Origin of the sequence: Kitasatospora sp. GP30, from assembly GCF_029892145.1 — a bacterium.
GTDB lineage: Bacteria > Actinomycetota > Actinomycetes > Streptomycetales > Streptomycetaceae > Kitasatospora > Kitasatospora acidiphila.
In genome coordinates this window covers 1-40,754 of record NZ_JARZAH010000054.1, presented here as the reverse complement: position 1 = coordinate 40,754, position 40,754 = coordinate 1, and the positions used below count along the sequence as shown (strand labels likewise).

Here is a 40,754-nt window from a genome sequence, read left to right as displayed (position 1 = left end):
AGCAGCCTCGGTTACCGCAGTCCTGCCGAGTACGAGACCGTGCTGGCGGCCTGACCACCGCACCAACGGTGTCCGTCAAAGCGGAGCAAGCTCAGTGTTGGTGGCCGGGTTGTTGCGGAGGTCGCTTCGGTGGCCCTGGCCGACCGGCTTCCAGCTCTGGAAGGTGGAGGGCTTCCAGCGGGGCCGGTCGGGGATGCTGGTGTCGTCGGGGTCGGGAAGGGTGCCTCTGTTCCTGCGGTTGCGGGCAGCTCCGACGCTGATGCCCAGGTGCGCGGCGACCTCGGCGTAGCCCCAGAGCTGCTGGTCGTCGGCCATGTGTGTGTCCTTCCTCGGTGCTTCGGTGACGAGCGTACGCGCCGCTGGTCGGGTGGGCGCACGGCGAGGCCGCCCCGTCCTGGTCGGCGCGGGGCGGCCTCGTGCGGTGGTGCTCAGGAGCCGGCGTGGTGGTTGGCGTGGTTGAGGGCGGCGGTGGCGACGGCGAGGGCGGAGCACAGGCCGGTGACCTCGGACAGCGTGGGGCGGACCAGGCGGGGCCAGTCGTCGGGGGCGGCGGGCCAGGTGGCGAGGTGGACGTCGCCGGTGGCGAGCCCGAGGCGGGCGGTGACGTCCCAGCCGGCCTCGGGCGCCTTCTCCCAGCGCAGCAGGATGCGGCCGAAGGGGAGTCTGGGCGTGGTGGCCGGGAGCCAGAGGACGTCGATCGGCTGGTCGGGGGCGGTGGGGACGCGGCGGACGAGTGCTCCGCTGGCCCACGGCGGCATGGGATGCAGCGCGAAGCGGTCGAGCGGCTGCGGGTGAGCGAGGCGGCGGGTGGTGGGGATGCGGGTCTCCTTCGGGTGAGGGCGGTTCAGGGCCAGGCGAGTTCGTCGCGGACGGCGGCCGGGAGGTAGCCCTCTTGGCCGTCCTCGCCGATGTAGGCGGTGCCGTTGTGGACGACGACGTCCGAGCCGATGTAGTGGGCGAAGGCGAAATCGGGATTGACGGCGAGGCGGACCTGCAGGTTGGGGTCGAGGTTCTGGAGCCGGGCGATCAGATGGGCGACGGTGAAGTACTGGGGCATCGCGGGCCTCCGAGCAGAGAGGGGCTGGTGGGTGTGGGCGCCGGTCACGGGAGGTCGAGGCGGAGCCGTTCGCGCAGGACGGCGGGGCCGTTCGAGGCGGGCTTCGCGTGGGTGGCGAGGTGCCGTCTGCGGGACTCGTTGACGTAGCCCTTGCCGGAGTTCTTGAACTCCCACCTGCCGCAGGTGCAGACGGCCTGGGAGTAGGAGCGGCCGGGGCAGTCGGGGAGGAGCGGCTTGCCGGAGCTGGTGTGCTTGTGCTCGGGCGGGCAGAGACTGCGGTCGGCGTGGTGGTTGGTCAGCGGGGCGCGGTGGGCGGGCATCAGGTCCTCTCGGTTGGTGGGGCGGTCAGCTCAGGGGAGGGGATTGCCGTGCCGTGCAGGTCGCGGCGGGGGCGGACCAGGACGAGGTCATCAGCGGGCCACGGGTCGCAGGTGTCCCAGGGATGGCCGGTGGTGAGGACGACGGTGCCGTTGGGGCCATGGACTTCGGGGAGGCCGCAGACGCCGCAGCCGCAGGTGGGGTCGTAGGACTCCGGGCAAGCCCGGTACGGGCCGGCGGCGAAGTAGCCGGTCCGGTGGAGGCGTCCGGGGCCAGCGGCTTCGAAGGCGGAGACGATCAGGTCGCCGGAGCGGACTTGGTCGGCACGGACGATCCGCAGGTGAACGCTGGCGAGGATGCCATGGCTCGCCTGGTGCTCGGTGGTCGCGGAGACGACCACCGGGTGGAAGTCGGCGTCGTGGGTGCTCGCGGGTCTCTCCCTGCTGGTCGGCGGTTCATCCCGGGCAGTCCGGCCCGGGAGCGAGGTTGGTTCAGTCGGCAAGCCGGTAGGAGCGCATCGGCAGCGACTCGCCCTCGGCTTCGAGCACCACGAGGCCGTCAGCGGCCAGGCGGTCGAGCGATCTGGCGACCGTGCGGTCGGCCAAGTCGAGCGCGTTGCCGATCTGGCGCACGCGGGCGCCGTCCGGCACCTTGGCGAGGTGGGCGATGACCTTTCGGTCGCGGCGCAGGCCCAGCTCGTGGATGTCGTCGAAGGTGCTCAGCAGGCCGCTGACGGTCACGCAGAGGCTGAGGGCGAAGGCGGCCGAGCCCGGTTGGACGGAGAAGGCGTTGAGCGCTCCAAGCGCGGCGATGGCCGGGCCGGGGATACGAGTTGGGTCGATGGTGAGTTTCACGTGCGGATTCCATTCGTCGGAAAGGGAGTTGCGGGTGGGGCCGGGGAAGGGCCCGCCGCTGCGGCGGGTGCCCGGAGGTGGGCGCGCGGCGGGGCCCCGTGCCGTGCTGAAGGCGAGCGGTCAGCTGGCCAGGGTGAGGGAGTTGCTGGCGGGGGCGGCGGCCTCGGTGTCGAGACTGACGATGCGCGGGCCGGTCGGGACGCTGACCTGGCGGGCGGCGAGCCAGCGGGCGACCGAGTCGGCGCAAGCGGCGCAGTCGTCCGCGAGGGAGAGGCTTCCGTCGCCGACGTAGATGTCCACCACGTCCTCCTCGTCGGCATTGAAGGGCGAGGTCGGCTCGGGGTAGAAGCAGGCGAGCCAGGCGGAGTGGAACTCGGCGGGGCGCGCGATCTGGCCGTCATCGTCGGTGACCAGGATTTCCCCACCGGGGACCAGCAGGGACAGGGCGAAGTAGCCGCCGCCGGTGTGGATGGGCTCGAAGTCGAGGCCGCGCTGCCGCAGGGCCTGGTAGACCGGACGTCCGGCGACGGGGCTCTCGCCGTGGGGCAGTTCGTCGGTGAGGGCAGACTCGATGGAGCGGAAGGTCAACGCGTGCTCTCCTGGGGTGGGTTGGTCGGGGTAGGGGTTGGCCGAGGTCAGCGGGTGGGGTTGGCGATGAGTACGGCGAGGAATCCGGCGACGGCCTCGGAGGGCGTGTGGATGCCGAACTCCTGGGTCCACGGCGTGGCGTCGGCGCCGGTGGGCTGGACCTGGATGCGCCAGACGATGCCGCGCTGCCAGGCGCCGGGGTCCTCCGGCAGCCAGCCGACGTACACCCGAGCGTCCGGGCTGGTGCAGTGGACGTTCCCCTCCGGTGTGTCGACCATCGGCCAGCCGAGGCCACGGAGGAGGGCGAGCACGGGCTCCGCACAGTGGTCGGAGGAGAGCCAGGGGCGGTCCTGGGCGGCGGGGCGGACGGGCGCGGGCAGGAGGCTGCTGGGGGTGTTCACGGGGGCCGGTCCCTTCGTTGACCTGCGGTTTCGGCGACGTGAGTACTTTGACATGCAGCGTCCCGAAGTTCGTAGTCGTTATCCGCGATCGGGCTCTGCCGTGGGCGAACTGGAAGGGAATGGATCGGGGCACCCGGGTGCTGAACCACGGTTGCGGCGCGGGGCCGTACGGGCGAAGGGGGACGACGGCGTTGATGGCGAGCAGAGGCCGGGACATGGCGGCGCTGGAGCGCAAGATCCGCAGCGCGGGGCGGGCCTGGACGATGGGCGACGTCACGGTGATCGGCGAGGGCCAGTGGGCCGTTCGTACGGTGTGCCGCGCCGAGCGGCAGCAGAACGACGCGGTGGCGGCACGGCTGGCGGACGGGCGGCGGGTCGAGCTGACGGTGGAGGAGTTGGCCCGCGTGGTGGGCGCGGAGGACCCGGGCTCTCACCGCGAGTGGGAGGCGAACTGATCGGCGGCTAGCGTCGGTTCGCAACGGGCCTGGCCGCAGTCGCGGCGGCCGGCGGGGCGGGCTGCTCTGCGGGAAGTCCCAGGGGGCGGGGTGCCTGCGAGGTGCGGGCGGTGGCGGCCCGCACGCGCGAAGCGTCCGGGCCGCCTTCGGCCTTGAGAGCGAGTTCGCGGGCGTCGATGACGTGGCTGATGGCCTGCAAGGCGGTGTTGCTCTCGGCGTAGGCCGTGCGCAGTGCGCTCGCGGACTGGGTGATCCGGTCGAGGTCGTAGAAGGCCGGGACGTGGCCGGGCCGGGTGAGCGCGTGCAGCCGTTCCTGGTGCACGACAGCGGCGTTGGAGACGACGGCGAGGTGGGAGCGCGTGTGCATCGCCGTTCGCAGCAGCGGGTCCTCGACGGGCAGGCGGACCGAAGCCTTCTCCAGTTCGGCGATCGGCCGGCCCCAGGCTTTCTCGATCATCGAGTCGGCGTGGTCGAGGGCGGTCGGGTCGGACACGGTGTTCTCCAAGGGGGCTTGCTCGGTGGCCTGGCGGGAGGCTGCGGCCTGCTGCTCGGCGTAGAGCTGGACGGCGTGATCGTTGCTGCCGGCGCCGAGCTTGCGGCGGGCTCGGGCGGCTCGGGAGTGGACGGTGGCGGCACGGGCGCCCTGCCGGTGGGCGATCTCGGCGATGGTGTAGCCCTCCGTGAGGAAACGCAGGAGGGTGGCCTCGGCGAGGGTGAGGGGAAGGCCGAGCAGGGGCTTGCTCAACGGAGGCTCCTTCGGGGAGTGGTGGCGGGGAGCGGTCTGCAATCCACGGGGCGGTGGCGGTACTTGGGCATGGGCGTGTCCTGCTTGCTGGTCAGCGGGCGGGGCCGGCGAGGGCGACCCGAGGGGGCGCCGGAGCCGGGTCGAGGTGGTGTGGGCGAGCACGGAGGTGGCCGTCTGGGGGACCGAGAGCGAGCGGGAGGTGGCTGCCCTGACGCGTGCGACCTCCAGCGGGCTCGGCGCGGTCCGCGTGGCGGTGACGCTCGCGGGCAGGCGCGCCACTTGGTCGCGCCGCAGGTACCGGTGCACCGGGGACGGGTCGAAGGCGGCGGTGGTGAGCGTCTCCAACAGGGGCGCGGGCACGTGTGAGGAGGCGGTGGCGTACCAGTGGCGCTTGGGCGGTCCCGACTCGAACACCCACCGTGCGCTGGTGTCGTTCATCTCCTCGGCGTGCGAGAGGAAGCCGGGGCGGGTCGAGCGGGTGACGAGCTGATCGGGGCTCTGGACGACGACGGGCTCTGCCCACCCTCCGGCCACCCGGCGCGGGGCGGGCTTGCCAGGGCCGAGGTAGGCACCTGGGCCTTGGGCGTAGGCGTCGGCGAGGGCACTGGTGAAGTCCTGGACGATCTCGTAGGGCACCCGGTCGTCGAAAGTGACCAGCCACTGGGGGACGGTCGGCTCCGGACCGGCGCTGATCTTCCAGAGCGTCGAGTCCTCGGCCTCGGGAAGGAACGCCAGGCGGGCGGTCAGATCCGGTGCGGTGACGTAGGCATTGCCCAGGTCGTCGTTGGTGGCGGCCCACCCAGCCTTGATCAGCGGGGTGATGGCGTCGGTGGCGTCGGCCTCCGACTCGGCGAGGTAACGCGGAGAGACGCGATACTCACGGGGCTTCTCGGCGATGTTCGGCATGACGGTTCTCCAGGGGTCAGCGCCGACGTGCTCCGCCGGCAACCGGCAGCGCGGCGGGCGGGACGGCGGGGCGCTGCGGCGGGCAGGCGTGTGGACGCGCGGTGGGGGTCGGGGTCGGTGCGCGGCGGGCGGTGACGTGGGGCAGGTGGCGGGCGGGGATGCCGCCGAGGGGCCGCTCGACCGGTTCGGAGGAGCTGAAGGTGAGAGTGGCGCGCACGAGCGGGTAGAACGGCACGCCGATGCTGAAGTCGGCACGCCAGGAGGGGCGTTGCGGGTCACCGGCGATCATGCTCCACGATGGCGGGACCAGGCCGGCGATCTCCTCGTCGGCGGGCTGGTGTCCGACGCGGTGGCGGTAGAGGGCGGTCTCGTCCGGCGCGACCTGGTCGTGGAAGCCCCTCGGCCCGGGGTCGGGCTGCCAGCCGCGGTCGGCGAGAACGGACGCGGGCGTGCAGTCGAGGTGGTGGGGTCCGCCGAGCAGGTAGTCGCGGTGCCCATTGCGCAGGCCGTCGACGAGGACGGCGGTGAAGGCGGCAGTGATCTCAGCGGGCGTGCCGGGGCCGAACTCCGCACGCCACAGCGGCTCCGAGCCGGAGACGGTGTAGCCGTGGACGCTCCACGTGCCCGGTGTCTCGGGCGGGCCGGAGTTGGTGAAGACGGTGGTGCGGCAGGGGCTGGTGAAGCTGGCACCCCCGTCCGCTGTCCGGGCGCGGCTCCAGCCGGGTGCCGAGGTCAGTTGGCCGGTGACGAGCCGGTGGTCGCCGGGACCGGCGAGACGAAGCGGACGAACAAGAAAGGGGGCGGAGGACACGGGCAGGCTCCTGAACGGGGCGGGGAGCGGGCCCGCACACCGCCGTTGGCGGGACAGCGTGCAGCCCCGGGGCGCTGGGGGCAGGGAGCCGTTCTGAGTCGGGAGTTCACGGCGTTCACCGGCCGCGCGAGGGGGAGGCGGCCTGCATGAGGCCGGCGGGGACGCGCGGCTGCGGCACCGGAGCGTGGCTGAACAGCGCGGAGGGGGCGGGGCTGCGTCGCAGTGCGGCAGCGGTCCGTACAGATTGCGCGGGGGAGCCCAGAGTGCGCTCGGCGGCCGGCACCGCGCGGGCAGTGGCGACGGTGTGCCGGTGGTCCCACTGCTGGAGGGCGGCGTAGACGGGGCCGAGCGCCCGTCCGGCATCGGTGAGGATGTAGGGGGCGCCGTGCCGGTTGTCGGTGCGGGCGACCAGGCCGTCCGCCTGCATGCGGTTGAGCCGGACCGCCGCGAACTGCGGCGGGGAGTCGAGCCGTTCGGCCAAGTGGGTCAGGCGCAGGCTCCCGTGCTCCGAGAGCAGGCGGACGGTTTCGGTGGTGTGTGCCAGCTGCAGGCGGTGCAGGGCGTCCTCGACCCGGTCGTACCGTCCTTGCGGGGTGCGGTCGATGTGGTCGGAGGACCACTGCGCGAGAGCGCGGTAGACGGGTCCGAGTGTGCGGGCCGCCGACGAGAGCCGGTAGGGGGCGGTACGGTCGAACTCACCGTCGCGGACCACCAGACCAGCCTCGGACATCGTGGCCAGACGCTTGCTGATGTACGACTGCGACAGTGCCGGGAAGTGCCGGGTGACGTCGGAAACGCGCATCTCCGGGCCGTACTTGGCGATCGTGTGCACGACGTGGGTGGTCCACCGTGGGGTGAGACGGCGAAGGGCGGCCTCGGTTCGCTGCGCGTCGGTGGTGCTCATCGGGGTGGTCGACTGGATGGACATGGCCGGGAGTTCCTTGTTCAACGGGTGCGGGGGGAGAGGAAAGGGTGGGCCGCTGCTGCCGGGGGCGTTGCCTGGGCGGGGCCGTTCGTGGTGGGGGTGAAGCCGCGGTAGAGGGCGGCGACCTGGCGGTCCCGTTCGCTGCGGGCGGCGGCGTGGGCCGCTATGCCCTGTGGGGTGAGGGAGAGCATGCGCCCCATCTGTGGGGCGGAGTTGTTGGCGTCGCTGGTCACGAGTCCGGCGGCGATGAGCAGCTCGATGGTCTCGGGATCTATGGGGGCACCGAGCCCCGAGCCCCAGACCACGTAGGGGTCGCCATGCATGTTCGCGCGCAGCCACAGGTCCCCGCGTTCCAGCTCCCGCATCGCCGCCAGCGCGAAGCCCTGCTCGTCGTTCCAGGTGGCCGGTCCGGGCAGGGGGTGCTGGCTGCTGGGCGCCGAGTGGCTGCTGGGATGCGCGTCGGCCAGGTGGCGGTCCTGGGCATGGCCTGGGGCGTGCGGCTCGAGTCCGCCGATGCGGTCGCAGGCGTCGAGGACGCTGGTGAGGCGCTCGTAGGCGACGTCCTTGCGGGCGCAGAGCTGGTCGAGCTGGCCGGCGGCGTACACCAGGTTGGTGCCGACCTCGGGTCGGGCCGGACGTTCACCACGGGCCATCGGTTGCAGCCGGGCGATCAGCGCCTCTGTCTGGTCGGCGAGTTCCCGCTGGATGCCGTCGAGGTCGCAGGCGGCGTTGCCCGCGAGCTGGGCCAGCTGGGCGCGCGGGGTGTCGTGCTGGTAACGGGCGCCGAGCAGGCTGAACGGGTCGTCGACGCCGAGCCGCTCGTAGACGAGGTGGGCCCCGGGGTGTACCAGCGGGTCGTGCGGGTTCACGAGGCCGCCTCCATCCGGGCGAGGAGGGAGCGGACCAGGGTGGGCAGGCTGTCGGGGCCCTCGCCGCCGAGGCGCACGAAGCTGACCTCCTCGTCGAGGAGGCGGTGGGCGTCCTCGGTCAGGGCGGTGATGATCTCCGTGCACGCGTCCGTGAACTCCGTGGAGGCGAGCAGAGCCTGGCCCAGGATCTGCAGGTAGAGGCCCGGTGGGAGGGCGGCCTCGGTTGCGAGGGCGGTGATGGCCTGCTGGTCCTGCGGGGCGTAGGACGAGAGATCGAAGTCCGGGACCTCGCCGGGGGCGGGGGCTGTGGCGTCGGACGGCAGGCTGGCCGAAACGGTCAAGCAGTCGACGGCCTGGGTGAGGTCGGCGAGCGATTCGGTCAGCCAGCCCAGGGCGGAGGCGTAGGAGGCGAGGGCGAACAGGGTGGCGGGGGTGGTCGGCAGCCGCTCCTCCAGCAGGTCCTCCAGTCGGAAAGCGAGTGCTGTGATCACCTTCGGCCCGGCGGTGAGCGGCCCGAGGACGGGGTGGAGGTGGGAGCGCGAGCGCGGGGTGGCGTGCTCGGTGGTGACGATGCCGGTGACGGCCTCGGCGGCCTCGGCGAGCCACGCGGCGAGGTCGGTGTGCGTGGGGGTGGGGGTGGTCATCATCGGGCCTTTCGGGTGGCAGCGCTGGTGGCGAAGCCGGGGGATGCGGTGGTGTAGGCGGTGGCGCCAGCGGTTCCCGGTGCGGGGCGTACGGATCGGGCGCGGGCGGCGCGTACGCGGGCTTCCTGCAGCTCCCGGACATGGACCTCCTGGGCAGGGTCCATGCCGGGCGGGAGGTTGAGACCGGTGCGGCCCAGGCGGTTCTGGGCGGAGCGGTAGACCGCGTAGTCGAGCCGGGGGCCGGCGGCGATGAGGTGGACCTCGCGCCTGTGCTGGGAGTCGGCGGGGGCGTCGCGGAACTGCACGACCAGGCGGTGTGAAGCCCACTGGTCGCCGACGCCGAGGTAGATCTTGTGGCAGCCCTCTAGCCGGCCCTCCAGACGGGTGGCGACGCGTTCGCCGTGGACGAGGTCCTGAAGGTGCAGCAGGGCCTGGTCGCGGATGGCGTCCGGGAGTTGGCGAAGGTCCGCGATGGCGTCGGGGTGGGCGGAGAAGCCGAACTTCGCGCGGCTCACAGCGACCGCCCCCGATCGGGCTGCGCGACGGCCGCAGCCGCGGGCGCGGACGCCAGGTAGAAGCTGTGCAACCCGTTGGGAGTGGTGTGGTGCTCGGCGAGAACGGCCAAGTCGGGAGCGAACAGCGCGTCTTCGGCGTGCCAGGACGCGTCGTCCATGGGCAGGGAGTCGTCGGGAAGGCGGAAGTCGATCTCGGTCATGCGGCGAGTCCCAGCTGGTCGGGGGTGGTCAGGACGCGGTGGGCCAGCCGGGAGGGGCTGGTGGTGCAGGCGGCGAACGGGCCGTCCGGAGCGCGGAGCTGGAGCAGGGCGTGGTCCAAGTGGTCGCGGTGCCACGTCGAGGGCCCGCTCTGGCCGGCCTCGGCGGCGGTCAGCTGCTGCCACGCGAGCCACAGCGCGTGGAGGCGGGCGACGGCCTCCGGGTGCTCGTGCCACTTCGCGCACCACGGTCGGGTGGAGCCGATCTCCCGGCCGTAGACGGGCAGCAGGATGTGGGTGACCCAGAACGAGAGCTCCGCCAGTTCGGCGGCGTACTGGGTGCCGCCCATCGCGAGGATGAACAGCGAGGGGGCACCGGCGGGTTCGCCCTCGGGCGCGGTGTCCGGCTCGGCCGAGCCGGACCCGGCCTCTTCGTCGGCTTCGGAGCCGAGGCGGTCGAGGATCACGCCGTGCTGGCGGACCTCGGCCATGGTGCGGTTCAGCGCGCTGACGAGGTCGTCGAGGTCCTCGTCGGGGATACGGATCGGCTCGGGCTCGGGGGTGCCCGGCATCGGGTCGGACTCGGACATGGCACATCCAGGGGGTTCGGACGGACGGGGAGGGGGCGGCTGGTCTTCTTCGGGTCATGGCAGGGCTCCGGTGAAGCGGTTGGTGAGGAGATGGTCCGCAGGATCGGCGGTTTGGTACGGCCGCCGATCCGTGCTAGGCGCAAGCCAGTTGGGCGCCGTGGTTCTGGACGAGGCGCAGGCCGAGGGCGACGGCGTCGCTGAGGGTGTCGGTCAGCGGGTGGCCGGCGGCGGCGAGCTTGGCGGGGTGGTGCAGCCCGCCGGTGTGCAGCACCGCGTACGCACCGCAGGCGTGGGCGGCCTCCGCGTCGTCGACGGCATCGCCCACCAGCAGCACCCGGTGCGCCTGCTCGGTGAGGCCGAGGGCGGCGAGGTGGGCGGCGAGCGGGGCGGCCTTGGTGCCGCCGGAGGGCCCGGTGCGGCCCTCGATCCGAGTGAAGAAGTGGCCGATGCCGGCCGCCTCGACCTCGCGCACGAGGGTGTCGTGCGGGCACAGCGACAGCAGCGACTGGGTGTGCCCGGCTTCGCGCAGCCCGGCCATCAGCTCGGCGGCACCGTCGCGCACCCGCACCGGCTGGGCGCGCAGGTGCTCCAGGAAGGCGTTGTCGCTGGCCAGCCACTCCTGCTCGGTGATGGTGCGGCCGAGCAGGCGGGCGTAGAAGTTGGGGATCGGGACGGTGTGCTTGGCCCGGTAGGTCTCCCCGTCGACCGGCACGCCGCCGAGGACGGGCAGGGTCGCGTTCAGCGCGGCGACGTGGTCATCGAGGTCGTCCTTGACCGTTCCGTTCCAGTCCCACACAACGTGCATGCGGACGGCGGGAGTTGCGGTGGCGAAGAGGGCGGTGTTCACGGCGGTTTCCTTCGGGGTGAGCGTGGTGGTCAGGCGGAGAGGCAGTCGTTGAAGCGGTGCAGCAGCCACAGCGCGAAGGCGGCCCCGGCGAGCGGGACGGCGGCGACGAGCAGCGGGACGGGCGCGAGGGAGGCCAGAGCGGTCCCGGCGGCCTGGCCGACGCCGATACAGGCGATCAGCCAGGCGAACGCCTCGGTCGATTCGCCTTCGGGGGCAAGGCGGTCGACGGTGAGGAACACGGCGGTCAGCAGCGGTGCGAGGAAGGTGCCGGGCAGCACGGCACTGAGTACGGCGACGGCGGGCGCGGGGTTGGGCAGCAGCGGCAGCCATCCGGCCGCGAAGCCGACCGAGGCGGCGACCAGGTGCCGGGCGGGGGCGCCGGGCCAGGCGTGGCGGTCGTAGGCGAGGCCGCCGAGCATGCTGCCGATGGACAGCGCGGCCGGCATCACCCCGGCCAGCCACCCGGCGTGGTGGCGCTCGGCGGCGGACAGCGCCAGGACGTTGACGGCGCCGAGCGCGACACCGGTGCCTATCAGCGCGGCGAACAGCACCCGAAGCCCCGGCACGCGCAGCGGACCCGCCCAGTGCACTGCCTTGGTGGGCTCGGACGGCGTCCAGGCGCGGGAGGGCTGGGAGGTCACGACCAGGCCGGTGCCGAGCAGGCCGAGCGCCGCGGTCGCCACCAGCGCGCTCACCGCTCCGGCACCGGACGCGAAGCCGGTGGCCAGCAGCGGGCCGGCGACGAACACCAGGCCCTGGGTGCTGCTGTCCAGCGAGAGCGCGGTGCGCTGGCGTCCGGCGTCGGGCAGCAGCACCGGCCACAGCGCCCGAAGACTTGCCTCCAGCGGAGGCGTCGCCAGCCCCGCCGCCAGCACGGTGAGCGCGGCGAGCACCGGGTGGCGCACCGGACCGGTGCACGGCAGCAGCAGGAACGCAGTACTGGCGGCGACCGTGGCGGCGATGAGGACCCGGGTCTGACCGTCGCGGTCGACCAGGCGCCCGAGCAGTGGCTGCCCGAGCGCGGAGGCCAGACCGTACAGAGCGCCGAGCGCTCCGGCCAGGGCGAGCGGGCCGTGCTCGGCACGCACCAGCAGCAGGATCGCGATCGGCGCCATGCCGGTGGGCAGGCGGCCGATCAGGGTGCCGCCCAGCAGGCGGGCGACGTGCGGCGTACCCAGGACAGCGCGGTAGCTGCTGCCCTGGGCCGGGCCGCAGTCGGTGGTGGTGCTCAAGGAGAAGGTCCTTCGGTCGTACGGTCGGCGGCGCGCGGGCGCGCCGGGCCGGGGTATGCGCAGGCATGACAGCCCCCTCGGGTCGGTGCGGCTGCGGGGAGAAGAGTCCGCGGATTCCGGAATTTGGTACGGCCGGGAAAAAGAGGTAGAAGCCCCTCACCCGGCACGGCAGCGCGCACAGCGCGGGAGGGGAGGAGCCAGCAACTCCAAGGCCCGCTTCGCCTGTTGGGGGACGACGCCGTTGCCGAGCGCGGTGAGCTGAGCCGGGCGGCCGAGGCCCGGCGTGGCGGTCACCCAGCCCGCCGGAAGCCCTTGCATCCACTCGACGAACTCCGCCCGGAGCTTGCCGCCCTCGTCAGTGGCCGCCGGCGCCGGACGGGTGAGCGTCTCCCATCGGGCGACGGCTGCGGCGTACGGTCCCCACCGTCCGGGGTCGGGCCGTCCTGCGGCCACAGCGGCAGCGCCACCGCCATCGAGACCGGCGAGGCCCGGCGCCGGGAGGAGCGTGAGGCCGGGTTCCGGGGTGACGAGGGCCGGAGCGAGGCTGCTGCCGAGGGCAGGGTCAGGTCCCCGCCGCCGTGCCGCTGGTTCGGCGAGCCCTTGATCCCGTCCGACGCCTTCGGCGTGGGCAGCAGCCACTCCACCTCGTCCGCCAGGTTCGGGCCGTGGCCGCCGCGCTTCCTCTTCTCCGGATGCTGGCTGCCGCCGTTGGAGCCGATGTTGCTCGTCGGGGTCTTCAGCAATGCCGTGGTCGGCGGGCCAGGCGGTGAGGAAGACCCTGGAGCGGTGGTGGGGTGCTCCGACGTCGGAGGCGCGAAGAACGAGCCATTTCGCGTCGTACCGGAGCTCGGCCAGGGTGCCGAGTACGGCGCCAAGTGCCCGCAGATCAGACTGAGTTGGGTCGTCTCCCAGACACCACGGGCAGCGTTCCAGGTCGCCAGAGGAGGCGGCGACGGCGGGGGAGGTGAGCAGTCCTCGTACATTCTCGACCACCAGGAGGTGCGGGCGCAGGGCCTCGACAGCGCGAGCCACGTGCAGCCAAAGACCGGATCGGGTTTCGGAGTTGAGTCCGGCGCGGCGGCCGGCGACCGAGACGTCTTTGACAGGGGAAGCCCGCCGTGAGGGCGCACACCTCTGGGGTGGTGGACCAGTCGATGGTGGTGATGTCGCCCAGGTTCGGCACGTCGGGCCAGTGGCGGGCGAGGATCGCGGACGGGCCGGGTTCGGTCTCGGCGTGCCAGGCGAGACGGCCGCCGAGCGCGGCCTGGACGCCGAGGTCGAGCCCGCCGTATCCGCTGCACAGGCTCCCGATCAGCGGGCCGGGGCCGACGCGCAGGGCGAGCGACTCGTCGAAGGTTGCGTTCACGGGTGGTTCCTGAAGCAGAGGACGGCGGTGGTGAGGGCAGACGGGGCCTGCCCGAGCGGCGGTAGGACGGGGAGCGGGTGCACGTCAGCGGCCCCGGACGCGCAGGGTCTCCGGCTTGGTGGTGCCGGGGGCGAGTGCGGCCTGGTGGCGCAGGCGCGGTGGCGAGGCGAGCAGGGCAGCGAGTTCGTCTAGGGCGGCGGGCTGGTCGTGCGCGAGCTGACCGGCGAGCTGGCGCAGCGCGCCGGCGGCGGCGACCAGGGTGGCCTGGGCATCGAGGAGGTCGAGGTAGACGCTCATGCCATCGGTAGGCAGATGGACCGGGCGGATCCGGGCGATCTTGTGGCCGGTGGTGATGAGCGCGGACGAGGCCACGGTGATCACGTGTGCGATCACGGGCGCGACCAAGGCGTCGCCGAGTACGGCGCGATGGTGGGCACGTGCCTGATCGGACTCCAGAGCGCCGGTCTCGTTGACGTCGCCGGCGTAGGAGAGGACGTACTGCTGCAGGCCCGCGAGAGCGGCCAGGACGTCGGAGGCCGCTTCGGGGGGCGGGCAGGCGGCTGGTCGGGTTCAGCCGGGCCAGGTGCCGGGCGGCATCGGCGAGTTGGTCGGCGAGCGCGTGGAGCTGCTCACGCTCGAGGCGGTAGGGGATGAAGTCCATGGCGGCGGGTTCCAGTGGTGGAGGGGACGGGGGTTGGTTCAGCGCGAGCGGGCAGGGGCGCGCTGGACCGCTGCGGTGGCAGGCGCTGCGGTTGCGGTCGGAGCCGGGGCTGTTGCCGTTGCGCCGGGGGAGCGGGCGAGAGCGGCCCGCTGGAGCTGCACGGCCGGTGGGGAGACGGCCGAGGCAGCGGTCCGGAGAGTCTGGGCTGCCTCGGCGAGGTCGTCGTTCGCCGTCTCGACAGCGAACTCGATCATCTGCCCAGCGACGGTGTGGGCGTCCTCGTAGCCGACGTCATCGCGCTTGCCGGCCGTTCGGGCGACGAAGGCGATCTGCTGGGCAACCGTGCCGAGAGCGGACGCGGCCTGGGCGACGCTGCCGATCGCGCTGGCGAGCGCCTCGGCCGTGTGCGCCGTGTGCTCCTGCGGTGCGGGTGCGCCCGCACGGAACAGGTACTCGTCGCCCATCTCGGTGATGGATCGGCCGAGTTCGGTGATCTGGCCCGCCACACCGATGGGATCGGGAAGACGGAAGGGGCCACTGACCTGGGGCAGTTTGGCGCGGTGGGCGTCGAGCGTGGTCGCGGTGGCGCGCAGCAGTAGTGCTTCCGATATCGGGCTGTTCACGGGGTGCTCCGGAGGTGGCGGGAGGACGAGGTGTGGGCGGGCGCCGTGGCCGTGATGCCCGACCTGGACAGGGCGGGAACGGGAGGTGTGTCCCGCGGAACGGATTGCTGCTGAGGGCTTCGGGCCAGGGCTGCGCGGACCCGAGCCGCAGGGTTGGAGCGTGCCTCGGTGGCGGCTTTCTCGGCAGCCGGCGATGGGAGTTGGTTGGCCGTGCGCCAGCGGGCGCGCACCTCGTCGAGCGGGCCGAGGGCGTGCAGGGCCTGCCCGATGAGTCGGCCGGGCGCCATGGAGCTGCCCTCGGCCAGCGCTTTGATCGCGGTTGCGGCTCCGGCGGCGGTGCGGACGACGGAGGAGCGGATGACCTGGTCGCCCAGCCACTCGGCCGAACCCGCCCCAGGGCCACCGAAGAGGTTGTCGACCTGTTCGCGCGAGAGCGTGCCATCGGCCAGCAGGCCGCGCCGCTGGACCTCCCACAGGGCGGTCACCTCGTCGATCGGCTCGCCCCGGTGGTGGAGGGCACCGAGGCAGCGGTAGACCTGGCCGTGGCCGGCGTCGGCGAAGTCGCCGGGCCGTAGCCAGTCGTACACCTCGGCCATCGCTGCGGGCTGGCTGACGAGGACGGCCAGGAGGAACCGCTCGTCCTCGCTCTCCCGGGGCCCGGTCGGTGACGGTGCCGCGCTCGGGCCCGTTCCGGGCGGCGGGACGGGACGGGGCTCGGTGCCCCAGCGGCGGGCGAGGTCGCCGAGCACGCCGGTGAGGGCATCGGCGTGGTGTAGGACGCCCTCGACCCGGTGCTGCTCGGCATCGATGCGGGCGACGTGTTCCAGACGGACGGCGTGCTCCAGCACCGTGCGGTGGATGGACCCTTCGAGCACCATGCGGCCGTATACCGGGGCGTTCTGCGGGCGAGGGCACGCGGCGATCAGGGTGAACGGGTACGAGGCGTTCAACCCGCGCACCTCGCGGCTCGCCTCGGCGACCGTGTCGGTCACCCACGAGAGCGGCACTGTCCCGTCAGCCTCCCGCACCGGACGCTGATCGTTGCTCAGGGTCCGCATCGCGGCGAACAGGGCTCGGTGAGCCGGACGGTAGAAGTCGGCGGGTGTCAGCCAGGCCAGCGTGTCGAGCTGGGCCGGGTCGAGGAGGACCGCGCCGAGAAGGGCTTGCTCGCCCTTGAGCAGCGCGTCCATCACCGCCGCTTCCCCTTCCGCTTCTTCCGGGTGGCGGCCTGCTTGTCCCGCAGCAGGGCGACCTCGCGGTCGGCGGCGGCCATCGCGACGGCGAAGCGGTCCAGCTCACCGGTGAAGACCGGGTTGGTGGCCAGGATCGAGCCGGCGCCGGTGACCAGCCACCACTGGCCGCCCCGGCGGACGACCGGCGCCCCGGCCAGCGGAGCCGAACGGCGCTGGGAAGAAGGCGAGTTGGTGTCAGACATGAAGAGTCCTTCCGAAGTCGAAGCGGAGGAGTGGAAGAGCTGGGGCGGCACCGGCCGGAGAAGAGGCGGGTTCCCGGTCGGCGCCGCCGGGGGGTGCGTCAGGCCGAGAGGGTGAAGTCGTCGCGGTCGGCGGTGGCCTTGGCGATGGCGCGTTCGGTGATGGCCTTGGTGGCGCGGGCGGAGGCCGGGCCGATCTCCTTGGCGGAGCGCTCCTTGTACCAGGGCTTGAGGTCGAGCATCGCCACCCGCATGCCGGTCGCGAAGAGGAGGATCTTGCCCTTGGGCAGGGCGCGGATCTCGTCGGGCGGCAGGATTCGCTCGGTGCGCATCGACACCGAAGTCGACTTGCCGCTGCCGGAGTCGGAGACGGAGACGGTCTGCACCTCGTGTTCGCCGATCTGCCGGGAGAGCCGGTCCGCGAAGTCGGCGTCGTCGATACCGCTGCCGATGATCTTGGTGGTGGCTGCCGACCAGAGGGCGTCCATGCCGGCCTCGCCCCAGCAGCGCTGGCCCTGGCGGTAGGACTGCAGGATGGTGATCGGGATGACGCCCCGGCTGCCGAGGTGGGAGTAGAGGTCCGGCAAGTCGCTGATGCGGCACACGTTCGCGGCCTCGTCGAGGACGCACAGCGCAGGCGGGTCGAGCCGGCCGCCGGATCGTTCGGCGACGATGACGGCCGCGCGCATCACCGCGTCGGCCGCAGCCGCGATGATCGCCGAGGCCGAGCCGCCGCCGTCCTTGCTGAGCAGGAACAGCGTGTCGCGGGAGGAGGCGAAGTCGAACGGCTTGAACTCCGCCAGGCCCGGGGTGGGGGTGACCCAGGCGGCGATCTCCGGGTCCAGCAGGCAACTCGCGTACTGCCGCGCCGTCTCGTAGATGCCGTCCCTGGTCTCGGTGGCGCCGGTGACGGTGCCCTGAAGCTGGGCGGCGACTGCGTGGTGGCCGGCATCGGTGAGCAGGTCGACGGGGGTGCGGTCGGAGGGGGAGGCGAGCCAGGCCAGCACGTCGGTGATCGGACGGCGGTGGCTCGCAGCGGCGAGGAACAGCGACCCGAGGGTGTTGCTCGCCGCGGTCGACCAGAAGTCGGAGCCGCTGGACTCGTCGACTGAGGCGGTGACGAAGTGTCCGGCCAGGCGCTTGGCGCCGGCGAGGTCGCGGGCGTCGGCGAGGATGTCCCACCACATCTCGCGCGGGTGGTGCGCGATCTGCTGGGGGTCCATGGTCCAGACCGTGCCGACCTTCGCGCGGGCGTCGGCGCAGGCGGTGAAGGCGTCGTTTGCCGCTTTGTTCGAGGTCAGCAGCACCGGTCCGGGGGCGGCGAGGATCGCGGGGATCGCGATGCCGCTCGTCTTGCCGGAGCGGGGGGCCATGATGGCGACCATCACGTCCTCCCACGAGGCACGGACCTCGGCCCGGCCGGGGGAGAGCGTGCCGACCAGGATCCCGCGGTCGGCGGGGGCGATCTCCTTGTGGTCCTTCAGGCTCGGGCGCAGGCTGCGGGCCTTCTGCGTGATCTCCTTGTCCAGGAGTGGGGCGATGTCGGCCCGGCGGGCCAGGCCGCTCTTCGCGCCAGCGCGCCGCCGCAGCACAAAGCCGAGCGCGATGCCGCCGAGGAAGACGGTAATCAGCCCGGGGGCCACGCGCGCGCCCAACTGGAGGGCGGTCGGAGCAAGGTGGGGCCACAGCCGGTCGGGGTGCAGGAGGACCTCGACGACATGGAACGGCGCCCAAGGGCCGGACCCGAGGAAGTAGTTGGTGAGGTTGCCGGTCAGCCAGGCGAGGCTGCCGAAGGCGATGGCGGCGCCGACGACGGCGAACAGGAGGTAGAGGAGCGCGTCCGTGCCGGTGGAGGTCGACGGCGCGCCCGTGCGCGGGGCGGGCAAGGGAGAGTCCAGGTGGGTGCGAGCGGGCGGTGGGCGGGGCGCGCTCGGCTCTCGTACGGATCGTCATGGGACTGCTCTCCAGCGGGGCGAGGGTGAAGGAACGTTTCAGCGGGTGCGGCTGCTCGGGCGCTCTGCCGCTGTATTCGGCGGGGCTGGCGGCTGCTGTACGGGGACGTTCACGGTCGTAGCAGCGGAGGTGGCGAGGGCTGCCGCGCGCCGCAGTTCGGCGGGGCCGTCCATGCCGTCGAGAGCGACGACCAACTCCGGCTCGATGGCGACTCGGTGCTGCTGGACGCTCAGCAGGTAGGCCGCGCCGGACGCGGCGGTCAGCTGGTCCGCGCTGGGCCGCTCCGGCGGGAGGCTGTAGGAGGCGGGGTTGCCCGGCTGGGTCGGGGCGGTGAAGCCGAACTGGCGCAGGGTGCGGTCGATGAGACCAGGGGCGTCGGTGCGGCAGTCGGCCCAGATCTGGCCGTCGCCGCCGCGGTAGATCTCGACGTCGGTGCCGTAGGTGTCGGCGAGGTTTCCCATGGTGGTCGGTCCTTTCGGTGCTGCTGTCAGCGGGTACGGCGCGGTTGCGCAGCCGGGGTCGTGGTCGGCGTGGCGGTGGGCTCGGGGGTGGTGGAGAGCTGGGGCATGCGCCGGGGAGAGCTGGCGACGGCTGCCTGACGGCGTTGGGCCTCCGAGGTGGGCGGCGCACGCTGCCCATGACGTCGTGCAACAGTTCGCGGGTCCGCAGCACCGGCATGGTTTCCGAGTGGCATGAGTGGCTCGGCGCGGCGGGGTAGTCGGGGATCCTCGCGGTGGCAGTCTCCAGGCCCTCCCGGACGGTGAGGAGCGCCTGGTGGGCGGTGGCCAGTCGTGCCCACGTGTCGTAGGACAGGTTGTAGCCGGGGGAGGCGAAGTCCACCCTGGCGCGGGCCCAGTCGGCCCCGGCCGCGACCAGCTCGGTCAGCTGCGTCAGCGGGCCGACCAGGGTGCTGGTCGTCTCCTCGAAGATCGCCGCCACGTCACCGGGGCTCGCGTCCTCTTCGAGCCGGACGACCATGCCCGGCAGGGAGCGGGGGTCGGCGGCGGGCGGCGGGATGTGGCGGACCTGGAGCGGCTGGTCGGCTGCGGGTGGCCGGTCGCCGTGGGCCAGGCGGATGTTGTGCTGCATGGCGGCGCCGACCGCTTCTCCGATCGACGAGTAGTGCTCGGGCACCAGGGCTCCCAGGAGGTAGTGACGGGCAGGAACGTTTCAGCGGGTGCGGCTGGCGGGAACTGCCGCTGCGGCCGGTACGGACGTCCGCCAGGCGGCAGCGGGCAGGTCTGAGGCGTTGGCGGCGGCCGGGGCGGTGGTGCTGCGGGCGAGGGCGGCGCGGGTGCGCAGGTCGTCGGCACGGTCCGCCGTGTCGGACATAACGCGCTGCACCTCGTCGACGGCCCCGGCGAGTTCGGCCTGGGCGGTGACCAAGTGGTCGGACGCGATGCCGAACCGGTCGGAGAGTTCGAACTGGTCGGGGTCGAGTTCGGTGATCTGCTCGGATGCGATCTCGAGGGCCTCCTGGAGGCGCACCAGCATCCCGTCGTTCGGGTCGAGCAGCTGGTCGAGTGCCCCGGCGAGTTCGGCGAAGTCCGTGGCGCCGCGCAGCTCGTCGGTGAGATGAAGGATCTGCTGAACTGCGGTGTTGAGCGGCTCGGCGGCGAGCTTGGGGTCGAGGTCGACGGTGTAGCGGGCGGCGCGCAGCATCTCGGTGGCGTGGGTGGCGATGGCGGCCCGGTCGGTGGGGGCGGTGGTGGTGGGCAGCCGGTGGCGTCGGCCGTGCCAGTCGTCGATCTGCTTGAAGCCTGCGTGGCGGAGGAGGGTGGCCGACAGGTCGTCGCTGGCGCCGGTGGCGACGACGCTGCCGCTGGGCTCGGCGCTGATGGTGATGACGGGCATCCGGTGGTCCTTGGCGGTGGTGACGGTGCGGGTGAGGTGGCCGAGTTCGGCGGCGATGCGGGTGCACTCGGCTTGCACGTGGAAGGGGTCGCGGTAGGTGCTGTGGATGTATCCGTCCTCGCGCACGACGGTGGCGACGACGTGCACCGACCGGTCGCCGTTGCGGATCGCTGCCCACCGGCAGCCGTCCGGGTCGCCGGCGGGGGCGAGCCCGGTCGCGGTGACCAGGCGCCGGGCGACGTCGGCCCACTGGGCGTCGCTCAGGTCCGGGTGGCGGGGGTCGGATCGCACCGAGCACATCCACACCGGCTTCTGCGGCGCCCGGGCTCCGAGCCGCAGGGCGGGAGCGTCCAGCACGCCGCCGCCGAGCACCTCCTGCGGGTCGCCGAACAGCGGCAGTTGCTTGTCGGCGCCGCGGTAGTCGGCGCCGATCAGCCGGGGCCGCAGCCGGTCGCCAGGCTCGTCCAGGCCGTACAGGGCGGGAATCAGCGCGGCCGTGGTGGTGGCGCGCTGCAGGTGGGCGATCACGAACGTCCCCCTTCTCGGACGGGCGGCGGGGCCCGGCGAGCGGGCTGACGGGGACAGAATCCGCAGGATCGGAGGTTTGGCCCGGCCGGAGATCGGTGGTAGAAGCCGCGCTCCGGCCGGGCCGTTCAGCGCTCCTAGCCGAGCCGCTTCGGCGAGTTGAGCTTGTGCTCTTGGGCGAAGCGCTCGCAGGCGTATTGGGCGAAGCGCTCGTCGTTGTGCAGCCTGGCCCAGCGGCCGTCCTGGCGGATGACGGTGGCGACGATGTCGAGCCTGTCGACGGTAGAGCGCACAGCCAGCCAGCGGCAGGAGTCGGAATCGTTCTGCGGCTGGATGCCGGTGGCATTGAGCACCTGCAACAACAGGTCCCACCAGTGATCGTCACTGAGGCCGGACTGGGTGATGCTGCGTATCGAGCAGTGCCAGGTCAGGCGCGGGGAGGGGCTGTGGCCGGTGCGGGGCCTGCGGAGCGCCCGCGGTTCGTCCAGCAGCGCCGCCAGGTCCCGCAGGTCGTAGACCTCTTGATCGGGCGGACCCGGCGACCACGTAGCGAACAGGCTTGGCTCGAAGTCGGGATCGTCGTTGAGCGTGTTCAACGCGTTCAGCAGGTCGAGGGTGCTCTCGGTGCGCCGGACGGTGCACTGCAGCGGGTAGGTAGCCATGGCGGTGTGTTCCGAATCGTGGTGCGGTGGTGCGAAGTTGGGACCGGTGTCCTGCGTTGGGCAGGGCGCCCGCAGGTCAGACGAAGGGGTTCTCGGTCGGCCGGTCGGCGTCCACGGCGGCCTCCAGCAGCTCCTCCAGGTCGCCCGGTTCGGAGGTGCGCTGGTCGATCCACCAGCCGGCGCGGGTGATCGTGCGCGCCCGGTCCTCGATCCGCTCCCACTCAGGCTCCGGCATGCCGGAGTCGAGGACGAGCGCGGTGTACGCGGCGGCGAGGACCTGGTGACGGCACCGCACGCCCCACGCGATGCCCTTGGCAGTGCCCTCCAGCGGTGGCATCCGGAACTGCTCGGACCAGGCGTCGGACTCGGCCTGCTCGGCGGCGCGCTTGGCTTCGAGCCACGCGGCCTTCTCGGCCTCGTCGCCGTCCTTCGCGGCGCGCCAGCAGTCGGTGCATTCCTGCTTGGCCAGCCAGTCAGCGAAGCCGGCCCGGCGGTCGGCCGGACGGTCACCAAGATCCCTGGCTGCCTGGTGCCCGCACGAGTGGGTGATCTGCCAGACCTTCTTCACAGCCATGTGCTCTGCTCCTTGGTGGTGGGGGTTGGGGTGGTCAGCGGGCTCGGGCGAAGGCGATGCGCGGGTCGACCGCAGTCGGCGGCGGGCTCACGACGACCGCGGTCGACACGGCGGTGGTTGCCTTGAGTGAAGTTTCGTTGGCGCGGAACTTGTGCGTGGTGAACGCCTGCTGGGCCGGTGCGCGGCGGGCGGCGAGGTCCTCGGCCAGACGCGGCTGGACCGCTACCTGCAGGTCGCCTGCGCGGTGCATGGCGGTGGTGGCGGCGGCCATGCGCTCCAGTGATTCGCCCCGGTCGACGGTGACCGGCAGGGTGTAGACGTCGAGCACGTGGTTGAACCGCCAGCCGTGGGCCTCGAGGATCTGACCGCCGCGCTCGACCGCGTTGACTGTGTCGTCAGTGGCAGCGACGACGCCGAGCTGCGGATGCTCGGCGAAGGCGACGTCCGGACCGGTGCCAGGCGCCGGTTCGGTCGCGGGCAGCCGGGAGCGGGCCTGTTCTCGCGTGCCGGTGTTCTCGTTGGGGGCGAGTGCCATGTCGGTGTCGACGCGGTAGCCGGCGCCGGTGAGGAGCTTGGCGGCCCAGGCGGCACGCTGGTGGGGTTCGCGGTGCTGATCGGTGAGCGTGAAAAGCCCTGGATTGCCGGGCAGTTGCTGGAAGTCGAGGCGTTCCAGGAACCACTGGGCGGGGGCCGACTGGGTGGGCAGGGAGGCGACGATGCCGTGGTTCGGGTGGTGCCCGATGGCGACGTCGGGCAGCTGGGTGGGTGCGGCGGTAAGCACGATGGTGCTCCGTGTTGCTTGTTCGGACGGTGGACCGGCGGTCGGGGCGCGGTCTGCATCGGAGGGGCACAGCGGTCTTCCTTCCGGGACAAGGGAGTTCAGCGGCGCGGTACGGCAGCGCGGACGGCGGCGACCGGGGCGGCGAGGACGACTTTGGCCGGGTGGCCGGTGAGGGTACGCGTGGAGGTGGGGGAGGTGGCGAGCGCGGCGAGCACCCGGGCGTCGGGGCCGCCGACCGTGACCCGCGCTGTGGGTTGGGGGCGGCCGAAGTGGGCGCTGTGTCGGTCGGCGAGGTCGCCGCGCATCGCCCGGATCTCCCGCACGTAGCCGTCCGCCTTGTCCGCGATGTAGCGCAGACGGGCGGCGTAGTGCGGATCGACGGCGCCGCCCAGCCCCTCCCACCAGGAGGCCGTCTCCTGGAGCGCGCCGATGACCTGGTCGAGGACGCCGTCACCGGGAGCGGTCAGCTCGCTCAGCGCGTCGACCGCCTCCCGGGTGTGCCCAGCCTCCGCGATGGTCTTGCTGACCTGGGTCAGCGACCGGGCCGGGGGCAGAGCCGGCAGGAGGCTGTGGTCGATCAGGTCCGCCGGGCAGGTGACGCGGTAGCCGGCGGCACGCAGGTAGTCGACGGCTCGCGTGACAGTGGTCCGGCGCTCCGCCTCGTCGATTATGGCGGCCGTAAGCCGGTAATGGGTCTTGTCGATACGGACGACGGGGACGAACCCGGCGCGGTGGAGGGCGGACTCGGCGCCCGCGCGTACGGCCTGGACCTGCTCGCGTGACGGTACGCCGAGGCCGTTGAGGTGCTCGTCGACGGCGGCAAGCAGCGCGGGCACGCTTCCCGCGTTGCGGGCGTCGGGCCCGGCCGGCCTGCTGTCGTAGACGACTTCGAACAACTCGGGGCCGTCGGGGCTGTCGTGATGAGTCATCAGCCAGTCCGGCAGATCGTCGTCCGAGTGGCCGGACTGCTCCTGCGAGATCATCAGGCGGCTGCCGTCAGGCAGGATCGTGTCGACGATGTAGTCGTCCGCCCCGAAGTCGACTCCGGTCTCAAGGCCCCGCTGCGCGAGCGGACGGGTGGCGGGAAGGTAGCGCCTCGGGTTGCATGGCGTGCTCCTGCAGGGTGCGCGCCCCGGGGCGTTGGGGGCGGGGCGCTGATGATGCCGAGGACCGTGGACTTGGTCCGGCCGCGAGGCGGTGGTATGCGGTCACCGCGTGCGGCGGGGTATGCCGAGAACCGGCGGGAGGGGCGGTGCAGGCGCCACCGAGAAGTCGCCTCGGGGATGGCCGGTGCGGGCGAGCGCGGCCTTGACCTGCTGGTCGCGGTCCGGCACGGGCAGTGCGACCCTGGGTGCGACGTGCGCGGAGAGCACGGGGAGCGGGCCGTCCCTGAGTGGTGCGGCGGCCTCCCATGCCTCCTGGTTGCGCAGGCCCTCGGCGCGGTCCCGGGCCTGGTCGGACTCGGGGTGACCGGGGATGATGGCGGCCATGGCGCCTTGCCAGGCGTCCCGGACCTCCCGGAGCCGGGCGAGAGCCTCCTCGGTGGTGCTCAACCGCCCCAGAGCGGGAGCGATGGTGGAGTCGAGGCGGTCCTCGAGGCGGATGGCTGTCCGGATGCCCGCCGCGAGGTGCGGGCCCTGGTCGGTGAGCGTGGTGATGTAGCGCCAGGCGGCGCGGTTGCGGTCGGCTTCGGATCCGAAGGCACCGCTCTTCCCGCGGCGGCCCCGGGGGTATCCGGTCTCGGGGATGTAGTCGCTGCTCAGTTGCTGCAGGCGCTCGGTAGCGAAGGTGAAGGAGAGCGTCCGCAACTGCCAGGCAGCCTGCCGGTAGCCGGGCGCGAGGCGGTCCCGGATGTCGGCCGCCACCGTGGCCGGCGTCGCGTCGACGGGGAACACGATGCGGGCCGGGGGCTTCACGCCGCTGAGGTAGTAGTCGGGATCGTCGTCGGGGCGGGCCGCGCGGACCACGAGCTCGTGGCCGGGGCGTGGCCGGATGGCGAGGAACCGCTCACCGCCGGGCCCCGCGAGGGCGAGGGCGGTGTGCGGGGCCGAGACGCTGTCCCAGGTCGGTGGACCTCCGCCCCAGAGCCGCTGTCGGAGTTCGACGAGATCCCGGCCGGGGTTGATAGGACAGGGCTGGACGGACCAGCCGGGCAGGTGCTCGGCCAGCTCAGCGGCGAGCGCCGGCACGGGCACGGGGTGGTGGGGTTGATCGGGCAGCGCCCGGCCGTTCTCGTCGAAGTACACCTGCACGTACGTCTCGTCGCCAAAGTCGATGCCGGCGCGGGCATCACAGGGCTTGAACACGGCGAAGGAGGACTCCCACTGGTCGCCGTCTCGGCGGGTGGAGGCGAGTACGACGTGCCAGTCGGCGTGAAGCGCGGGGCGCTGGTCGGGGTCGGCGGCGACCAGCTGCTCGAACTCCGTGAAGTCGGCCGCCGTGAGGCGGGCGTGGTCAAGGTAGGTCACAACGTCGTTGGTAGACACGTGGGTTCAGGATTCTCGAAGGGGCGGCCGGTCAGGCAGCCATGCGGAAGTCGGTGTCATACAGCTGCTTCTCCCTGGCGTGGAGGATGTGCTGCACGATGAAGGAGAGCGAGGCGACCTTCCACAGGCCCCGGCCGCGAGTGAGGGCGGCGATGGCTTGGGCCTCGACACCGGTGAGCCCGAGCAGAGCCATGGCGGCGGGGATCTGGTCCGGCTCCTGGCGGTAGATGATCCGGGTCGAGCAGTCGGCCAGAAGGCCCTCGGCGAGAACGCGCCCGCGCGATCCGGCGTCGCCAGCGGACAGCAGGTCAGAAAGCCGGTGCAGGATCAGCAGGTTGGCGATGCCCAATCCTCGGCTGAGCTTCCACTGCTGCTGCATCCGCTCCAGCAGCCCGACGTGCCGCATGATCCGCCACGCCTCGTCGTAGATCACCCACCTGCGACCAGCAGTTGGGTCCGCGAGGGCGGACTCCATCCACGCGCTCGCGCACGTCATGGCCAGCACCAGGGCCGTGTCGTCGCCGCTGCTGCCGAGCCGGGAGAGGTCGATGGAGAGCATCGGCGCGTTCGGGTCGAACGTCACGGTGGACGGCGCGTCGAACATGCCGCTGAGGTCGCCGTGGACCAGGCGGCGCAAGGCGTGGGCGAGGTCGTCGATGGCGTGGCCGAGGCTGCCCGCCTGGTCGCCGAGGGCGGCGTCGAGGCGTTCGGGGCGGCCGAGGACGTGGGCGATGTCGCCGAGCAGTGGCACCGTGCTGTGCGCCTCGGCGTCGGCGACGGCCAGGTCGAGGGCGACGTCCAGGCCGGTGTGCTCCATCGGCAGCAGATCGCGCTTGAGCACGGTGGCCGCCAGGCTGGCCAGCAGCAGGAGGCGCCGCTTGCGGACCTCGCTGGTCCAGTCCTCCTCGCTCACCCCGTCCGGACGCTGCGGTGCGTCCAGCGGGTTGAGCTTGCCGGGCAGGCCGGGGCCCAGGGCGATGGTCTGGCCGCCGAGTGCCTCGGCCAGGCCCGACCACTCACCCTTCGGGTCGGACGGGATGTAGATCTTGTAGCCGTGGGCGATGGCCCGAGTCGCGATGGACTTGGCGAGCGCGCTCTTGCCCATGCCGATGATGCCGCACAGGATCCCGTTCGGGTTCGTGAACCCCTCTATTCGGCCGGAGTTGTAGAGGGCGAAGGGGTGGTAGCAGAAGGAGCCTTCGGCGTGGAGGTCGCGGCCGATGAAGATCCCCTCGGCTCCGAGGCCGGCCTCCGCGAGGAAGGGGTAGGCCCCGCCGGCGACGGCGGTGGTCATGCGGTGCTTGGGCAGGCGGAGCTTGCCGCCGCGCGCGGAGGCGGGGCCGGGACGGCCGGAGGCCGGGTAGACGGGCCGGAGTTCGGGGTCGGCGCCCTCGCGCTCGCGTCGCACGGCGGGCAGGGTGGCGAGGCGGGCCTTGGTGCGGGCTTCGGCGAATCCGGTACGGGCGGAGCGGCGGTCGGCTCGGGTGCTCTTGCGCGGGACGAACAGGTGGGAGGCGGTGGCGCGGTTCCTGGGCATGATCACGGATTCCGGGGTGCGGGGTCAGCGGCGGACGAGGCCGGTGAACGGGGTGTGCAGGTCGGCGGGGGTGGTGCGGCGGCGCACCAGCTGCGCGGTTTCCTGGTGGCGGCGGCAGATGCTCAGCTCCGGCGCGCCCTCGGGCAGGCGGGCGCGGCATGCGTCGGGGCCGGGAACCTCGCCGCTGCCAAGCCGGGGCGAGGCGTGGTAGGCGGCGTGGAGGTGGTCGGCGGCCTGCCACAGGCGGGTGCGGGCGGCCTTGAGGTGGTCGCCCTCGGCGGGCAGCAGCGGGGAGGTGCGCTGGGTGTGGGCGTCGAGAAGGCCGTGCAGCGAGACCAAGTGCTCGTGCAGGCAGTCGAGTTCGGTGCGGGAGGCGACCAGCGGGCCGGTTGGGACGTTGAGCGCGCGGTGGAAGTCGATCGCGGCGGTCGCGTATGGGACGAAGTCCTGCGCGGTGGCGGTGGAGGCCGGCATCAGGGTGCTCTTTCAGAGGGAGGGCGGGCCGGCATCAGGCGGCGAGGGCGAACGGCAGCGCGGAGGCGGTGAACGCCTCGGCCTGCTGCCAGGTGAGCGGGCGCAGGTCGAGCTGGGCGCCGACGGCCGCGGTCTCCACCACGGCGCAGGCGGCGCGCAGTTCGTCCTCGGTGTCGGCGGAGACGGTCAGCAGACCGGTGAGGGCGACGTCGGCGTGGCCGGCGATCAGCTGTCGCTCGCGGTCCTGGATGTCCTGGTACTCCACCGAGTCGGCCTCACTGGCGACCTGGCCCTTGCGGGCGCGCTCGGCCGAGTCGGCGATGACGCTGGCTTTCTTGCGGCGGACATCGCGCATCGCCGAGTCCAGGTCCTTCGGCTCGTAGCAGAGCGAGATGGTGCGGCGTACCCCCGAGGCGAACATGAGCTGGTGCAGGAAGCCGGGGTTGACCTGCGTCCTGGGCCAGTTCTCCACCCAGTAGGTGGTGTGGTGGGCGGAGTCGGTCGAGATGTGGTCGGCCTTCTCCACCACGACCACCGGGCCGGCGGCGGCAGGGTCGGCGGCCGGGCGCCCGTCCTCGGACCAGCGGTCCAGCGCCGCACGGGACTTCGGATCGTAGGCGGTGCGGGCGACGGCGGCGATCTCTCCGGCGTTGAGCCAGCCGGTCGGGTTGAGGCCGGCGGTGCGGGCGGACTGCTCGAACGCGGAGGTGAGCTGGGCCAGGACCGCGAAGCCGCCGGTCAGGCCGCCTCCGGCCTGGTTGATCAGCCGTCGCGCAGCCTTGAAGTCCATGGCCACGGCGACGTACGCCTCGTGCGGGGCCGCGGCCGGACCAGCACCGCGGATCAGCTCCCCGTACAGCTCACCAGCGAGCGGTGCGTCGGGGCGGCCGTGCTCCTCCCAGTAGCGGCGAAGCGCGTCGCCGGTGTCGGGAACGGTCCGCTCCACCACCTGGATGCGGGCGACCTGGCCGGTGCGGGCCAGCGCCGCGAGCGCGCGCCCCCAGCCGTTGACGTTGGCGCTCTGGGTACCGGGGTCCAGGAGGGCGTAGGCGCGGCTGCTGACCTTGACGATCGCGGTGAGGGTGCCGGCGTGCGGGTCATGGACGGCGCCGTAGCGACGGTCCGGGGCGGTGACCACGCGCAGGCTGGCCGCGCTGCCGGGCAGGTGCAGCAGACCCTCGCGCACCGGGCGGGAGGAGGGGCGGACGAGCCAGATCAGCTGTCCGCGCAGGCGCCGCAGGCCGTAGCGGGCGGCGATAGGTGCCCAGTCGGCGAGGGTGCGGCCCCGGTAGCGGATGAACACCAGGGCGGCGACTGCAGCCCACAGGGGTATGAGCTGCAGGGCGCCGGTGACGCCCCGGGTGGTGAGGACGGCGAGCAGCAGCAGGCCGGTGGTGGCGCAGGTGATCAGCTGCGGGGCGCTCAGGCCGAGCAGGATGCCGCGGCGGCTGCGGTGGGGGAACTTGACGGACGCAGGGGCGTCGGGCGTCGAGGAGGGCATCGGGGTTCCAGAGGGGGTGAGCATGCGGGCGGCGGTCGGGGGCGCGGCGCTCTTCTGGACGTCATCGCGGGGCTCCTTCGAGAGTTCGGGTCGGGGTCCGGGGTGGGCGGTGAGGGCCGCCCACCCCGGGAACGAGGACCGGTCAGGAATCGGGCTCGGTGGGCCGGTTCGGGAAGACGAACCGAGACGGTGCTCCGGCCGGGGATGGCCCAGTGGCTGCCGGTGCCGGCGGTGCCGGAGCCGAGGGGGCCGGACCGGGCGCCGGGGGCGCGGGTGCAGCCGGGGTCGTCGACAGTTCCGGCGCGGACGGAGTGGCAGGCTGGGCCGCGACTCCGTCCTGGCCACCGCCGGACGACGTCTGCCCATCACCTGAGCCGGGTGCGGCCCGGGTGATCAGGGCCGGGATGCCGGGCCGGGTGACCAGGGCGCGTCCGCGGTCGCCGGGTGCGGCCGGGTCTTCGCCGAAGCGGAACTTCGTCGGCTGCTGGGCGGGGCCGGCGTCGATGCCTTCCTTGCTGATCCGGCCGGTCGGGTCGATGCCGGAGGAGGCGTCGCCGCCGTCCATCCCGGGGACGTGGCTGGGGCCCTGCGGGGCCGGGACACCGGTGCCCATCCGCATCGCGAGGCCGGCGGCGGTCTTCGCGGCACCAGCAGCTACCGCGACACCGGCGACGCCGGTGCGGTGCATGTCGTCGTGGCCGGAGCCGTCGGTCGCCCAGTGGATGAACTTGTAGCAGGCGTACGGGCACAGCAGGACGAGCACCATGATCACGACACCGGCCATGGCGTCGGAGAGAGCGCTCATCCCGTCCTTGGCGTTCGAGTTGCCGATCGCGGAGATGCCGGTGATGAACACGATGGTCATCAGGAGCTTCGACGCCACCAGAGTGGCGGTGGCCTCGATCCAGCCGCGCCGCCAGCGCTGGGCGACCTCCCAGCCGCCGCCGGCCCCGGCGAAGCTGGCGAGCACGACCAGGACCAGGATTCCGACCTTGCGGGCGACCATCGTGCCCCAGTAGAGGAACGCGCCGATCGCGCATCCGATGGCCACGAGCGAGGGGATCGTCCAGCCGAGCCCGTACATGGCGCCGAGTTCGGAGACCTTGATGATCCTCCGGACCGCGTCGTCCAGATTGGTTCCGGCGGCCTTGAACAAGCTATCGGATAGTGCGTCGACGACCGTCACCGCAACCGAGGTGAAGGAGATCGCGCAGAAGCTGAACAGGACGCCGGTCATGGTGCCCCAGGCCGCGCGGGCCAGTGCCCGGTCGTCGCGCCGCCAGGCGGCGAGGATCAGCTGAGCGCAGAACGTTCCGACCGTGAGGATCAGGCCGATCGGCAGGATGAGCTCGTAGTTCTGCCTGAACCACGAGGCGTTGAGGTCGATGCCGGTGGTCTGGTTGACAGCCTGCGAGGCGAGGTTGACGGCACTGGTCGCCAGCTCCGTCATCGACTTGGTGATCCACGCACCGATGCCGTCAGTGATGCTCTTGCCCGGATCGGAGACGAAGTTGATCGCGTCGACCGCCTCGCAGACCTGGCTGATCATGGGGACGTCGCAGACACCCATGGGAGAACCTCCTTCCTGGGATTAGGGCGAGACGGTCGGCAGCACGCCGACCAGAGCGCAGGGACGGTCAGGGCGGCACTGGACGGCGAGGGTGGACGAGCGGTCCTCGGCCCCACCCTGCGGAGCGCCGTTCCAGGAGATCGACTGCTTGCCGGTGACGGTGACGGCGTAGATGTACGCCTGCTTGATCGCCCCCGGATCGGCCTGCAGCGCCCTGGTGAACGTGTCCGGGAAGTGCGCCTCGTCCGCGGTCGCGGTGGCGAACTGGCCGGAGTCGGCCATCCGTCCCCACAGCAGCGGCGAGGGCACCAGGCGGTCCACCGAGTCGGCGTCCGCGTAACTCCCCTCGGTCGTCAGCCACCGGTGGAGGCCGGCCACCAGCTCCGGCTGCGAGTAGGAGCGGGTGTCGTACGACCACAGCGCCGCCGCCGCCGCCTTCGAGTAGGCGATCGGATCGTGCGTCGATGGCGGCAGCGGCACCGAACCGGCACCGCCCGCTGCCGCCGACGCAGACGCGGAAACAGAGGCCGGGGCTGGCGAACTTGCCACGTGAGAAGCAGGGTTGGGCGCAGTCCGAGTGCCGCGGGTGAAGTAGGCGAGGGCGCCGGCCAGGACGACGAGGACCACCAGGACCACGAGTCCGAGCAGCGCCCGGCGGCGCACGCGCGATGCGCCGCCGGACACGCCTTCACGGGTGAAGGAACGATTCTGCATCAGTGAACCTGGCCGCCCAGCCCGGAGAAGAAGGCCACAATGCCGTTCGCCGCACCGATCAGAAGAGCGGCGCCCGCGCTGACCAGCACGCCCTTCTTGCCGTTGGCCTCCGCCTGGTGGCCGCCGGAGTGGTGACCCCAGGCCCACACCCCGGCGCTCACCGCGAGCGCGCCGACGATCGCGATGATCCCGAACAGGTTGATCGAGCCCATGACCTGCTTGAGGACCGAAAGACCGGGCAGGCCGCCCTCGTTCGGGGTGATGCCGGGGTCGAAGGCGAGCTGCGTGGCCGCGTCCGCGAGAAACATAGGGACTCCAGTTTGAATATGGGCAGGTGAAGGCAGCCCGATAGGGAAGGAAGGGGGAGGGGAGGAATGCCGGTCAGACGACGCGGCGGGCGGCGAGGATCTGCGGCCGCCATTCGGCGAGGGTCGAGATCTTGACCACGTCGCCTGTGTGCGGGGCCTGAACGATCAGGCCGCCGCCGATGAACATGCCGACGTGCTCGGGCACTTGGGCCGTTCCTTCGGTGAGCAGCAGGTCACCGGGCTTCAGCGAGTCGACCGTCACCGGCTGACCCTCGCCGACCTGCGTATAGGTCGTCCGCGAGAGCGTGACCCCGGCCGCCCGGTAGGACGCCTGCATCAGCGAGGAGCAGTCGCAGCGGCCCATCGGGTCGGCGCCGTGAGGGTCGTTGCAGTTGCCGCCCCACTGGTACGGGGTGCCCAACTGGCCGAGTGCCCACCTGATCGCAGTCTGGACCTGCGGGGGAGCGTCGGTCGGGATCGTGTACCCGGCCGGGAGCGAGCCCGCCGGGATGGTCCCGAAGTTGCTGCCGTCGCCGCCCGTCCCGCAGCCGCCGGTGCCCGGCAACGGGCTCGCGGTGCTGGTGCCCGAAGGAGACGGGGCCGGTTTTGGGCTTCCCCCGGGCGGCTGGGCGGCGCCGGCGGGAGTGAGCAGCGGTTCGATCGCCTTTTGCAGCGCGGTTGCCAGCGGCTCCCACTTCGCGTACGCGTCGGGGAAACCGCTGCGCTGCACCGCCTGGGCGGCCTGGGTGACGGTCATCGACTGCCAGCCGTTGACTTGCTGGAGCGCCTCGTAGAACTTCGTCGAGGCGTAGACCGGCTGCATGATCTGTGTTGCCGTGCCCCAGCCCTGCGAGGGTCGCTGCTGGAACAAGCCCAGCGAATCGCGGTCCCCGTAGTTGATGTTGCGAAGTCCGCTCTCCTGAAGCGCCGTTGCCAGGGCGACGATCTGCCCGCGGACGGGGATGTGCATCGCGACGCCGGTGGCCTGGATCGTCTTGGCGTTCGGGATCTGCTCGTCCGGCTTGTCCAGCCCGGCCACGTTCGGCGCCGACAGCGGGCTGGAGCCCTTGAGGATCGACTCCACCTGCGCAGCGACGGCGGAACTGTCCACACCCTGTGCACCGCCGCCACACGAGGCGGAGGCCGCCGACGCGTTGCCCGCGCCGACGATCACCACCGGCAGGGCGAGCATCAGCGGGCCGCAGGCGAGGACGCTGAAGAGTGCGCCAGCGGTCTTCTTCACGGCCGCCGCCGATCAACGAAGTGGCACAGGGCAGTTGGCGGGGGCGGATGAGGGCACGGGTGTGCCAGGGCAGGCTGCATCGCAGCGGCTCCTTGCGGGATTCGTAGGAGGGCGCGGTGCCGGACTCTCGTGCGAAGAAGTCACCGGCACCGCGCCGGTCGTGAAACCGCCCTCGCTCAGGGCGGGCCCGGGTCAGGGGAGTTGGTAGCTCCCGGACGCCGGTCTCGGGTCACGCGCGGCAGCCAGCCGCGCTCGTAATCTCAGCCGGAACACGATGGCCTCCTGTGCGGGTCGGGAAGGGTGAGGGCGTGGGTCCGTGCGCTGCCCCCGTTGGACGAGACAACACACGACAACACGAGCTGTCCCGGGCCGAGTTGGCCACCGGCCCGGTTGGCATGGCGAGACAGTAGACGCGAAAGTCGGCCGCACCAAATGACCCCCGACCAAGCCCGTCACCCTCGCTGCTGCTCGTTAGGTACGGCCGCCGATCGCCGCTACCTTCCTCGGCATCCCCGCTCCCGGCGGCTGCCGCCGGCGCCGCCCGGAGCGGGCCCAACCACGCCCTGAAGGAAGAACCCATGAGCTACAAGCTGCACCGAGGCGACGCTCTCACCGTCCTGAAGTCCCTGCCCGACGAGAGCGTCAACGCGGTGATCACCGACCCGCCGTACAACAGCGGCGGCCGGACCAGCTCCGAGCGCACCAGCCGCGACGCCCGCGCCAAGTACGTGCAGACCGGCGTCGCCCACGACCTGCAGACCTTCCCCGGCGAGAACCGCGACCAGCGCTCCTACCGGTCCTGGCTCACCGAGCTGCTGACTGAGGCGTACCGGGCGAGCACCGAGCACTCGGTGGCGATGGTCTTCTCCGACTGGCGGCAGGAGCCCACCACCAGCGACGCGCTGCAGATGGCGGGCTGGACGTGGCAGGGCACCATCCCGTGGATCAAGCCCGCCAGCCGTCCGCGCAAGGGCGGCTTCAAGCAGAGCGCGGAGTTCATCATCTGGGGCGTCAAGGGCACCCTCGACAACAGCCGGGACCTCTACCTGCCCGGCCACTTCATCGCGAGCCAGCCCCGCAAGGACCGGGTCCACATCACGCAGAAGCCGCTGGAGATCATGCAGCAGCTCGTCCGGATCTGCCCCGAGAACGGCGTGGTCCTCGACCCGTTCACCGGCAGCGGCTCGACCGGCGTCGCCGCCCTACGCGAAGGCCGTCGATTCGTCGGCGCCGAACTCTCGCCGCACTACGCGGACGTGGCCGAACAGCGCCTGCGCGCCGAACTGACGCAGGACGACTTCGTCCTCGCCGGACCGGAGGCGTGACAGTGAGAACCCCGGACAGCCGGCACCGACAGGCCCCCAGACACAGAAGGGCGGCTGGAGCATGAGCTCCAGCCGCCCTCGCCGTTTCGTCAGGCCGCCTGAACCGCCCGCTCGATCAGCGGGCCCGCCTTCTCCAGGTCGGCCGCCGAGGCGATCCGCACCTCCAGGTCCCCGGTGCCCAGGTGCCCGATCCCGCGCATGTCGCGCGTGAAGCCCTCCTCCAGCTCTACCGTGTCCGGGTCCAGGCGCAGGTACACAAGGATCACCCGGTGCGAAACCGAAGGCCGGAAGATCACGCTGGCCACGTTCTGCAGCCGCCGGTAAGCGATGTAGTGCTTGAGGACGACGGTCTCCACCTCGCCCGACGCGGTGAGCACCTCGTCCAGCTCGGCGTACAGATCCCGGAGGCACTCCGGTACGTCGCCGCCGACCGGCACCTCGGCCACCTCGGCGGCAGCCGCCGGCACCGAAGGCGCGGGGCGTCTGCGCATGGCTGCCTGGCTGACGGCAGCGGAGACCGGCTCGACCAGCTGCAGGCTCAGCAGCCCGCCGTCGAAGATCCGGTAGCGGACCAGCTCGATCGGCCACTGCCGACCCAGGTCACCAACGGCAACCCGGTCGTGGTGCGAGAACCCGGCCGCGATACACAGCGCCCGGGGCGCACGCCAGTCGATGGACTCAGCCGCCTCCGGCCCCAGCTTCTCCCGGACGAGGGCCTCGAACTCGTGGTGGCTGCTCTTCACCCAGGTGAGGTAGGAGACCGCCTGCGAGACGACTCCGCTGTCGTTGCCCTTCTTGAACTCGATCACGACCGGCACGCCGTTCTCGTCCAAGCCCAGCGAGTCCACCCGCCCCCGGTGCCACGGACCGGTCGGGTACTCCGACGCCAGGAACCGGATGCCGAGCATGGCCTCCATGCTCGCCTCCACCCGGCGCTGCAACTGCACCTCCAGCGCCACCGTCGAGCTGCGCAGCTCCACGTCCTGGCCGTCTGCCGCCAGCCGAAACACCTTGAGATCGCTCATCCAGCCCCAATCCGAACGGTCGTACGAGAAGACCAATCGAAATGAGGACTGCTCTATTCCGGAGTGTCAGGACCTGAGCCCCAGCCACACGACGACGAGGCCGGCGGGCAGGACGGTAGTCTGCTCGGCCGCCAGGCCCAGAGGGGTTGGCGGGCTCAGCCGGTCGGGCGGTTGCGCTCGTCGGTGGGAGGCGTCCTGTCCTGGAGGGCATAGACACGAGTCGCGTTGTTGTGGAAGATCGCGTCTTGCTCGGTGGGGCTGAGCCAGTTGACGAGCTGTTCGGCGATCCTGACGACCGTGCAGTAGTCGGCTTCCAGGGTGGAGACCGGCCAGTCCGAGCCGAAGAGCAGCCGTTGCGGGGTGAAGGCCTGCACGGCGGTGCACGCGTAGGGCTTGAGGTCTTCGGTGCGCCAGCTGCCGGGCTTGGCTTCGGTGAGCAGGCCGGAGAGCTTGCAGACGGTGTTGGGCAGGGCGGCGAGTCGGCGCAGGTGGGTTGCCCAGGGCTCGAGGGTGCCGGCGGCGATGGGGGGGGTGCCGAGGTGGTCGAGGACGAAGGTCAGTTCGGGCAGGTGGGCTGCGGTCAGTGCGGCGGCGTTGATTTGGTGGGGCTTGACGACGAGGTCGTATGCGAGTCCGGCGTCGGCGACGGCGCGAAGGCCGCGGCGTACGTCGGGGCGCAGCAGCCAGTTGGGGTTGGGTTCGTCCTGGACCTGATGGCGGATGCCCACCAAGCGGTCGCCACCAGGGAGTTCGCGCAGTGCCGCGATGGCGTCGGCGACGTTCGGGGCGGTGAGGTCGGTCCAGCCGAGGACGCCGCGGATCAGGTCGCTGTGGTGAGCCAGGGCCAGGAGTTCCGGGGTCTCCTCGGGGACACAGACGGTCTGGATGAGGACCGTGCCGACCACGTCGGCCGACTTCGCCTCGGGGGCGAGGTCGGCGGCGGTGAAGGAGCGGGCGAGGGGTGCGAGGTGCTCGCCGGTGATCCATGGCTGGGGGCGGACCGTCAGGTCCCAGAGGTGGTGGTGGGCGTCGATGATCCGGCGGCCGGTCACAGCTGCCACACCACCGGGAGCCCGGCCGAGCAGCCGTCGTCGGAGTAGTCGTGCACGACGTCGAGCAGGTCGGCCATCCGGGCCTGCCAGGTGACGTTGACCGGCAGCTGCTCCAGTTCGGCGAGCAGGCGGGCGTAGTCCTCGCACTCCAGCAGGTGGAAGAGCTCGGTGCCGCTGCGCCAGATGGTCCATTCGCTCACGCGCGCTGCGCGGATGGCGGCGGTGAGTTCGGCGGGTACTTCGCGGTGCGCGGCCTCGTACTCCTCGATGCGGTCGGGGCGGACGCGGGTGTGCAGGGCGATCCTCATGAGTGCTCCACGATGATGACGTCCAGGGTGCGGGGGCCGTGCACGCCCTCCACCCGGTCGAGTTCAATGTCGCTGGTGGCGGACGGGCCGGAGATGAAGGTGAGCGGCAGGGTGGCGTCGAGTCGGGCGAGAGCGTCAGGGACGTCCTCGGCGATCTGCTCGGCGCGGATTACGCACAGATGGTAGTCGGGGACCAGGGTGAGGGCGCGCCGGCCCTGGCCCGGCCCGGTGTCCAGGACGATGGTGCCGGTCACGGCGATGCCGACGGCGGCCAGGGTGATGGCGCCGTCGAGGGCGTCCAGAGCCGGTACGGTCAGTGGCTCGGAGTGCCACTGCCAGTCGCCCGGTGGCAGCAGTTCGAGGGGAAACGCGCCCGGCAGGGCCAGGTTGCGGACGTCGCGCTGGGTGAGGGCGACGGCGATGGCGGCGGGCAAGTCGTCCTGGGTGGTTCGGGTCACGGTGGCGCGGTAGTCGGCGACCCGCTCGGCGAAGAGGGCGATGACGTCCTCGCCTGGCGCGAGGTGGCTGCGGCGGTATGCCCGGGGTACGGACACGTCCTGCGGCCTCTCGGCCGCCGGGACGTCGGCGAGCGCGGTGCGGATGCGGGCGAGGATGCTCTCGCGGCTGGTTGTCACTGGTGACCTTCGCGGTTCTTGCGCCACCAGCTGCGGAAGGACTCGGCCGGGGGGCGGGGGTGTCGCGGGAGCCGGACCAGTCGCGCAGCACCGGTCCGGGCAGCCGCCCGATCCGGCCCTTTCGGGCGATGGCCCGACCGCCGAGTGAGGCGGCCTTCTGCGCGGCGGAGAGCAGGCGCGGGGAGTCGAGGACGGTGGCGGCGGCCTTCATCGCCAGTGCCTCCGGGTTGAGCGGTCCGCGTTTGGCCTGGACGACCTCGGCCCGTAGGTGGGCGAGCACCTCGGGGATGTTGATCTTCACGGGGCAGGCGTCGTAGCAGGCTCCGCAGAGCGTGGAGGCGAAGGGCAGCGAGGAGGCCTGCTCGACGCCGACCAGTTGCGGGGTGAGCACGGCGCCGATCGGCCCGGGGTAGACGGAGCCGTAGGCGTGGCCGCCGGTGCGCTCGAAGACGGGGCAGACGTTCAGGCAGGCCGAACAGCGGATGCAGGCGAGCACCTGGCGGCCGACGGTGTCGGCGAGGGTGTCGGTGCGGCCGTTGTCGAGCAGGATCAGGTGGAACTCTGACGGCCCGTCGCCTTCGGTGGCGCCGGTCCAGGTGGAGGTGTAGGGGTTCATCCGCTCGCCGGTGGAGGAGCGCGGCAGCAGTTGCAGGAACACCTCCAGGTCGGACCAGGTGGGGACCACCTTCTCGATGCCCATCACGGTGATCAGGGTCTGCGGCAGGGTCAGGCACATCCGGCCGTTGCCCTCGGACTCCACCACGGTGACCGTGCCGGTGTCGGCGACCGCGAAGTTGGCGCCGGAGACGGCGACTTTGGCGGTGAGAAACTTCTGCCGCAGATGCATCCTGGCCGCTTCGGCGAGCGCTGCAGGGCTGTCGCCGAGGCCCTCGGGGGCCGGCTCGCCCCAGTTGGCCATCTCGGCGGCGAACAGGTCGCGGATCTCGTTGCGGTTCTTGTGGATCGCCGGCACCAGGATGTGCGAGGGGCGGTCGTCGCCCAACTGCACGATCAGCTCGGCGAGATCGGTCTCGTAGGCGGTGATACCGGCCTCCGCCAGCGCCTCGTTGAGGCCGATCTCCTGGGTGGCCATCGACTTGACCTTCAGCACCTCGCGTTCGCCGGTGGCCCAGACCAGCTCGGTGACGATCCGGTTGGCCTCGGCAGCATCGCTCGCCCAGTGCACGGTGCCGCCGGCGGCGGTGACGGACTTCTCCAACTGGACGAGGTAGTGGTCGAGATGGCGCGCTATGCGGTTCTTGATGGCGGCTGCGGCGTCGCGCAGCTCCTCCCAGTCGTCCAGTTCGGCGGCCACGGCGAGGCGCTTGTCGCGGATGGTGCCTGTGGCCCGCTTCAGGTTGGCGCGCAGCTGATCGTCTTTCAGCGCGGTGCGGGCGGCTTTGGGGAAGGACGGGGTGTCGAGCCAGACCACTCCTCGGGAACTCACAGGGTGTCTCCTTCCGTGCTGGCGAGGATCTCGGCCAGGTGCATGGTCCGCACGCCGCTGTCCTGGCGGGACAGGCCGCCGCCGATGTGCATCAGGCAGGAGTTGTCGGCGGCGCAGAGCACCTCGGCGCCGGTGGTGAGTACGCCGGCCGCCTTGTCGGCGAGCATGGCGCTGGAGGTGTCGGCGTTCTTGACCGCGAAGGTGCCGCCGAAGCCGCAGCAGGATTCTGCGGCGGGGAGGTCGACCAGGTCGATTCCTCTTACCGCGCGCAGGAGTTGCTGCGGTCGGTCACCCAGGCGCAGCCCGCGCAGCGAGTGGCAGGTGGGGTGGTAGGTGACGCGGTGCGGGAAGTACGCGCCCACGTCGGTGACCTTCAGGACGTCGGTGAGGAACTCGGTGAACTCGTGGACCCGGGGCACCAGGTCGGACACACTGCTGCGCAGTTGGTCGTGGCCGTACTTCTCCGCGAGCAGCGGGTGGTTCTCCTTGATCATGCCGGCACAGGAGGCGGACGGGGTGATCACGGCGTCGTAGTCGGCGAAGGTGCGGGCGAAGCGGGCGACCAGCGGGACGGCGTCCGGGCGGTAGCCGGTGTTGAAGTGCATTTGCCCGCAGCAGTTCTGCTCCTGCGGGAAGTGGACGGTGTGGCCGAGCCGTTCCAGCACGGTGACCACGGCCCGACCGGTGCCGGGATACATGGTGTCGTTGAAGCAGGTGATGAAGAGAGCGATGCGCATCAGCGCACTTCCTCTGGGGTCGGGACCTCGGGCGGGATCAGCCCGCGCTCCTTGAGCTCGCCCCAGAGGGCGACCGGGACAGGGTGGAGGAGCATGGCCGCCCCGTCCGTGGCTTCGGCGGCGCTGCGCATGCCGACCAGGACGCCGGCCACGGCCGGGTGACCGAACGGAAACCGCAGGGCGGCTGCCCGCAGTGGCACGCCGTGGCGCTCGCAGACCGCCTTCAGTTCCAAGGCTCGCGCCAGCAACTCGGCGGGTGCGGCGGTGTAGTCGAAGGTGGCGCCGGGCTTGGGATCGGCGAGCAGACCGGAGTTGAACACGCCGCCGACCACCACCCCGACCCCTCGTTCGGCCGCCAGCGGCAGCAGTTCGGCAAGGCCCCGCTGGTCGAGCAGGCTGTAGCGGCCGGCCAGCAGGACCACGTCGACGTCGGTCTCGCGGATGAGCCGGGCCAGCAGGTCCGGCTGGTTCATGCCGACGCCGATCGCGCCGAGCACGCCTTCGGCGCGCAGCCGGGCCAGCTCCGGGTAGGCCTCGGCGAGGGCCTGGTCTGCGTGGTCGTCCGGATCGTGCAGGTAGGCGATGTCGATCCGGTCGAGGCCGAGGCGGTTCAGGCTCTCTTCGATGGAGTGCCGCACGCCCGCGGCGCTGAAGTCCCAGCGGCGCCTGTAACAGGCCGGGACGGCGAAGCCGTTGGCGAGGTCGTCGCCGCTCGCCTGCGGGGCGGGTTCGAGGATGCGGCCGACCTTGGTGGACAGGACGTACTCGTCCCGGGGCCGGGCACGCAGCGCCTCGCCGAGTCGGTGCTCGGACAGACCCAGGCCGTAGTGCGGGGCCGTGTCGAAGTAGCGAACTCCGCTCTCCCACGCCGCCTCGATGGCCAGCGCCGCGTCCGGGTCGCTGACGGGCGTGAAGAGGTTGCCGATGCCGGCGGCACCGAAGGCTAGTTCGCTGACGCGCACCGTGCTTGAGCCGAGGATGTTCTGACGCATCATCACCCCTGGGGAAGGGGTCGCAGCCGTAGGCCCGCCATGCCGCCGTCGACCGCCAAGGCCGTGCCGGTGGTGCTGGCGGAGGCCGGCGAGGCGAGGTAGGCGATGGCGGCGGCGACCTCATCGGCGGTGACGAGGCGTCCGGTGGGCTGGCGGTTGTTCAGCGCGGCGCGCTCGGCGGCCGGGTCGGCGGAGGCGTCGAGCAGTCGGCCGACCCACGGGGTGTCCACTGTCCCCGGGTTGACGCAGTTGACTCTGTAGGTGCCAAGAACCACGTCCGTGCTGGTCACGCTGCATGTTGGTATTCGTGCAGGATGCCGCGGAGGCGGTCGTGTCGGCGGACGTCGAGGTGGGTGAGCCGGTCGGGCTCGGTGATGGTTTCGGCCAGTTGGCGGAGGGGCGCGGCGCTGGCGAGGCTGCGGTGGGGCCTGTGCGTGTTGTAGAAGTGCTCGTACTCGTGTAGCGCGTGGAGTAGGTGGGCCTGGTTCCAGATGAGGGTGCGGTCGAGGAGTTCGGTTCGGCAGGATCGCACCTAGCGCTCCATGATCGCGTTCATGCGTGGCATTCGGACGCCGGTCTGGACGATCTCGATGCTCTCGGCCTGCAGGATGGCGTCGAAGGCGGCCGGGTAGCGGATGTCCCGGTCCCGGAGCAGGAACTTCACCCTGGTGCCCGTGTCCTGAAGGTCCATGGCCATGTTCCGGGCGAGCTGGGTCAGCCAGGCCGCGGTGGGGTGCGCCGTCGCCCCGAGGATCCGCACGCGTCGGGTGGCGTGCTCGATCACCGCGAGGACGGTCACGGTCGCTCCGGTCAGTGTCTTGGTCTCGAAGAAGTCCGCGGCGAGGATGGCGTGGGTTTGGGATCGCAGGAACGCTGCCCAGGTGGTGTGGTCGCGTTCGGGTGCGGGGTCGATGCCGTGTTCCTTGAGGATGTTCCATACGGTGGAGGCGGCGACCTTGATGCCGAGGGTCGCGAGTTCGCCGTGGATGCGCCTCTAGCCCCAGGTGCGGTTCTC

The 40,754-nt window shown here is 72.0% G+C and carries 45 protein-coding genes and 5 pseudogenes; 2 read left to right on the top strand and 48 right to left on the bottom strand.

Translation table 11 applies throughout. The features are described from left to right. Positions 1-75: 75 nt before the first annotated feature. The 8 genes from P3T35_RS37630 to P3T35_RS37595 all read right to left on the bottom strand — a co-directional run bounded on the left by P3T35_RS37630 (position 76) and on the right by P3T35_RS37595 (position 3,218). Entirely contained in the window at positions 76-315 is a 240-nt protein-coding gene (locus P3T35_RS37630) for a MarR family transcriptional regulator (RefSeq protein WP_101382986.1), read from the bottom strand. A 113-nt stretch (positions 316-428) separates the two neighbouring features. Continuing rightward, complete coding sequence (locus P3T35_RS37625) at positions 429-758, bottom strand: esterase (RefSeq protein WP_101382987.1); 330 nt, start codon at positions 756-758, stop codon at positions 429-431. Positions 759-844: 86 nt separating this feature from the next. Next, positions 845-1,057, bottom strand: coding sequence for a hypothetical protein (locus P3T35_RS37620; protein WP_101382988.1), 213 nt, complete (start codon positions 1,055-1,057; stop codon positions 845-847). Between the two features lie 44 nt (positions 1,058-1,101). Next, the gene (locus tag P3T35_RS37615) at positions 1,102-1,377 is read right to left on the bottom strand and encodes a hypothetical protein (protein WP_101382989.1); all 276 of its coding nucleotides are present in this window, start codon (positions 1,375-1,377) and stop codon (positions 1,102-1,104) included. After that, the gene (locus tag P3T35_RS37610; protein WP_143676943.1) at positions 1,377-1,877 is read right to left on the bottom strand and encodes a hypothetical protein; all 501 of its coding nucleotides are present in this window, start codon (positions 1,875-1,877) and stop codon (positions 1,377-1,379) included. The genes P3T35_RS37615 and P3T35_RS37610 overlap by 1 nt, the downstream gene beginning before the upstream one ends. Next, a complete protein-coding gene (locus P3T35_RS37605) occupies positions 1,867-2,229 on the bottom strand; it encodes a helix-turn-helix domain-containing protein (protein WP_101382991.1) in 363 nt (120 codons plus the stop codon). Before P3T35_RS37605 ends, P3T35_RS37610 begins: the two co-directional genes overlap by 11 nt. A gap of 120 nt (positions 2,230-2,349) precedes the next feature. Further along, positions 2,350-2,817, bottom strand: a complete 468-nt coding sequence (locus P3T35_RS37600) for a hypothetical protein (protein WP_101382992.1) — start codon at positions 2,815-2,817, stop codon at positions 2,350-2,352. Positions 2,818-2,864: 47 nt separating this feature from the next. Further along, positions 2,865-3,218 (bottom strand): DUF317 domain-containing protein, encoded by a 354-nt coding sequence (locus P3T35_RS37595; protein WP_101382993.1) that lies wholly within the window; start codon positions 3,216-3,218, stop codon positions 2,865-2,867. A gap of 194 nt (positions 3,219-3,412) precedes the next feature. On the opposite strand from P3T35_RS37595, the gene P3T35_RS37590 reads away from it, so the two are divergent. After that, the gene (locus P3T35_RS37590; protein WP_101385379.1) at positions 3,413-3,673 is read left to right on the top strand and encodes a hypothetical protein; all 261 of its coding nucleotides are present in this window, start codon (positions 3,413-3,415) and stop codon (positions 3,671-3,673) included. Positions 3,674-3,680: 7 nt separating this feature from the next. Here P3T35_RS37590 and P3T35_RS37585 read toward each other — a convergent pair whose 3' ends face one another. The 31 genes and pseudogenes from P3T35_RS37585 to P3T35_RS37435 all read right to left on the bottom strand — a co-directional run bounded on the left by P3T35_RS37585 (position 3,681) and on the right by P3T35_RS37435 (position 32,218). Beyond that, positions 3,681-5,324, bottom strand: coding sequence for a DUF317 domain-containing protein (locus tag P3T35_RS37585; RefSeq protein WP_101382994.1), 1,644 nt, complete (start codon positions 5,322-5,324; stop codon positions 3,681-3,683). 16 nt (positions 5,325-5,340) lie between these two features. Beyond that, positions 5,341-6,135: a DUF317 domain-containing protein gene (locus P3T35_RS37580; protein WP_180356662.1), complete on the bottom strand. Its 795-nt coding sequence runs from the start codon at positions 6,133-6,135 to the stop codon at positions 5,341-5,343. A 115-nt stretch (positions 6,136-6,250) separates the two neighbouring features. Further along, entirely contained in the window at positions 6,251-7,063 is an 813-nt protein-coding gene (locus P3T35_RS37575) for a winged helix-turn-helix transcriptional regulator (protein ID WP_280709432.1), read from the bottom strand. A gap of 17 nt (positions 7,064-7,080) precedes the next feature. Further along, the gene (locus P3T35_RS37570) at positions 7,081-7,929 is read right to left on the bottom strand and encodes a hypothetical protein (RefSeq protein WP_101382996.1); all 849 of its coding nucleotides are present in this window, start codon (positions 7,927-7,929) and stop codon (positions 7,081-7,083) included. Then, a complete protein-coding gene (locus tag P3T35_RS37565) occupies positions 7,926-8,573 on the bottom strand; it encodes a hypothetical protein (protein WP_101382997.1) in 648 nt (215 codons plus the stop codon). The genes P3T35_RS37570 and P3T35_RS37565 overlap by 4 nt, the downstream gene beginning before the upstream one ends. Next, a complete protein-coding gene (locus tag P3T35_RS37560) occupies positions 8,573-9,088 on the bottom strand; it encodes a hypothetical protein (protein ID WP_101382998.1) in 516 nt (171 codons plus the stop codon). The genes P3T35_RS37565 and P3T35_RS37560 overlap by 1 nt, the downstream gene beginning before the upstream one ends. Further along, positions 9,085-9,288, bottom strand: a complete 204-nt coding sequence (locus P3T35_RS37555; protein ID WP_101382999.1) for a hypothetical protein — start codon at positions 9,286-9,288, stop codon at positions 9,085-9,087. The genes P3T35_RS37560 and P3T35_RS37555 overlap by 4 nt, the downstream gene beginning before the upstream one ends. Then, the gene (locus P3T35_RS37550; protein WP_101383000.1) at positions 9,285-9,875 is read right to left on the bottom strand and encodes a DUF4913 domain-containing protein; all 591 of its coding nucleotides are present in this window, start codon (positions 9,873-9,875) and stop codon (positions 9,285-9,287) included. The genes P3T35_RS37555 and P3T35_RS37550 overlap by 4 nt, the downstream gene beginning before the upstream one ends. 133 nt (positions 9,876-10,008) lie before the next feature. Next, the gene (locus P3T35_RS37545) at positions 10,009-10,722 is read right to left on the bottom strand and encodes an HAD family hydrolase (RefSeq protein WP_280709426.1); all 714 of its coding nucleotides are present in this window, start codon (positions 10,720-10,722) and stop codon (positions 10,009-10,011) included. Positions 10,723-10,751: 29 nt separating this feature from the next. Beyond that, positions 10,752-11,954, bottom strand: coding sequence for an MFS transporter (locus P3T35_RS37540; protein ID WP_101383001.1), 1,203 nt, complete (start codon positions 11,952-11,954; stop codon positions 10,752-10,754). A gap of 156 nt (positions 11,955-12,110) precedes the next feature. Beyond that, a pseudogene (locus tag P3T35_RS37535) lies at positions 12,111-13,001 on the bottom strand (DNA cytosine methyltransferase); the annotation flags it as partial. 121 nt (positions 13,002-13,122) lie between these two features. After that, positions 13,123-13,320 (bottom strand): annotated as a pseudogene (locus tag P3T35_RS37530) (hypothetical protein); the annotation flags it as partial. An 84-nt stretch (positions 13,321-13,404) separates the two neighbouring features. Further along, on the bottom strand, positions 13,405-13,713 hold the full coding sequence (locus P3T35_RS37525) for a hypothetical protein (protein ID WP_143676944.1): 309 nt from the start codon (positions 13,711-13,713) through the stop codon (positions 13,405-13,407). A 306-nt stretch (positions 13,714-14,019) separates the two neighbouring features. Beyond that, positions 14,020-14,604 (bottom strand): hypothetical protein, encoded by a 585-nt coding sequence (locus P3T35_RS37520; protein WP_101383003.1) that lies wholly within the window; start codon positions 14,602-14,604, stop codon positions 14,020-14,022. Next, complete coding sequence (locus P3T35_RS37515; RefSeq protein WP_101383004.1) at positions 14,601-15,794, bottom strand: DnaB-like helicase N-terminal domain-containing protein; 1,194 nt, start codon at positions 15,792-15,794, stop codon at positions 14,601-14,603. Before P3T35_RS37515 ends, P3T35_RS37520 begins: the two co-directional genes overlap by 4 nt. Beyond that, positions 15,794-16,039, bottom strand: coding sequence for a hypothetical protein (locus P3T35_RS37510; protein ID WP_101385383.1), 246 nt, complete (start codon positions 16,037-16,039; stop codon positions 15,794-15,796). The genes P3T35_RS37515 and P3T35_RS37510 overlap by 1 nt, the downstream gene beginning before the upstream one ends. A gap of 98 nt (positions 16,040-16,137) precedes the next feature. Continuing rightward, a complete protein-coding gene (locus P3T35_RS37505; RefSeq protein WP_180356663.1) occupies positions 16,138-17,922 on the bottom strand; it encodes a type IV secretory system conjugative DNA transfer family protein in 1,785 nt (594 codons plus the stop codon). A 105-nt stretch (positions 17,923-18,027) separates the two neighbouring features. Next, positions 18,028-18,450 (bottom strand): hypothetical protein, encoded by a 423-nt coding sequence (locus tag P3T35_RS37500; RefSeq protein ID WP_101383005.1) that lies wholly within the window; start codon positions 18,448-18,450, stop codon positions 18,028-18,030. Between the two features lie 709 nt (positions 18,451-19,159). Beyond that, positions 19,160-20,371 carry a hypothetical protein gene (locus P3T35_RS37495; protein ID WP_280709421.1) on the bottom strand — a complete coding sequence of 404 codons (1,212 nt, stop codon included), beginning with the start codon at positions 20,369-20,371 and terminating at the stop codon, positions 19,160-19,162. Positions 20,372-20,505: 134 nt separating this feature from the next. Next, positions 20,506-21,030, bottom strand: a complete 525-nt coding sequence (locus P3T35_RS37490) for a hypothetical protein (protein ID WP_101383006.1) — start codon at positions 21,028-21,030, stop codon at positions 20,506-20,508. A gap of 76 nt (positions 21,031-21,106) precedes the next feature. Continuing rightward, entirely contained in the window at positions 21,107-21,604 is a 498-nt protein-coding gene (locus tag P3T35_RS37485) for a hypothetical protein (protein ID WP_101383007.1), read from the bottom strand. A gap of 34 nt (positions 21,605-21,638) precedes the next feature. Then, positions 21,639-22,385 (bottom strand): hypothetical protein, encoded by a 747-nt coding sequence (locus P3T35_RS37480; protein WP_101383008.1) that lies wholly within the window; start codon positions 22,383-22,385, stop codon positions 21,639-21,641. Positions 22,386-22,483: 98 nt separating this feature from the next. Then, on the bottom strand, positions 22,484-23,368 hold the full coding sequence (locus P3T35_RS37475; protein WP_101383009.1) for a hypothetical protein: 885 nt from the start codon (positions 23,366-23,368) through the stop codon (positions 22,484-22,486). 225 nt (positions 23,369-23,593) lie between these two features. Beyond that, entirely contained in the window at positions 23,594-24,853 is a 1,260-nt protein-coding gene (locus P3T35_RS37470; protein ID WP_101383010.1) for a hypothetical protein, read from the bottom strand. A 49-nt stretch (positions 24,854-24,902) separates the two neighbouring features. Continuing rightward, the gene (locus P3T35_RS37465) at positions 24,903-26,408 is read right to left on the bottom strand and encodes an ATP-binding protein (RefSeq protein WP_101383011.1); all 1,506 of its coding nucleotides are present in this window, start codon (positions 26,406-26,408) and stop codon (positions 24,903-24,905) included. A 24-nt stretch (positions 26,409-26,432) separates the two neighbouring features. Further along, positions 26,433-26,885, bottom strand: a complete 453-nt coding sequence (locus tag P3T35_RS37460; protein ID WP_101383012.1) for a DUF6238 family protein — start codon at positions 26,883-26,885, stop codon at positions 26,433-26,435. A gap of 31 nt (positions 26,886-26,916) precedes the next feature. Next, the gene (locus tag P3T35_RS37455; protein ID WP_101383013.1) at positions 26,917-28,383 is read right to left on the bottom strand and encodes an SCO6880 family protein; all 1,467 of its coding nucleotides are present in this window, start codon (positions 28,381-28,383) and stop codon (positions 26,917-26,919) included. Positions 28,384-28,525: 142 nt separating this feature from the next. Continuing rightward, complete coding sequence (locus P3T35_RS37450; protein WP_101383014.1) at positions 28,526-29,953, bottom strand: ATP-binding protein; 1,428 nt, start codon at positions 29,951-29,953, stop codon at positions 28,526-28,528. A gap of 21 nt (positions 29,954-29,974) precedes the next feature. Next, the gene (locus tag P3T35_RS37445) at positions 29,975-30,667 is read right to left on the bottom strand and encodes a hypothetical protein (RefSeq protein ID WP_101383015.1); all 693 of its coding nucleotides are present in this window, start codon (positions 30,665-30,667) and stop codon (positions 29,975-29,977) included. Continuing rightward, the gene (locus P3T35_RS37440; protein WP_101383016.1) at positions 30,667-30,975 is read right to left on the bottom strand and encodes a DUF6112 family protein; all 309 of its coding nucleotides are present in this window, start codon (positions 30,973-30,975) and stop codon (positions 30,667-30,669) included. The genes P3T35_RS37445 and P3T35_RS37440 overlap by 1 nt, the downstream gene beginning before the upstream one ends. A 73-nt stretch (positions 30,976-31,048) precedes the next feature. Then, positions 31,049-32,218: a C40 family peptidase gene (locus P3T35_RS37435; RefSeq protein WP_101383017.1), complete on the bottom strand. Its 1,170-nt coding sequence runs from the start codon at positions 32,216-32,218 to the stop codon at positions 31,049-31,051. 578 nt (positions 32,219-32,796) lie between these two features. Here P3T35_RS37435 and P3T35_RS37430 point away from each other — a divergent pair. Next, the gene (locus tag P3T35_RS37430; protein WP_101383018.1) at positions 32,797-33,543 is read left to right on the top strand and encodes a site-specific DNA-methyltransferase; all 747 of its coding nucleotides are present in this window, start codon (positions 32,797-32,799) and stop codon (positions 33,541-33,543) included. Between the two features lie 89 nt (positions 33,544-33,632). Here the strand turns inward: P3T35_RS37430 and P3T35_RS37425 are convergent, their stop codons facing one another. The 9 genes and pseudogenes from P3T35_RS37425 to P3T35_RS37385 all read right to left on the bottom strand — a co-directional run. Beyond that, a complete protein-coding gene (locus tag P3T35_RS37425; RefSeq protein WP_101383019.1) occupies positions 33,633-34,568 on the bottom strand; it encodes a DUF5655 domain-containing protein in 936 nt (311 codons plus the stop codon). A gap of 155 nt (positions 34,569-34,723) precedes the next feature. After that, complete coding sequence (locus P3T35_RS37420) at positions 34,724-35,620, bottom strand: amidohydrolase family protein (protein WP_101383020.1); 897 nt, start codon at positions 35,618-35,620, stop codon at positions 34,724-34,726. After that, positions 35,617-35,928: an L-rhamnose mutarotase gene (locus tag P3T35_RS37415; protein WP_101383021.1), complete on the bottom strand. Its 312-nt coding sequence runs from the start codon at positions 35,926-35,928 to the stop codon at positions 35,617-35,619. The genes P3T35_RS37420 and P3T35_RS37415 overlap by 4 nt, the downstream gene beginning before the upstream one ends. Beyond that, positions 35,925-36,182, bottom strand: a complete 258-nt coding sequence (locus tag P3T35_RS40515) for an LUD domain-containing protein (protein ID WP_348533457.1) — start codon at positions 36,180-36,182, stop codon at positions 35,925-35,927. The genes P3T35_RS37415 and P3T35_RS40515 overlap by 4 nt, the downstream gene beginning before the upstream one ends. Before the next feature lie 377 nt (positions 36,183-36,559). Beyond that, a pseudogene (locus P3T35_RS37405) lies at positions 36,560-38,010 on the bottom strand (LutB/LldF family L-lactate oxidation iron-sulfur protein). Then, complete coding sequence (locus tag P3T35_RS37400; RefSeq protein WP_101383023.1) at positions 38,007-38,747, bottom strand: (Fe-S)-binding protein; 741 nt, start codon at positions 38,745-38,747, stop codon at positions 38,007-38,009. The pseudogene P3T35_RS37405 and the gene P3T35_RS37400 overlap by 4 nt, the downstream one beginning before the upstream one ends. Then, on the bottom strand, positions 38,747-39,739 hold the full coding sequence (locus P3T35_RS37395) for an aldo/keto reductase (RefSeq protein ID WP_101383024.1): 993 nt from the start codon (positions 39,737-39,739) through the stop codon (positions 38,747-38,749). The genes P3T35_RS37400 and P3T35_RS37395 overlap by 1 nt, the downstream gene beginning before the upstream one ends. 2 nt (positions 39,740-39,741) lie before the next feature. Then, positions 39,742-39,996 (bottom strand): annotated as a pseudogene (locus P3T35_RS37390) (SDR family oxidoreductase); the annotation flags it as partial. Between the two features lie 29 nt (positions 39,997-40,025). Further along, positions 40,026-40,754, bottom strand: a pseudogene (locus tag P3T35_RS37385) (integrase core domain-containing protein); the annotation flags it as partial.

Bases quoted from the DNA above. Each gene is read 5' to 3' on its own strand.
- P3T35_RS37585 (WP_101382994.1), bottom strand. From the start codon at position 5,324: ATGCCGAACATCGCCGAGAAGCCCCGTGAGTATCGCGTCTCTCCGCGT.
- P3T35_RS37455 (WP_101383013.1), bottom strand. From the start codon at position 28,383: ATGCCCTCCTCGACGCCCGACGCCCCTGCGTCCGTCAAGTTCCCCCAC.
- P3T35_RS37625 (WP_101382987.1), bottom strand. From the start codon at position 758: ATGCCGCCGTGGGCCAGCGGAGCACTCGTCCGCCGCGTCCCCACCGCC.
- P3T35_RS37630 (WP_101382986.1), bottom strand. From the start codon at position 315: ATGGCCGACGACCAGCAGCTCTGGGGCTACGCCGAGGTCGCCGCGCAC.
- P3T35_RS37430 (WP_101383018.1), top strand. From the start codon at position 32,797: ATGAGCTACAAGCTGCACCGAGGCGACGCTCTCACCGTCCTGAAGTCC.
- P3T35_RS37575 (WP_280709432.1), bottom strand. From the start codon at position 7,063: ATGTCCATCCAGTCGACCACCCCGATGAGCACCACCGACGCGCAGCGA.
- P3T35_RS37400 (WP_101383023.1), bottom strand. From the start codon at position 38,747: ATGCGCATCGCTCTCTTCATCACCTGCTTCAACGACACCATGTATCCC.
- P3T35_RS37565 (WP_101382997.1), bottom strand. From the start codon at position 8,573: ATGACCACCCCCACCCCCACGCACACCGACCTCGCCGCGTGGCTCGCC.
- P3T35_RS37490 (WP_101383006.1), bottom strand. From the start codon at position 21,030: ATGGCTACCTACCCGCTGCAGTGCACCGTCCGGCGCACCGAGAGCACC.
- P3T35_RS37550 (WP_101383000.1), bottom strand. From the start codon at position 9,875: ATGTCCGAGTCCGACCCGATGCCGGGCACCCCCGAGCCCGAGCCGATC.
- P3T35_RS37465 (WP_101383011.1), bottom strand. From the start codon at position 26,408: ATGCCCAGGAACCGCGCCACCGCCTCCCACCTGTTCGTCCCGCGCAAG.
- P3T35_RS37440 (WP_101383016.1), bottom strand. From the start codon at position 30,975: ATGTTTCTCGCGGACGCGGCCACGCAGCTCGCCTTCGACCCCGGCATC.
- P3T35_RS37475 (WP_101383009.1), bottom strand. From the start codon at position 23,368: ATGATCTCGCAGGAGCAGTCCGGCCACTCGGACGACGATCTGCCGGAC.
- P3T35_RS37500 (WP_101383005.1), bottom strand. From the start codon at position 18,450: ATGGGAAACCTCGCCGACACCTACGGCACCGACGTCGAGATCTACCGC.
- P3T35_RS37395 (WP_101383024.1), bottom strand. From the start codon at position 39,739: ATGCGTCAGAACATCCTCGGCTCAAGCACGGTGCGCGTCAGCGAACTA.
- P3T35_RS37615 (WP_101382989.1), bottom strand. From the start codon at position 1,377: ATGCCCGCCCACCGCGCCCCGCTGACCAACCACCACGCCGACCGCAGT.
- P3T35_RS37485 (WP_101383007.1), bottom strand. From the start codon at position 21,604: ATGGCTGTGAAGAAGGTCTGGCAGATCACCCACTCGTGCGGGCACCAG.
- P3T35_RS37555 (WP_101382999.1), bottom strand. From the start codon at position 9,288: ATGACCGAGATCGACTTCCGCCTTCCCGACGACTCCCTGCCCATGGAC.
- P3T35_RS37415 (WP_101383021.1), bottom strand. From the start codon at position 35,928: ATGAGGATCGCCCTGCACACCCGCGTCCGCCCCGACCGCATCGAGGAG.
- P3T35_RS37445 (WP_101383015.1), bottom strand. From the start codon at position 30,667: ATGCAGAATCGTTCCTTCACCCGTGAAGGCGTGTCCGGCGGCGCATCG.
- P3T35_RS37620 (WP_101382988.1), bottom strand. From the start codon at position 1,057: ATGCCCCAGTACTTCACCGTCGCCCATCTGATCGCCCGGCTCCAGAAC.
- P3T35_RS37590 (WP_101385379.1), top strand. From the start codon at position 3,413: ATGGCGAGCAGAGGCCGGGACATGGCGGCGCTGGAGCGCAAGATCCGC.
- P3T35_RS37515 (WP_101383004.1), bottom strand. From the start codon at position 15,794: ATGGACGCGCTGCTCAAGGGCGAGCAAGCCCTTCTCGGCGCGGTCCTC.
- P3T35_RS37510 (WP_101385383.1), bottom strand. From the start codon at position 16,039: ATGTCTGACACCAACTCGCCTTCTTCCCAGCGCCGTTCGGCTCCGCTG.
- P3T35_RS37450 (WP_101383014.1), bottom strand. From the start codon at position 29,953: ATGGGTGTCTGCGACGTCCCCATGATCAGCCAGGTCTGCGAGGCGGTC.
- P3T35_RS37425 (WP_101383019.1), bottom strand. From the start codon at position 34,568: ATGAGCGATCTCAAGGTGTTTCGGCTGGCGGCAGACGGCCAGGACGTG.